The sequence below is a fragment of the Consotaella aegiceratis genome (genome assembly GCF_036541425.1).
Classification (GTDB): Bacteria; Pseudomonadota; Alphaproteobacteria; order Rhizobiales; family Rhizobiaceae; genus Consotaella; species Consotaella aegiceratis.
The window spans coordinates 57,672-114,837 of the sequence record NZ_JAZHFT010000005.1; the positions used below are offsets into that span (position 1 = coordinate 57,672).

General features: G+C 65.4%; 49 protein-coding genes (2 of these 49 only partly in view). 28 read left to right on the forward strand and 21 right to left on the reverse strand.

Features of this window, described 5'->3' with window-relative positions; all coding sequences use genetic code 11:
- The 5 genes from SMD10_RS05610 to SMD10_RS05630 all read left to right on the forward strand — a co-directional run.
- Positions 1 to 1,164: the 3' portion of an ABC transporter substrate-binding protein gene (locus SMD10_RS05610; protein WP_331684674.1), read on the forward strand. The gene continues 807 nt to the left of window position 1, outside the view; the window shows 1,164 of its 1,971 coding nt (coding positions 808-1,971); its start codon lies off the left edge, out of view; its stop codon occupies positions 1,162 to 1,164.
- A gap of 132 nt (positions 1,165 to 1,296) precedes the next feature.
- Positions 1,297 to 2,304 carry an ABC transporter permease gene (locus SMD10_RS05615; RefSeq protein WP_331684769.1) on the forward strand — a complete coding sequence of 336 codons (1,008 nt, stop codon included), beginning with the start codon at positions 1,297 to 1,299 and terminating at the stop codon, positions 2,302 to 2,304.
- Between the two features lie 100 nt (positions 2,305 to 2,404).
- Positions 2,405 to 3,505: an ABC transporter permease gene (locus tag SMD10_RS05620; protein ID WP_331684675.1), complete on the forward strand. Its 1,101-nt coding sequence runs from the start codon at positions 2,405 to 2,407 to the stop codon at positions 3,503 to 3,505.
- Positions 3,495 to 5,591: an ABC transporter ATP-binding protein gene (locus SMD10_RS05625; RefSeq protein ID WP_331684676.1), complete on the forward strand. Its 2,097-nt coding sequence runs from the start codon at positions 3,495 to 3,497 to the stop codon at positions 5,589 to 5,591. Before SMD10_RS05620 ends, SMD10_RS05625 begins: the two co-directional genes overlap by 11 nt.
- Before the next feature lie 93 nt (positions 5,592 to 5,684).
- Positions 5,685 to 7,064, forward strand: a complete 1,380-nt coding sequence (locus SMD10_RS05630) for a CehA/McbA family metallohydrolase (RefSeq protein WP_331684677.1) — start codon at positions 5,685 to 5,687, stop codon at positions 7,062 to 7,064.
- A gap of 16 nt (positions 7,065 to 7,080) precedes the next feature.
- Here SMD10_RS05630 and SMD10_RS05635 read toward each other — a convergent pair whose 3' ends face one another.
- The 8 genes from SMD10_RS05635 to SMD10_RS05670 form a co-directional block, all read right to left on the reverse strand.
- Positions 7,081 to 8,148, reverse strand: a complete 1,068-nt coding sequence (locus SMD10_RS05635) for a CehA/McbA family metallohydrolase (protein WP_331684678.1) — start codon at positions 8,146 to 8,148, stop codon at positions 7,081 to 7,083.
- A gap of 217 nt (positions 8,149 to 8,365) precedes the next feature.
- The gene (locus SMD10_RS05640; RefSeq protein WP_331684679.1) at positions 8,366 to 9,475 is read right to left on the reverse strand and encodes an ABC transporter permease; all 1,110 of its coding nucleotides are present in this window, start codon (positions 9,473 to 9,475) and stop codon (positions 8,366 to 8,368) included.
- Between the two features lies 1 nt (position 9,476).
- Positions 9,477 to 10,616, reverse strand: coding sequence for an ABC transporter permease (locus tag SMD10_RS05645; protein ID WP_331684680.1), 1,140 nt, complete (start codon positions 10,614 to 10,616; stop codon positions 9,477 to 9,479).
- On the reverse strand, positions 10,613 to 12,355 hold the full coding sequence (locus SMD10_RS05650) for an ATP-binding cassette domain-containing protein (RefSeq protein WP_331684681.1): 1,743 nt from the start codon (positions 12,353 to 12,355) through the stop codon (positions 10,613 to 10,615). The genes SMD10_RS05645 and SMD10_RS05650 overlap by 4 nt, the downstream gene beginning before the upstream one ends.
- Positions 12,352 to 13,356, reverse strand: a complete 1,005-nt coding sequence (hlyD, locus tag SMD10_RS05655) for a secretion protein HlyD (RefSeq protein WP_331684682.1) — start codon at positions 13,354 to 13,356, stop codon at positions 12,352 to 12,354. The genes SMD10_RS05650 and hlyD overlap by 4 nt, the downstream gene beginning before the upstream one ends.
- Complete coding sequence (locus tag SMD10_RS05660) at positions 13,353 to 14,084, reverse strand: CerR family C-terminal domain-containing protein (RefSeq protein WP_331684683.1); 732 nt, start codon at positions 14,082 to 14,084, stop codon at positions 13,353 to 13,355. Before SMD10_RS05660 ends, hlyD begins: the two co-directional genes overlap by 4 nt.
- A gap of 279 nt (positions 14,085 to 14,363) precedes the next feature.
- Entirely contained in the window at positions 14,364 to 16,529 is a 2,166-nt protein-coding gene (gene fdhF, locus SMD10_RS05665; RefSeq protein ID WP_490338290.1) for a formate dehydrogenase subunit alpha, read from the reverse strand.
- 42 nt (positions 16,530 to 16,571) lie between these two features.
- Positions 16,572 to 17,108 carry a 4Fe-4S dicluster domain-containing protein gene (locus SMD10_RS05670; protein WP_331684685.1) on the reverse strand — a complete coding sequence of 179 codons (537 nt, stop codon included), beginning with the start codon at positions 17,106 to 17,108 and terminating at the stop codon, positions 16,572 to 16,574.
- A gap of 392 nt (positions 17,109 to 17,500) precedes the next feature.
- On the opposite strand from SMD10_RS05670, the gene SMD10_RS05675 reads away from it, so the two are divergent.
- The 13 genes from SMD10_RS05675 (at position 17,501) to fdhD (ending at position 30,683) form a co-directional block, all read left to right on the forward strand.
- Positions 17,501 to 18,085, forward strand: coding sequence for a 4Fe-4S dicluster domain-containing protein (locus SMD10_RS05675; protein ID WP_331684686.1), 585 nt, complete (start codon positions 17,501 to 17,503; stop codon positions 18,083 to 18,085).
- Positions 18,085 to 20,106: a hydrogenase 4 subunit B gene (gene hyfB / locus SMD10_RS05680; protein ID WP_331684687.1), complete on the forward strand. Its 2,022-nt coding sequence runs from the start codon at positions 18,085 to 18,087 to the stop codon at positions 20,104 to 20,106. The genes SMD10_RS05675 and hyfB overlap by 1 nt, the downstream gene beginning before the upstream one ends.
- A gap of 10 nt (positions 20,107 to 20,116) precedes the next feature.
- Positions 20,117 to 21,055 (forward strand): respiratory chain complex I subunit 1 family protein, encoded by a 939-nt coding sequence (locus SMD10_RS05685; protein ID WP_331684688.1) that lies wholly within the window; start codon positions 20,117 to 20,119, stop codon positions 21,053 to 21,055.
- Between the two features lie 23 nt (positions 21,056 to 21,078).
- Positions 21,079 to 22,542 (forward strand): hydrogenase 4 subunit D, encoded by a 1,464-nt coding sequence (locus tag SMD10_RS05690; protein WP_331684689.1) that lies wholly within the window; start codon positions 21,079 to 21,081, stop codon positions 22,540 to 22,542.
- Between the two features lie 10 nt (positions 22,543 to 22,552).
- Positions 22,553 to 23,206, forward strand: coding sequence for a hydrogenase 4 membrane subunit (gene hyfE / locus SMD10_RS05695; protein WP_331684690.1), 654 nt, complete (start codon positions 22,553 to 22,555; stop codon positions 23,204 to 23,206).
- A gap of 3 nt (positions 23,207 to 23,209) precedes the next feature.
- Positions 23,210 to 24,823: a hydrogenase 4 subunit F gene (locus SMD10_RS05700; RefSeq protein ID WP_331684691.1), complete on the forward strand. Its 1,614-nt coding sequence runs from the start codon at positions 23,210 to 23,212 to the stop codon at positions 24,821 to 24,823.
- Positions 24,823 to 26,538 carry a hydrogenase large subunit gene (locus SMD10_RS05705; protein WP_331684692.1) on the forward strand — a complete coding sequence of 572 codons (1,716 nt, stop codon included), beginning with the start codon at positions 24,823 to 24,825 and terminating at the stop codon, positions 26,536 to 26,538. Before SMD10_RS05700 ends, SMD10_RS05705 begins: the two co-directional genes overlap by 1 nt.
- 10 nt (positions 26,539 to 26,548) lie before the next feature.
- Positions 26,549 to 27,097: a formate hydrogenlyase complex iron-sulfur subunit gene (locus tag SMD10_RS05710; protein ID WP_331684693.1), complete on the forward strand. Its 549-nt coding sequence runs from the start codon at positions 26,549 to 26,551 to the stop codon at positions 27,095 to 27,097.
- The gene (locus SMD10_RS05715) at positions 27,094 to 27,879 is read left to right on the forward strand and encodes an NADH-quinone oxidoreductase subunit B family protein (protein ID WP_331684694.1); all 786 of its coding nucleotides are present in this window, start codon (positions 27,094 to 27,096) and stop codon (positions 27,877 to 27,879) included. Before SMD10_RS05710 ends, SMD10_RS05715 begins: the two co-directional genes overlap by 4 nt.
- Before the next feature lie 3 nt (positions 27,880 to 27,882).
- Positions 27,883 to 28,308: a formate hydrogenlyase maturation protein HycH gene (gene hycH / locus SMD10_RS05720; RefSeq protein ID WP_331684695.1), complete on the forward strand. Its 426-nt coding sequence runs from the start codon at positions 27,883 to 27,885 to the stop codon at positions 28,306 to 28,308.
- Positions 28,305 to 28,760, forward strand: coding sequence for a hydrogenase maturation peptidase HycI (gene hycI / locus SMD10_RS05725; protein ID WP_331684696.1), 456 nt, complete (start codon positions 28,305 to 28,307; stop codon positions 28,758 to 28,760). Before hycH ends, hycI begins: the two co-directional genes overlap by 4 nt.
- A gap of 73 nt (positions 28,761 to 28,833) precedes the next feature.
- Positions 28,834 to 29,745: a formate/nitrite transporter family protein gene (locus tag SMD10_RS05730; RefSeq protein ID WP_331684697.1), complete on the forward strand. Its 912-nt coding sequence runs from the start codon at positions 28,834 to 28,836 to the stop codon at positions 29,743 to 29,745.
- Positions 29,746 to 29,846: 101 nt separating this feature from the next.
- Positions 29,847 to 30,683 carry a formate dehydrogenase accessory sulfurtransferase FdhD gene (gene fdhD, locus SMD10_RS05735; protein ID WP_331684698.1) on the forward strand — a complete coding sequence of 279 codons (837 nt, stop codon included), beginning with the start codon at positions 29,847 to 29,849 and terminating at the stop codon, positions 30,681 to 30,683.
- 65 nt (positions 30,684 to 30,748) lie between these two features.
- Here the strand turns inward: fdhD and SMD10_RS05740 are convergent, their stop codons facing one another.
- The 7 genes from SMD10_RS05740 to SMD10_RS05770 all read right to left on the reverse strand — a co-directional run bounded on the left by SMD10_RS05740 (position 30,749) and on the right by SMD10_RS05770 (position 38,027).
- The gene (locus SMD10_RS05740; protein WP_331684699.1) at positions 30,749 to 31,648 is read right to left on the reverse strand and encodes a LysR family transcriptional regulator; all 900 of its coding nucleotides are present in this window, start codon (positions 31,646 to 31,648) and stop codon (positions 30,749 to 30,751) included.
- Positions 31,649 to 31,816: 168 nt separating this feature from the next.
- Positions 31,817 to 33,163 carry an amidase gene (locus SMD10_RS05745; protein ID WP_331684700.1) on the reverse strand — a complete coding sequence of 449 codons (1,347 nt, stop codon included), beginning with the start codon at positions 33,161 to 33,163 and terminating at the stop codon, positions 31,817 to 31,819.
- Positions 33,160 to 34,554, reverse strand: coding sequence for a dipeptidase (locus SMD10_RS05750; protein ID WP_331684701.1), 1,395 nt, complete (start codon positions 34,552 to 34,554; stop codon positions 33,160 to 33,162). Before SMD10_RS05750 ends, SMD10_RS05745 begins: the two co-directional genes overlap by 4 nt.
- Positions 34,551 to 35,309: an SDR family NAD(P)-dependent oxidoreductase gene (locus tag SMD10_RS05755; RefSeq protein ID WP_331684702.1), complete on the reverse strand. Its 759-nt coding sequence runs from the start codon at positions 35,307 to 35,309 to the stop codon at positions 34,551 to 34,553. The genes SMD10_RS05750 and SMD10_RS05755 overlap by 4 nt, the downstream gene beginning before the upstream one ends.
- Entirely contained in the window at positions 35,306 to 36,346 is a 1,041-nt protein-coding gene (locus SMD10_RS05760; protein ID WP_432757192.1) for a ketopantoate reductase family protein, read from the reverse strand. Before SMD10_RS05760 ends, SMD10_RS05755 begins: the two co-directional genes overlap by 4 nt.
- A complete protein-coding gene (locus SMD10_RS05765) occupies positions 36,343 to 37,044 on the reverse strand; it encodes a creatininase family protein (RefSeq protein WP_331684704.1) in 702 nt (233 codons plus the stop codon). The genes SMD10_RS05760 and SMD10_RS05765 overlap by 4 nt, the downstream gene beginning before the upstream one ends.
- A complete protein-coding gene (locus tag SMD10_RS05770) occupies positions 37,041 to 38,027 on the reverse strand; it encodes a GntR family transcriptional regulator (protein WP_331684705.1) in 987 nt (328 codons plus the stop codon). Before SMD10_RS05770 ends, SMD10_RS05765 begins: the two co-directional genes overlap by 4 nt.
- Before the next feature lie 185 nt (positions 38,028 to 38,212).
- Between SMD10_RS05770 and SMD10_RS05775 the strand changes: the two genes are divergently transcribed.
- From SMD10_RS05775 to SMD10_RS05800, 6 genes are all read left to right on the forward strand, one after another.
- Positions 38,213 to 39,790, forward strand: a complete 1,578-nt coding sequence (locus SMD10_RS05775; protein ID WP_331684706.1) for an ABC transporter substrate-binding protein — start codon at positions 38,213 to 38,215, stop codon at positions 39,788 to 39,790.
- 75 nt (positions 39,791 to 39,865) lie between these two features.
- Complete coding sequence (locus tag SMD10_RS05780; RefSeq protein ID WP_331684707.1) at positions 39,866 to 40,804, forward strand: ABC transporter permease; 939 nt, start codon at positions 39,866 to 39,868, stop codon at positions 40,802 to 40,804.
- Positions 40,801 to 41,661, forward strand: coding sequence for an ABC transporter permease (locus tag SMD10_RS05785; protein ID WP_331684708.1), 861 nt, complete (start codon positions 40,801 to 40,803; stop codon positions 41,659 to 41,661). Before SMD10_RS05780 ends, SMD10_RS05785 begins: the two co-directional genes overlap by 4 nt.
- Positions 41,658 to 42,671 (forward strand): ABC transporter ATP-binding protein, encoded by a 1,014-nt coding sequence (locus tag SMD10_RS05790; protein WP_331684709.1) that lies wholly within the window; start codon positions 41,658 to 41,660, stop codon positions 42,669 to 42,671. Before SMD10_RS05785 ends, SMD10_RS05790 begins: the two co-directional genes overlap by 4 nt.
- Positions 42,668 to 43,705, forward strand: a complete 1,038-nt coding sequence (locus SMD10_RS05795; protein WP_331684710.1) for an ABC transporter ATP-binding protein — start codon at positions 42,668 to 42,670, stop codon at positions 43,703 to 43,705. Before SMD10_RS05790 ends, SMD10_RS05795 begins: the two co-directional genes overlap by 4 nt.
- A gap of 31 nt (positions 43,706 to 43,736) precedes the next feature.
- Positions 43,737 to 45,257, forward strand: coding sequence for a carboxypeptidase M32 (locus SMD10_RS05800; RefSeq protein WP_331684711.1), 1,521 nt, complete (start codon positions 43,737 to 43,739; stop codon positions 45,255 to 45,257).
- Between the two features lie 33 nt (positions 45,258 to 45,290).
- Here the strand turns inward: SMD10_RS05800 and SMD10_RS05805 are convergent, their stop codons facing one another.
- Both SMD10_RS05805 and SMD10_RS05810 read right to left on the reverse strand, forming a co-directional pair.
- The gene (locus SMD10_RS05805) at positions 45,291 to 46,334 is read right to left on the reverse strand and encodes a LacI family DNA-binding transcriptional regulator (RefSeq protein ID WP_331684712.1); all 1,044 of its coding nucleotides are present in this window, start codon (positions 46,332 to 46,334) and stop codon (positions 45,291 to 45,293) included.
- A gap of 110 nt (positions 46,335 to 46,444) precedes the next feature.
- The gene (locus SMD10_RS05810; protein ID WP_331684713.1) at positions 46,445 to 47,626 is read right to left on the reverse strand and encodes a YyaL domain-containing protein; all 1,182 of its coding nucleotides are present in this window, start codon (positions 47,624 to 47,626) and stop codon (positions 46,445 to 46,447) included.
- A gap of 361 nt (positions 47,627 to 47,987) precedes the next feature.
- On the opposite strand from SMD10_RS05810, the gene dctP reads away from it, so the two are divergent.
- The 3 genes from dctP to SMD10_RS05825 all read left to right on the forward strand — a co-directional run bounded on the left by dctP (position 47,988) and on the right by SMD10_RS05825 (position 52,918).
- A complete protein-coding gene (dctP, locus tag SMD10_RS05815) occupies positions 47,988 to 48,974 on the forward strand; it encodes a TRAP transporter substrate-binding protein DctP (protein WP_331684714.1) in 987 nt (328 codons plus the stop codon).
- 126 nt (positions 48,975 to 49,100) lie between these two features.
- A complete protein-coding gene (locus SMD10_RS05820) occupies positions 49,101 to 51,026 on the forward strand; it encodes a TRAP transporter large permease (protein WP_331684715.1) in 1,926 nt (641 codons plus the stop codon).
- Positions 51,027 to 51,115: 89 nt separating this feature from the next.
- Positions 51,116 to 52,918 (forward strand): DUF2264 domain-containing protein, encoded by a 1,803-nt coding sequence (locus SMD10_RS05825; RefSeq protein WP_331684716.1) that lies wholly within the window; start codon positions 51,116 to 51,118, stop codon positions 52,916 to 52,918.
- Positions 52,919 to 52,927: 9 nt separating this feature from the next.
- Here SMD10_RS05825 and SMD10_RS05830 read toward each other — a convergent pair whose 3' ends face one another.
- Positions 52,928 to 53,896, reverse strand: coding sequence for a quinone oxidoreductase family protein (locus tag SMD10_RS05830; protein ID WP_331684717.1), 969 nt, complete (start codon positions 53,894 to 53,896; stop codon positions 52,928 to 52,930).
- Between the two features lie 255 nt (positions 53,897 to 54,151).
- On the opposite strand from SMD10_RS05830, the gene SMD10_RS05835 reads away from it, so the two are divergent.
- Complete coding sequence (locus SMD10_RS05835) at positions 54,152 to 54,640, forward strand: MarR family winged helix-turn-helix transcriptional regulator (protein ID WP_331684718.1); 489 nt, start codon at positions 54,152 to 54,154, stop codon at positions 54,638 to 54,640.
- 279 nt (positions 54,641 to 54,919) lie between these two features.
- On the opposite strand, the gene SMD10_RS05840 is transcribed toward SMD10_RS05835, so the two are convergent.
- The 3 genes in view from SMD10_RS05840 to SMD10_RS05850 are tightly spaced (at most 59 nt apart) and all read right to left on the reverse strand, a layout consistent with a single transcriptional unit that may run on beyond the window.
- A complete protein-coding gene (locus SMD10_RS05840; RefSeq protein ID WP_331684719.1) occupies positions 54,920 to 55,768 on the reverse strand; it encodes a transporter substrate-binding domain-containing protein in 849 nt (282 codons plus the stop codon).
- Positions 55,769 to 55,827: 59 nt separating this feature from the next.
- The gene (locus tag SMD10_RS05845; protein ID WP_331684720.1) at positions 55,828 to 56,610 is read right to left on the reverse strand and encodes an ABC transporter ATP-binding protein; all 783 of its coding nucleotides are present in this window, start codon (positions 56,608 to 56,610) and stop codon (positions 55,828 to 55,830) included.
- A protein-coding gene (locus tag SMD10_RS05850) for an ABC transporter permease (RefSeq protein WP_331684721.1) crosses the window boundary here: on the reverse strand, positions 56,607 to 57,166 show its 3' portion. It continues 175 nt past the right edge of the window; the window shows 560 of its 735 coding nt (coding positions 176-735); its start codon lies beyond the right edge, outside the window — the gene reads right to left on this strand; it ends in the stop codon at positions 56,607 to 56,609. The genes SMD10_RS05845 and SMD10_RS05850 overlap by 4 nt, the downstream gene beginning before the upstream one ends.

The window sequence follows — 57,166 nt, forward strand, 5'->3', positions numbered from 1 at the left end:
CTGGGCAAGGAACGGTTCTCGTTCGTTCGCAACCCGTACTTCTTCAAGGTCGATCCGGACTGCAACCAACTGCCCTATATCGACGAGCGCACCTGGGTGCTGGTTCAGGACCCCGAGGTCGAACTCGCCAAGTCGCTGTCCGGCGAGATCGACATCAGCCGCGTCGCCATTTCGAACCCGAGCAACCGGGCCATCTTCTTCCAGAACCAGGAGCAGGGCGACTACCGGATCATCGAGGCGGACAGTGCCGACATGAACACCGGCTATTTCATGCTGGCGATGAACCACCCCGATCCGTTCAAGGCCAAGGTCTTCCAGGACAAGAATTTCCGCATCGGCCTGTCGCTCGCGATCGACCGTCCGGAAATCATCGACGTGGTCTATCTCGGCCAGGGCGAGCCCTATCAGGCCGCGCCGCGCCCGAACTCGCCCTACTACAACGAGCAGGCCGCCAAGCAGTACACCGATTACGATCCGCAGAAGGCCAACGAATATCTGGACAAGGTTCTGCCGGACAAGGATGCCGAGGGTTTCCGCCTGAACGACAAGGGCGAACGCTTTCACCTGCTTCTGACCGTCGACCAGGGTTTCCGGCCCGACTGGGTCGATATGGCCACGCTGGTCAAGCGCTATTGGGAGGCCGTCGGCATCGAGGTCACGCTCGACGTGGTGAGCGACGAACTCTATCAGGACCGCTCCGTCGCGCCCGACCGCGACCTCAACCTCTGGATCGCGGAAAACGGCTCGGGCCGGCTGCCGCTGATCGGCGCTGGCGTCATGCTCGGCGGCCCGGGCATGGCCGGCAACATGGATGCCTGGGAACTCGGCTATGCCGAGGAGACCGGCGTTTCAGCCAATTTCGGATCGGAGGTCGCCGGTAACGTCGAGCCGGTGAAACCGCCCGAAGAGGTCAAGCATCTGATGGACCTGCTCGTCGAAATCCCGACCACCGCGGGCGACAAGCAGGAAGCGCTGATGAAGGACTACGTGCAGAGCATCGCCGACTACTTCCCCAACATCGGCATCGCGCTTCCGGCCGGCAACTATCGCGCCGTGAGGAACCGCCTGCGCAACGTTCCGTATCATCTGATCGAGGGCTGGCTCTATCCCGGCATCGCGCCGGCCAACTTCTCGAGCTTCTACATCGACCCGGATCGCCAATAGCGCTCGTCACGGGCCAACGGGATAGAGCCGCTGTGTTCAGGTTGAATCGCAGTGTCGCTCCAGCCTCTCATTTCCACGCATGATGCCGAGGAGCGGCCGACGACGCCGCTCCTCGCTTCCTCGGACACGCCCATGTACCGCTTCCTGGCCAGGAGACTGGTTCTTCTCGTCGTGACGGTGTTCGCCATCACCGTCGTATCCTTCGCCGTCATCACGCTGCCGCCGGGCGATTTTGTCGATTCCGTCGTGCTGGAGGCGCGCAAGACCGGCGACATGATGACGCCGGGGGAAATCTCCGCGCTGCGCCACCAATATGGCTTGGACAAGAGCGTCGCCGCTCAATACGGCAACTGGATGAAGAACATCCTCCTCAGCGGCGATTTCGGATGGTCGTTCTTCTGGCATCGCCCGGTGTCCAGCCTGATCTGGGAGCGGCTCGGTCTGACCTCTCTGTTGTCGATCCTGACGCTGATATTCATCTGGGTGGTCGCCATACCGACCGGCATCTATTCCGCGGTCCGCAAGTATTCCTTGGGCGATTACGTGTTTACGGCAGTCGGTTTCATCGGCCTTGCCGTGCCGAACTTTCTGCTCGCACTGATCCTCCTGTACATTTCGTTCAAATATTTCGGACAGAGCGTCGGCGGACTGTTCTCCCCCCATTACGTCGACAGGCCCTGGTCGCTCGGCAAGGTGGGCGATCTCGTCAGCCATCTCTGGATTCCCATGGTCGTGCTCGGCACCGCCGGCACCGCCAGCGTCATTCGCACCATCCGTGCCAACCTGCTGGACGAACTGCACAAGCCCTATGTCGTGACGGCGCGCGCCAAGGGGGTTCCCGAGCGCAAGCTGGTCCTGAAATATCCGGTCCGCCACTCGCTCAACCCGTTCGTCAGCGGCATGAACGAAATCTTCGTCACTATCGTCTCGGGCGAAACCATCGTCGCCGTGGTCCTCGGCCTGCAGACGACCGGCCCGCTGCTGTTGGGCGCCCTCAAGTCGCAGGACATGTTCCTGGCGGCCACCCTGATCATGTTCCTGAGTTGCCTCGCCGTTCTCGGAACCCTGTTTTCCGATCTCCTGCTGATGGCGCTCGATCCACGCATCCGCCGGCAGGCCCGCGACGGAGAGATGCTGTGAGGCCGATACGCGTCGCCCGGTGCCTGCCCCCTGCGGCCACCCCCGGCACCCATCGCCGGGGCACAGGCTTCGGCCACATGGACCGCGCTCGGGGGACGTCGTGAGCGAACCGTCCGAATATGCGAGCTACGGGAGGCTCATCTGGCGCCGTTTCAAGCGCCACAAGCTGGGCGTGGTCGGCGGCATCGTCACGATGATGATCTATGTCGTGGCGCTCTTCGTCGAGTTCATCGCGCCTTATAATCCGGAGGATTTCTCGCCGCGGGCGCTGTTCTCGCCGCCGCAGGCGATCCGGCTTCTCGAATCTACGCCGGAGGGTGGCCGCCGGCTGCGGCTTCATGCCTTGGCGTCCAAATCGACCGTCGACTACACCACCGGCCAGCGCACCTATGTGCCGGATCCCGACCACGTCGTCGAGCTGGGTTTCTTCGTCAAGGGCGATCCCTACCGGATGTGGGGCTTCGTGCCGTGGGACCGGCATCTGTTCGGTCCCGTCGATCCGCATGAGCGGGTCTATTTCCTCGGCACCGACCGGCTGGGTCGCGACATGCTCAGCCGCACCATCTACGCGACGCGCATTTCCATGACGATCGGGCTCATCGGCGTCGGTCTGAGCCTGGTTCTGGGGCTCATCATCGGCGGCGCGTCGGGCTATTTCGGCGGCTGGATCGACGTCGTCATCCAGCGCGTGATCGAATTTCTCCAATCGCTGCCCTCCATTCCGCTCTGGATCGGCCTCGCCGCGGCCATTCCTCCGACCGTGCCGCCGGTAGAGACCTACTTTCTCATCACCGTCATTCTTTCGATCCTCGGATGGACGGGGCTCGGGCGCGTCGTGCGCGGCCGCTTCATGGCGCTCAAGGCGGAAGATTTCGTCGTCGCCGCGCAGCTCGATTGCTGTCCGCCGAGCCGCATCATCTGGCGCCACATGATCCCGAACTTCCTGAGCCACATCATCGCCGTGGTGACACTGGCCATTCCCGGCATGATCATCGCGGAAACCTCGCTCAGCTATCTCGGCATCGGCCTGCGCCAGCCGGTGGTGAGTTGGGGCGTGCTCCTGCAGGAGGCGCAGAACCTGCGCTCCATCTCGGCTGCCCCGTGGCTGTTCGTCCCGGGCGTCGCGGTCGTCGTCTCGGTGCTGGCGCTCAATTTCCTGGGCGACGGGCTGCGCGACGCAGGTGATCCCTATGAGACCTGAACCGCTGCTGTCCGTCGACGGCCTGACCGTTTCCTTCGACGGCGACGACCACCGTTTGTTGGCGCTCAATGACGTCAGCTTCGCCATTCCGCGTGGCAAGACGGTCTGCGTGGTCGGCGAATCCGGCTGCGGCAAGTCGCTGACGGCGCGCAGCATTCTGCGCATCCTCGACAAGAACGCCCGTATCGACGGCGGCGGCATCCTCTTCGACGACGCCGATGGCGAGCGCAAGGATCTCGCGCGCTTCAAGCCGAAGGCGCCCGACCTGCACGCGGTGCGAGGCAACAAGATCTCGATGATCTTTCAGGAGCCGATGACGGCGCTGTCGAGCTTCTACACCATCGGCAACCAGATCGTCGAAGCCGTGCGCACCCATGCCCGTATTCCCGAGTCGGAGGCGCGCGCCCAGGCGATCGAAGCGCTCACGGCGGTGGGCATGCCCAATCCGGAAGCGCGGCTCGGCGCCTATACGTTCGAGCTTTCCGGCGGCCAGCGGCAGCGCGCGATGATCGCGATGGCGCTCGCCACCAAGCCGCAGCTTCTGATCGCCGACGAGCCGACGACCGCGCTCGACGTGACCACGCAGGCGGTGATCCTCGACCTCCTGCGCGAGTTGCAAACGCGGCTGGGCATGTCGATGCTCTTCATCACCCACGATCTCGGCGTGGTCGCCGAAATCGCCGACGACGTCGTGGTGATGTATCTCGGCGAGGTCGTCGAACGCGGGCCGGCCGAGCGGATCTTCAATGCGCCGCAGCATCCGTACACCCAGGCACTTCTGGGCGCCGCACCGCGCTACGATCTTCATCGCGGCCACCGCCTGCCGGTCATTCCGGGCACCGTGCCGAGCCTGCACGAGCGCCCCGCCGGCTGCGCCTTCGTCAACCGCTGCCCCTTTGCCAAGCAAGGTGTCTGCGACCAAAGCCGGCCGCCGATGATCGAAGGCGAGACCGATGCCCTGTGCTTCTTCGCCGGTCGCCTGAGCGACGCAGCCCTCGCAGCGGCGCCGGCGATATCCACCAAGGCCGAGGCAACCCAAGTTCCGGTCCCGACGGCATCAACTCCGGCAGCTCCGCTGCTGGCGGCGCGAAACGTCTCCATGCATTTCCGTAAACATGGCGGCTTCCTGCAACCGCCCCTGCAGGTCACGCGAGCCGTTTCCGATCTGACATTGGCGTTGCGGGAGGGCGAGACCCTCGGCCTCGTCGGCGAGTCGGGCAGCGGCAAATCGACCTTGGGGCGCGTCCTTGCCGGTCTCTGGCAGCCGACGGCAGGCCGCGTCGTACTTCGCCGCAATGGCGAAGACGCCGACATCACTAGCATTCCGCAGGCCGAGCGCCGACAGGTCTGGCAAGATATCCGCATGGTCTTTCAGGATCCGTTCGGCTCCCTGAACCCGCGGATGAACGTCTTCGACATCGTGGCGGAGCCGTTGCGCATGGGGCCGGCCCGGATCAAGGACAAAAGCAGGCTCGTCGAACGGGTGGAGGAAGTGCTCGCCCATGTCGGGCTCGACCGGTCCCAGGCCAACCGCTACCCGCACACCTTTTCGGGCGGACAGCGCCAGCGGATCGGCATCGCCCGCGCGCTGGCGCCGCATCCGAAGATCATCATCGCCGACGAGCCGGTGTCCGCGCTCGACGTGTCGGTGCAGGCGCAGATCCTCAATCTGTTTCGGGATCTGCAGACCGAGCTCGGGCTCACCTATCTGTTCGTCTCGCACGATCTCAACGTCGTTTCCAACGTCGCCCATCGTGTCGCCGTGATGTATGCCGGACGTGTGGTCGAGGTCGCCGACACCGCCCAGATCTACTACCGGCCCCGTCACCCCTATACGGCAGCGCTTCTCGGCTCGGTGCTGACGCCGGAATACCGCGCCGAAAAGCCGGAGCGGCGGCCGATCGGCGGACATCCTCCCAATCCGATGGCCTTGCCCAAGGGCTGTTCCTTCGCTCCGCGCTGTCCGTTTGCCATGGATCTGTGCCGCCACGCGCCCCCGGCGCTCGAAGACGACGGCGCGGACCACGTGACGGCCTGCCATCGCAAGTCCGAAATCTCGCTGTCGGGCCTCCGGGGCCCTAACTAAGGCGGCGGCCCCTCCCCTTTCCATCGGCCGACATGGCACGGCGGCACGGTTCGCCGTCGTTCGCCGGCCGCCGGCAGCCCAACGGACCAGACAATGACGATCGTGTTTGAAGGCCGCCTGACGCTCGATGCCATGGCGACCCACCAACCCCACAGCTTTATGGTGCCCGCCGGGGTGCGAACGCTGAAGGCGCGCTTCACGCACGAACCGAAGCATCCCGGCGTCGGCGACATCCCGCATCAATTGAGCATCTCGGTCTATGGCCCGAACGGCGCACGCGGCACGCGACACAACAACGCCGACCAGAGCCCGATCATCTCGCAGGATTGGGCCTCACCCGGCTATCTGCCCGGACCGATCGAGGCGGGAGACTGGACCGTGGAGATCGACGTCCATCGCGTGCTGGCACCGGGCTCAGTCGCCTACCGCATCGACGTCGAATGGTCGGACGAAGCGCCCTGTTCCGAGGCCGAGCCAGCCATCGCGGCCGTCAAGGGAAACCGCCGGCGCGGTCCCGGGTGGTATCAAGGCGACCTGCATGGGCATACGCTTCATTCCGACGGCGGGCTCAGCGTCGCCGACTATTTGGAGCTGGCGCTCGAACGCGGACACGACTTCGTGGCGCTGACCGACCACAACACCGTTTCCGGACTGGCCGAACTCGCAGCGCGCGCCGGCGAGCGCATCACCATTCTCGGCGGCGAGGAGCTGACCACCTTCCATGGCCACGCGCTCGTGCTCGGCACGCGCGAATGGAGCGAGTGGCGGGTCAAGGACGGCAGCACGATGAGCGGGCTGGCGGACAAGATCACGGCCGACGAGAAGCTCTTCGTCATCGCGCATCCCAAGGCCGAGGGGCATCCGTTCTGCACGGGATGCCGCTGGGCCTATGCCGACGTGTTTCCCGGCCCCGTCCGCCATGTCGAGATCTGGAACGGCCCCTGGCACACGAACGATCTTCGCAACGAGCTCGCCGTGCGGCTCTTCTATCGCTGGCTCAACGCGGGTTATCGCATGCGCGCGACCACCGGCACGGATACGCATCGGCGGCGTCCGGCGACCGACCGGCTGGCTGTGCTGATGGTCCGCGCCCAGGACAACACGGAAGCCGAAATTCTGCAGGCGATCCGCTCCGGCCATTGTTATGTGACCAGCGGTCCGCGGATGGAGGTTTCGGCAGTCTCCGAGAGTGGCGAGACCTGCAGCATGGGAGACCTGATGGCGGCCGGTGCGGCGACGCTGGCCTGCTCGGTCAGCCGGGTCACGAACGGCGGCGGCGCATTTCGACTGCGCCTGATCCACAATGCCCTGGAGGTCGAGAGCTGGCCGGTCGCCGGTTCGGCGAAGGTCGAGGTGGCATTCACGACAAAGGACGGCGACTGGTTCGTCTTCGAATTGCGCGATGCGGCCGGCGAGCTTCACGCGCTGACCAATCCCGTTTTCATCGGCACCGAGCCACAGACCTGGCGCTGATCGAGCGGTCGTCGCCTCAGAAGTTCGGATCGTAATTGAAATAGATCGGGTTCGACAGGCCGATCATGTTGAGGCTCAACGCCATCGAGTTCGGCACTTCGGGATAGGGCGTCTGGGGGCCTTCCACCTCGACCCGGTAGTAGCTTCTCACGTCCTTTCCCGGCGTGTCGGTGAACTGCACCGACCGGGTCTCGGCATCCGTGGTGAAGAGGCCGAACACCTCGCGATCCTTGACCACCCGGACGGTATAGCACGCTCCGGCAATGCCGCCCCCGACCAGCCGGACCTCGAAGGTCACCGGGCTGCCATCGGGCTTGGCATTGTCGCCCATCATCATGTCCATCACGCCGTCCCGGTCGCGGTCGGCATAGAGTTCGACGCGGGGATTGCAGGGGTTCGCACTGACCGAAGCGCGCCCTCGGACCAGGGCATCGAGGATCGCCGGCTTGGTCCGCTCTTTCGCAAAGATCCAGGTGGTCGGTGTTCCCACATAGTTGGCGGTCGCCTCGATGCTGAGCGGCGTCGTCTGCTCGGGCGTGTCGGGCACGCCGTGATGGGAGTCGCTGCCGCCGCGTGCCCCGAGCATGCGGCCGGACTTCAGCATGTCGTCCCAGATCCGCACGCCGGGGACGTTCTTCGGCCAAACGCTGGTGTTCCAGATCTCGACGGAATCGGCCAGATCGAAGGAATAGCCGTAGTGGTTCTTGGTGCTCGGATGGTTGGCCGACATGTGGACGCCAAGCCTCTGCTTGAGCGCCAGGATGTTCCAATCGCGGTCGTCGCGCGCATCGAAGACGCTCTGGTGGTCGTAGGGCTCGGCCGAGAGGATGTTGACGTGACCGCGCGCCGCCGTCAGCTCGGCGCCGTGGAACAGGAGGAGCGTGTCGGACCTGAACTCCGGATCGCTCCACGTATGATGGGCGACGTCCCCGCCGACATGCACGTCGTGATCGGTGATCGCCAGATAGTCGAAGCCGAGCCTTTCGGCAAAACCGATGATCTTGGCTTCGGGATTGTTCGTCGAATCGAGACTGTGGCGCGAGTGAAGATGCCAGTCGCCCTTCAGCCACACCCCGTCGGTCATGTCGGGGTTTTGCGGAAGGGATTCAGGAATGCCGGGGATCATCGTCGATATCGCTTTTCGTCGAGACGGTCGTGAAGACCGATCTGTTTTTGGGCCGGGTCGGGTTCGGCGGCTCATGGCCATATAAGCCGGCGTGGCGCTATCATTGTTGCATGACGCTTTAACGGCATTCTTCGCCGAAACGAACCCCGCGACGGTAACCCAGACCGCGGCTTTCCTATTCGAGGCTGCGGCGAAACAGCCATGCCGACCCCGCCAGCGCCACGGCCGCGATCAGGACCAGCGGCACCGTCTGCTGCACCACTTCGTGCAAGGGAATGTCCTTCAGGAACACACCGCGCACGATGACCAGGTAATAGCGCAGCGGATCGATGACCGTGATCCATTGCAGCCACTCCGGCATGTTTTCGATCGGGGTCGCGAAGCCCGATAGCAGCATCGCCGGAACCATGAACAGGAAGGCGCCCAGGATCGCCTGCTGCTGGGTGGCGGCGAGCGCAGAGACGAACAGCCCGATGCCGGCGACCGCCGCGAGATAGAAGAGCCCGCTGGCGTAGAGCGGCAGCAGCGAGCCACGCAGCGGCACGCCGAACAGAAAGACGGCCGCGATCACATAGGCGGTCATGTGGAACAGCCCGATCAGCATCGGCGGCACCAGCTTGCCGATCAGGATCTCATGCACGCGCAACGGCGAGACCATCAATTGATCGAAGGTGCCGAGTTCGCGTTCGCGGGCGATCGACAACGCCGTCACGATCAGCCCAATCAAGAGCGAGATCGACGCCACGAGGTTGGGCACCATGAACCAGCGGAAGATAAGATTGGCGTTGAACCAGTTGCGCGGCGTCACGGCGATCGCCTGGCTGGCGGCCCGCTGACCGAGCGGCGTCTCGGCGGCGAGTGTCGTACCGATCTGCGACAGATATCCCGAGACGATCTGCGACGCGTTGGAGCGGCGTCCGTCGAGGATGATCTGCAGGTCGGCGGGCGAGCCGGCCTCGATGTCGCGCGAGAAATCCGGGCCGATCTGGACGGCGGCGATCACTGCCTGACGATCGATGGCGTCACGGATCTCGGCGGGGTTTTCCGCAACCGTCACGGTGCGAAAGGTGGTCGAACCCTCGACGCGCCGGACGAATTCCTGCCCCCAGGCGCCCCGATCCCGATTCAGGACCATGACGTCGACATTGCGCACTTCCAGCGTGGCCGCATAGGAAAAGACCAGCAGCTGCATGATCGGCGGCACGATCAGAATGACACGGCTCTTGGGGTCGCGCAGCACCGCCAGGAGCTCCTTGATGATGAGCGCCTTCAACCGCGTCCACATCTCAGGCGATCCGCTTTCTTGTGTTGCGCGCCGCCAGGACGAAGAAAATGGCGCCGATCGCCAGCATGGCGCCGATGGCGCGCAGGAACATCGGCCAGATGTCGCCGGCCAGGAACACCGATTGGAGGCTCGGGATCAGATAGCGCGCCGGCACGGCGTAGGTGATCCACTGGACGACCGTCGGCATCGAGTTGATTTCGAAGATGAAGCCCGACAGCAGAAAGGCCGGCAGGAAGCCGGTGATCAGCGCAAGCTGGGAGGCCAGGAACTGGTTTTTCGTCGCGGCGGAAATCAACAGTCCCTGGCCGAGCGCCGGGATCAGGAAAGCGGCCGACAGGCTGTAGAGCGCCAGGATCGAACCGCGGAACGGCACATCGAACAGCCACACCGAAAGCAACACGCACAAGGTCATCGCGGCAAGCCCGAGCAGGAAATAGGGCAGCACCTTGCCGATCAGCAGTTCGGCCGCGGTCACCGGGGTCGCCATCATCGCTTCCATGGTGCCGCGTTCCCACTCGCGCGCGACGACGAGCGAGGTCAGCAGCGTGCCGACGAGCGTCATGACGATGGCGACCGCCCCCGGCACCAGAAAGTAGCGGCTGGTCAACTCCGCATTGAACCAGAAGCGCGTCTCGATCTCGATGGGACTGCGCGCCGCCGCCCCCGCCTGTGCCTGTCTCTGCGCCTGCCAGTTGGCGATGGTCGCCCGGGCGTAGGACTGCACGAAATTCGCGGTGTTGGGATCGCTGCCGTCGACGATGACCTGGATTTCGGGCGTACGGCCGGCATCGTAGTCGGTGGCGAAGGACGCCGGAACGACGACGATCCCGCGCACTTTGCCCAGCACAAGATCGTCGGTGAATTCTCGCCGGTCGCGACCGACCGAGACCGCGAAATAGGGCGAGGCGGAAAAGCTCGCGGCCAGATCCTCGGTCACCGGCGTCGTCTGCTCGACCACCAACGCCACTTGTGTGCGCGCGACGTCGAGCGAAATGCCGTAGCCGAACAGAAACAACAGGATCAGCGGCAGGAGGACGGCGATGAGCAGCGTGCTCGGATCGCGCATCGCCTGCAGGCTCTCCTTGCGAACCAGCGACAACAGCCGAAAGCCACGGCCGCCGGCGATCGCACCGCTGCTCATGCCGCCTCCCTCCGTTGCTCGGTGTCCTGGATCAGGGCGATGAAGGCATCTTCCATCGTCGGATCGGGACGATCGGGCGTCGCCGCTTTCCTCTTCAGATCGTCGGGCGAGCCGAGCGCGATCGACTGGCCGCGATAGATCAGCGAGATGCGATCGCAATATTCCGCCTCGTCCATGAAGTGCGTGGTGACGAGGATGGTCACGCCCTTTTCGACGAGGCCGTTGATGTGGGTCCAGAACTCGCGCCGGGTGATCGGATCGACGCCCGACGTCGGCTCGTCGAGAAACAGGGCCTGGGGCTCGTGCATCAGCGCGCAGGCGAGCGCCAGCCGTTGCTTCAGGCCGAGAGGCAGGTCCTTCGCCGCCTGGTCGGCATGGCGCGAAAACTCGAACAGCTCGGTCATGAGTGCGGTCCGTTCGCGGCGGCGGGCCCGCGAAAGGCCGTAGACGCCGGCGAAGAAGTCGAGGTTCTGCGCGATGGTGAGGTCGCCGTAGAGCGAAAACTTCTGGGCCATGTAGCCGAGCCGATTGCGCGCCTCGGCCGCTTCGCGGCGCAGGTCCAGTCCGGCGACCCGGCCCTCGCCGTCGCTCGGCGTCAACAATCCGCAGAGCATCTTGAAGGTCGTCGACTTGCCGGCGCCGTTCGGCCCGAGCAGGCCGAAGATCTCGCCGCGACGCACCTCGAAGCTGATGTGGTCGGCGGCGACGAAATCGCCGAACCGCTTGGTCAGACCCCGCGCCTCGATCACCGGAGTTCCGTCGCCTTCGAAGGCACGTTGAACCTCGGCAATGCGGGATCGACCGCCGGGACCGCCGCCCAGCATGTCGACGAAGGCGTCCTCGAAACGTGGCGGGATCGGCGCGATCTTCGCCTCCGGCTCGTCCGGCGTGACCGACAGCGTCGCGCCCTCGGCGGCGACCAGACGCAAGGCCTCGCCCTGGATCACGCCATCGACCACGCCCTCCGCATCGAGCAGCCGGGCGAGCACCTGTCGCCGGCGGCCATGCAGGCCGGACATGCGAAGGACGCGGCCGGCGACACGGTCGGTCAGATCGGCCGGCGGGCCGCTGAACAGCAACTGGCCCTGGTTGAGCAGAAGGACGCAATCGCACGCCTCCGCCTCGTCGAGATAGGCCGTCGACCACAGGACGCTGACGCCCTCCTTGGTCAGATCCTCCACCATCTTCCAGAGATCGCGCCGCGACAGCGGGTCGACGCCGACGCCCGGCTCGTCCAGCAGCAGCAGACGCGGCTTCTTCAGCAGCGCGCAGGCAAGGCCGAGCTTCTGCTTCATGCCGCCGGACAGCCGTCCTGCGCGGCGCGCCGTAAAACGCCGAAGATCGGTGAAGGTCAGCAATTCGTCGAAGATTTGCGGCCGCTCGGCGCGCGGCAAGCCGCGCAGATCGGCATAGAGATCGAGATTCTCCTGCACGGAGAGGTCTTCGTAGAGGCCGAAGCGCTGCGGCATGTAGCCGATCGCCGACTGGATCGCCGCCGCACGGGTGCGCGTGTCGAAGCCGAGCACCTCGATGCGGCCTTGGGTGGGCACCATCAGGCCCGTCATCAAACGGATCAAGGTCGTCTTGCCGGCGCCATCGGGACCGACCAGTCCGGTGATCTGAGCCGGGTGGACCTCGGCCGTCACACCGTCGAGCGCCGGCGCCGCCTCGCCGAAGATTTGCGTCACGCCGTCGAGGCGGACGACGGCGTCGTCCTCTCGTCCAGCCGGCCCGCTCATGATCCTGCGTCCTCCAGTTGGACCGTCACCGGCATGCCCTGCCGCAGGTCCGGCCCCGGATTGTCTATCACCACGCGCAGCCGATAGACGAGATCGGTGCGCAATTCCGGCGTCTCGACCGATTTGGGCGTGAACTCGGCGACCGGAGAAATGAAGCCCACCGTCCCCTCGTAGCTCTGGCCGGGCCGGGTATCGGAGGCGACGCGAACCGCCATGCCGGGATGGACCCGGCCCAGATCGGGCTCGCCCACATAGGCACGCACCCAGACCGGCCTGGTCAGCGAAAGGACGAACACGGTATCGGACGACGAGACGATCGCGCCTTCCTCTTCGACCCGAGAGAGAATGATGCCATCGCTCGGCGCGACGAGACGCGCGTCCTCGAGCGACAGGCAAGCGGTCTCGACCTCGGCCTCAGCGGCGCGAAGCTGTGCCTCGGCGGCGGCGATCTCTTCGGCGCGCGTCCCCTCCTCCAGGAGGTTCAGCGCGCTCTTGGCGGCTTCGGCCTGGGCTTTCGCCTCGTCCGACGTCGCCTCGGCCTCGTCGAGGGTGCCTTGCGAGACCGTTCCCTGCTGGCGAAGCTGCTTGGCACGCGTCAGCGCCAAATCGGCATAGCGCACACTGGCCAGATGCTGGTCATACGTCGCCTTGGCCTGGGCGATCTCGGCCGGCCGCGGTCCGGCCTTAAGCTTGTCCAGCGTCGCGCGCAAAGCCGCGGCATTCGCCTGGGCGACCCGCAAGGCGGACTCGTAGGAGCGTGCGTCGAGAGTGGCCAACACGTCGCCGGCCTTCACGGCATCGCCCTCGTCGACGGAGAGGCCGGCGATGCGGCCCGAGACGCGAAAGCCTAAGGTCGCCTGCCGGATATCGACATTGCCGTAAAGGACGAATTCCTGTTCGGCCTCTTCGGTCCATCCGAGCCGGGCCGGAACGTCGAACCACCAGCCGGCGGCCCCGCCAGCCACGAGCAGGGCGACAATGATGGGAACGACGCGCCTCATCGCGTTGCCTCCCCGACAGGAACCAGGTCGTCGATGATCCCATGCACGATGCGTTTGACCTCGGCAGCCTCCGCCTCGCCGATCTCGTCCCAGCTCATCTGACGGAGAACCGTTGCACGGCCGATCCGGTAGATCAGGATGTTGCCGACGAAGGAGAGGGTGCGCAGCCGAATGTAATCGGAGGTCGGGTCCTCGTGCAGGATGGTCGCCATCAGGCGGCCGACGGCGGCGAGCATCGGTCCCATGACGCCGTCGTAGATCTTCGAGAACGCCTCGGTCGGCTCCATCTGCTCGCGGACCAGAAAACGCGCCCAGACATCCGCCTCGCGGCCGAGAAAGATGCTGGCCACGGTTTCGAGGACGCTGTGCAGGATAAGCCGAGCCTCGGCCTCCGACAGCGCTTCGCCGGCCGCGTCCAGCTCGGCCAGGCGCCGGGCGATCTCGATCCGGCGCGGCGTGATATGGACCCCGATCAAGGCGGCCAGATATTCGGCCGTCGCCGTATAAAGCCCCTCCTTGCCGCCGAAATAGTAGGAAATCGCCTGGAGGTTCACCCCCGCCGCGTTCGCCACGCTGCGGGTCGTCGCACCCTCGAAGCCCATGCGCCCGAAGACGTCCAGGGCGGCCGCGAGAATCCGGTCGCGCGTCGCGTCGCTTCGGGCCTGTGCCCCCCTCGCCCGGCCGCCGGCACGGGCACGACCATCAGTGTTCTCGTCGTTCGCATCCATGGTCGCAACATAGGCCTGCCTACAGAATAAGTCAATCGTTTGATTTATTTTTGGCGACGAGCTGGCTGGATGGGAGCGATGCGGGTCCCGATTGCCGTCTGCGACCGGACCACAGCAGGCCGATCCATCCTTCAAAAACAAGAGATCCGGCGCCGACGGATCGCCGGCACCGGATCTCTTTGGACGGGACGACGACCGCCTCGTTAGAGGCGACCGGTCAAGGGAGGAGCAACGGCGTCGGGAGCGGCGGCCTTGGTCGCCCCTCCATCCGCATCATCGTCAGGCGACTTCGGCCACCTTCATCTGAGCGCTCTTTTCCACCGCGCCGCGCAGATTGCCCTTCAGCGTCGCGTACTCTTCCTGAACGTAGCTTTCGGCCCAGGCCTGATCGGCGATCGGCTCGACCTTCACGGCGCTGTACTTGTATTCCGGCGTCTTGGACGTCGGATCGAAGCTTTCGCCGGTCAGTTCGTTGCAGGCGCCGATCCACCATTGATAGGTCATGTAGACCGCGCCCTCGTTGGTGCGCTCGGTCAGTTGCGCCCGGGTGATGATCTTGCCGCGACGCGACGAGACATGAACCAGCTCGCGATCCTTGATGCCGAGCCGCTTGGCATCCTTCGGGTTGATCGTCACGAAGCCCGGCTCGTCGGCCAGCGTCTGCAGCGCCGAGCAATTGCCGGTCATCGAGCGGCAGGAGTAGTGGCCGACCTCGCGCACGGTGCACAGCACCATCGGGAACTCGTCGTTGGTCTGGTCCATCGGCGGGTGCCATTCGCAGGCATAGAGCAGGCCCTTGCCGTTGGGACGCTCGAACCTGTTGCCCTCGTAGAGGTACTTGGCGCCATGCGCGTCCTCGACCTCGTAGCAGGGCCACTGGACGTAGCCGAGCCCTTCCATCTTCTCGTAGGTCGCGCCGTAGAACTTCGGCGCGAGTTCGCGCAGTTCGTCCCAGATCTCCTTGGTATTCTCGTAGTGCATGGGATAGCCCATGGCTGTCGCGATCTCGGCGATGATCTCCCAGTCGTGCTTGCACTCGCCCTTCGGCGGCAGCGCCGCGTCGAAGCGCTGGAAGGTGCGGTCGGCCGCCGTGAAGACGCCCTCGTGCTCGCCCCAGGAGGTGGCGGGCAGGACCAGGTCGGCGAACATCGCCGTCTTCGTCATGAAGATGTCCTGGACGATGACGAACTCCATGCCCTCCAGGGATTCGCGTACCGCGGCCAGATCCGGATCGGTCTGGGCCGGGTCTTCGCCCATGATGTAATAACCCTTGAGCTTGCCCTCCTTGACCAGGTGCGGCACGTCGGTGACCATGGCGCCGACCCTGTCGGGCAGGCTCTCGACGCCCCAGCGCTTAGCGAACTTGGCGCGGATCTCCGGATCGGTGACCGGCTGGTAGCCGGGGAAGACATTCGGCAGGACGCCGAGATCGCACGAACCCTGCACGTTGTTCTGGCCGCGCACCGGGCCGACGCCGACATGCGGACGGCCGAGATTGCCGGTCAGAAGCGCCAGGCCGGACAGGCCCTTCACCACGTCGACGCCCATGGTCCACTGGGTGACGCCCATGCCCCACAGGATCGTGGCGCTCGGCGCCGCCGCATAGATGCGCATGGCCTCACGGATGTCGTCGGGATCGAGACCGGTGATCTCGGCGACGTATTCCGGCGTATACTTGGAAACGATCGCCTTATACTCCTCGAAGCCTTCCGTGTGGTTGGCGACATAGGATTTGTCGTAGAGGTTCTCGTTGATCAGAACGTTGGCGAAGGCGTTGACCAGCGCCATGTTGGAGCCGTTCTTGAGCGGCAGGTAGAGGTCGGCTAGGCGCGCAGTCTCGATCTTGCGCGGATCGCAGACGATGATCTTGGCGCCCTTCTCCTTGGCTTCGATGACGCGCCGCGCGATCACCGGATGGCTGTCGGCGACGTTGTAGCCGAAGATCAGCAGGCACTCGGTGTCCGCGATCTCCTGGATCGAGTTCGACATGGCGCCGTTGCCGAGCGTCTGGGCGAGACCGGCGACCGACGGCGCGTGGCAGACGCGGGCGCAGTTGTCGACGTTGTTGGTGCCGACGACGGCGCGGGCGAACTTCTGCATGACGAAGTTCGTCTCGTTGCCGCAACCGCGCGACGAGCCGGTCGTCATGATGGCGTCGGGGCCGTATTTCGCCTTGATTTCGGAGAACTTCGTCGACGCGATCTCGATCGCCTCGTCCCAGGAGATGCGCTCGAAATCCGCATCGCGCGAACGGCGATACATCGGGTGCAGCAGGCGCGGCGTCAGGATTTTCGTGTCGTTGACGAAATCATAGCCGTAAAGCCCCTTGAGGCAGAGACGGCCCTCGTTGGTGATACCATTCAGCGGCTCGACGCCGACGACCTTGCCGTTTTCCGTCAAGAGGTCGAATTTGCATCCCGTGCCGCAATAGGGGCACACAGACATATGCTTTTCCATAAGGATTCCCTTTCCTAGGCCCGGACGCGGTCAGACGGCGATGGCGGCGACGGCGGTGCGCTCCCGCAGGTCGGCGAGCGACCGGGCAAGACTGTCTTCGTCGACGAGCCGCAGCGCATTGGTCGGACAGGCCGCGACGCAGGCCTGCCCGGCGGGGCGGTCGATGCACAGATCGCACTTGTGGGCACGGGCCTTCACGCCCGTGGAAACCTTGATGCCGGCGAAAGTCTTCATTGCCGGCACGGTGACCACGTCCATGACTCCGAACGGGCAGGCCATCACGCAGTTCTTGCACCCGACACAGCGCTCCTGATCGACCTGCACGCTATCGGCCCGGTAGACGATCGCGCCTTCCGGACAGGCGTTCAGGCAGGGCGCGTCTTCGCAATGATGACACATCACGGCCGTCGATACGGTCGCCGTCCTGACGACGCGAATGCGCGGCTCGAAATTCGCCGGAGCCAAGGCCTCCGTCGAGCCTTCGGAGCGATGCGCCATCGCACAGGCGATCTCGCAGGTGCGGCAGGCGATGCACTTGCCCGGGTCCGCGGCCACGAATCTATTCATTCCTCAGTTCCCTTTCCTGATCCGGCCCTCGAACGCGGGACCGCTTCCGAGCCAGCCGTCGAGTTCCGGCCTCACCGCGCTCGATCGACAACCCTTATCGCTCAATAAACACCCCATATTCGCACGATATGAAATGTATATCCGTCGATAAGAATCATCTATCAATCGATATATTCGAATATAGCCTTTTTACTTCATGCGCCGTAAGAGGCGTATTGCCGCATGTCAATTCATTATGAGGGGTGATACCAGCCAGTTTAGAGGGGTTAAGGGAATTAAACTCGCATGCATCGAACCAATACTTATTTTTTATTGTTCGATCGGAATCCCTTATCGAACGCGCCCGACTGGAACCCGGCGCAGGGTTGCGCCCCGCAAGGAGACGTCGGCCAATGAACCGCTTCATCGTCGCAGAACCGGGCAGGTGTATCGGCTGCAACACTTGCATGGCCGCCTGCAGCCAGGCTCACAAGCAGGCTGGCCGCCAATCGCATCCGCGCCTGTCCGTCACCAAAACGGCCGACGCGACGGCGCCGGTTCTCTGCCATCACTGCGAGGACGCGCCTTGTGCACGCGTCTGCCCGGTGCGCGCCATCACGCATCGCGACGGCATGATCGTGCTCGACGAAAAGACCTGCATCGGCTGCAAGCTCTGCGCCCTCGCCTGTCCGTTCGGCGCCATTACGCCCTCCGGGACGGGTCTGGCGGGCGTCGCGGGCATCGCTTTCCCGACACCTCAGAATCCGGCGCTCGATCCGCTCCTCGTTTGGGAACAGGGCGTCAAGTCGGTCGCCGTCAAATGCGACCTCTGCGACTTCCGCGAGGCCGGCCCGGCCTGCGTGCCGTCCTGCCCCACCCGCGCCCTTTATCTGGTCGGCGACGACGGGATGGATGAGGCCAACGCCAACAAGCGCCGGATCACCGCCGATCAGATGGGCCGGCCGAAGCTTCTCTCTGCAATGGGGGGGCGCAACTGATGGGTCCGCTCGGATTTCTCGAACTCGCGCTGGCGCTGTCGATTATTGGCGCGATCACCAGCCTCGTCCTCGGCAAGGAAGAGGCGCTGGCGATCGGCGCGGCGAGCCTGGCCGGCATCCTGGCCGCGCTGTGCGGCCTGGCCGCCGGCCTGACGGCGCTCACCGAGCCGGCGGCGACGCTCTCCATCGCCGGTCCCTACCCGTTCGCCCACTTCATCCTGCGGCTCGACCCGCTCTCTGGCCTGATGGTCGCGGTGATCTCGCTGCTGTCGCTGGTCGCCAGCATCTACGCCATCGCCTACGTCCGGGAATATTCCGGCCGCGGCGTCGGCGGCATGGGCTTCTTCATGCACCTCTTCATCGCCTCGATGCTGCTGGTGGTGACGGCCGACAACGCGTTCTGGTTCCTCGTCTTCTTCGAGATGATGTCGCTCGCCTCCTACTTCCTCGTCATCTTCGACCAGGACAAGGACGCGGTCGGCGCCGGCTTCCTCTACTTTTTCGTTGCCCACGCCGGCTCGGTGCTGATCATGGCGGCCTTCTTCCTGATGGCGAACGAGGCCGGCAGCTTCGATTTCGAGGCGTTCCGCCACCTGTCGCTGTCGGCGCCGATGGCCTCCACCGTGTTCGTCCTCGGCTTTCTCGGCTTCGGCGCCAAGGCGGGCATGATCCCGCTCCACATCTGGCTGCCCAAGGCCCACCCGGCCGCGCCCTCCCACGCCTCGGCGCTGATGTCCGGCGTGATGATCAAGATCGGCGTCTTCGGCATCGTCAAGGTCGCCCTCGACCTGCTCGGCGGCGGCGAGCCGATGCTCTGGTGGGGTGTCCTGGTGCTCGCCTTCGGCGCCGTCTCCTCGGTGCTCGGCGTCGTCTATGCGCTGGCCGAGCACGACATCAAGAAGCTGCTCGCCTACCACTCGGTCGAGAACATCGGCATCATCCTCCTGGGCGTCGGCACCGGCATGATCGGGATCGCCGAAGGCCAGCCGGTACTCGCGGTGCTGGGGCTGATGGCCGGGCTCTACCATCTCGTCAATCATGCCGTCTTCAAGGCGCTGCTCTTCCTCGGCGCCGGCTCCGTGATCTTCCGCGTCCACACCAAGGACATGGAAGAGATGGGCGGGCTGGCGAAGTCGATGCCGTGGACGGCGCTGTCCTTCCTGGTCGGCGCGCTGGCGATCTCGGCGATCCCGCCGCTCAACGGCTTCGTGTCCGAGTGGTACACTTATCAGGGCCTGTTCGCGGCGGCGCTCGGAGGCTCCTTCCTGGTCCAGTTCGCGACGCCCATCGCCGCCGTCATGCTGGCGCTGACCGGGGCGCTGGCGGTGATGTGCTTCGTCAAGGCCTATGGCGTCATCTTCGCCGGCCCGTCGCGCAGCGCCCACGCCTCCCACGCCAAGGAAGCGCCCGGGCCGATGGTCGCGGGCATGGTCATCCTGGCGCTCGCCTGCGTCGGCCTCGGCCTCGCCGCGCCCTGGATCGCGCCGGTGATCGGCGGCATCGCCGCCGCCACGCTCGGTCTGCCGACGACGACGCTCGCCAGCGGCGCGGTGCTGATCCCCGGCGCGGGCGGCACCACGGTGCTATCGACGCCGCTGATCGCGATCCTGCTCGTGGCGCTCGCCACGCTGCCGATCGTCATCAAGGCGCTGTTTGCCGGAACCCGGATGGCGCGCCGCAAATCGGAAGCCCCCTGGGCGGCCGGCTATCTGCCCGACATCCACATGTCGCTGACCGCCAAGAGCTTCGCCCAGCCGATCCGTATGTTCTTCGTGCCGCTCTATGCCGTGCGCAAGTCGGTCGCCAGCGTCTGGCAGCAGATCACGATCGGCTTCGAACGCTTCGTGTCGCTCGCCCGGCGCACTGAACCCTGGGCCGATCTTCGCTTCGTCGATCCGATCGCGCGTGGTGTCGGCGTCTCCGGACGCTGGATGCAGGTGCTCCAGGGCGGCGACTTCCGCGTCTACTGCCTCTACATCGTCGGCGCGCTGGTCGTGCTCCTCGCCGTGGCGGCTCACTAGGAGGATCGAGATGCCGACCCTTTCCCACCTCCTGCTCGGCCTCGTCCAGGCGCTGCTTCTGTTCGCAATCGCGCCGCTGGTCTCCGGCTTCTCGCGTTTCGAGCGGGCCAAGATGCACACCCGCCACGGGCCAGGCGTCTTCCAGGACTACCGCGACATCGCCAAGCTGTTGAAGCGTCAGGACATCACCCCACCGGATGCCAGCGGCGTGTTCAGAATCATGCCGGTGATCATGCTGGCGACGCTCTTCGTCATCGCCACCGGTCTGCCGATCTTCACCCGCTTCACGCCGATCGCGGCGGTCGGCGACCTGATCACCATCGTCTATCTGTTCGCCCTGCTGCGCTTCTTCTTCTCGCTGTCGGGCATCGATTCGGGATCGTCCTTCGCCGGCATCGGCGCCAGCCGAGAGCTGACCATGGGCGTGCTGGTCGAGCCGATCATGCTGCTCGCGCTGTTCGTGGCGGCGCTGCTCGCCGGTTCGACCAATCTCGGCGCCATCGGCGCCGCGATCGCCGACGGCGAAGTCCGCTCGGTCGCCGCGACGGTGCTCGCCGGCTGCGCCTTCGCCTTCGCCCTCTATATCGAGCTGGGCAAGCTGCCCTACGACATGGCCGAAGCCGAGCAGGAGCTTCAGGAAGGCCCGCTCACCGAATATTCAGGGCCGTCGCTGGCCCTGGTCAAATGGGCGATGGGCCTGAAGCAGACGCTGGTCATGGGCTGGTTCGTCGCCGTCTTCCTGCCCTTCGGCAGCGCCACGGCGCTGACTGCGGGCGGGCTCATCCTCGGCTTCGTCGTCTTCGCCATCAAGCTCTTCCTGCTCTTCGGCGTGGTCGCTCTCATCGAGAACAGCGTGGCGCGGGCGCGCTTCCGCCTCACCCCGCAGCACAGCTGGCTAGGGGTGGGTGCCGCCTCGCTCGCCTTCGTCTTCTACCTGGTCGGGCTTTGAGAGCCGCGTAGGGGCAACATCCAGTGATTACTCTCCCAACGACCTTCCCCGCCATCCTCGCCCTCGCGGCGACCCTGGTGCCGTTCCTCGGCGCGGCGCTCATCGCGGCCCTGCCGCGCGACGCCGGCAAGTGGGTGTGCCAGATCTTCGCCGCGCTCGCAGTGCTGATCATCCTTTCGCTCGCCTGGGTCTTCGAGGCTGGCGGCTCGGCCACCAGCCAGACCGTGCTGATCGGCTTCGGTTCGACCGAGATTCTCGGCCTCACCATCGACCGCGTCAGCGTCCTCGTCGCCTCCGCCGTCATCGTGATCGGCTATCTGGTGGCGCTCTATTCGATCGGCTACCTCAACCAGGGCAACCGCGAGCATCCGGACATCGGGCGGCGGCGCTTCTATGCCTTCCTGCTGATCTTCATCGGCGCGATGGCCGGTCTCGTCTTCACCTCGACGGTCATCGGCCAGCTCGTCTTTTTCGAGATCACCGGCGCCTGCTCCTGGGCCCTCATCGGCTATTATGAGAGCCCGAAGGCGCTGCGCTCGGCCGCCAAGGCGCTGATTGTCACGCACATCGCCTCGATCGGCCTCTATGTCGCGGCCGCCCTCATCTTCATCGATACCGGCACCTTCGCGGTGACGGCGATCGCCACACTTCCGACCGAGCAGAAAGCGACGATCCTTCTTGCGATCCTCGTCGCCGCCTGGGGCAAGTCGGCGCAGCTGCCGTTCCACATGTGGCTGCCCGACGCGATGGAGGCGCCGACACCGGTGTCGGCCTATCTGCACGCGGCCTCCATGGTGAAGGTCGGCGTCTACATCTTCGCCCGTGGCCTGCTGTCGTCGGGCGGCGCGCCGGAGATCGTCGGCTGGGTCGGCGCGGTGATGGCGACGCTGACGCTGTTCTACGGCTTCGCCATGTACCTGCCGCAGATCGACATGAAGCGGCTGCTCGCCTATTCGACCATCACGCAGCTGGCGACGATCTTCCTGGGCCTGTCCTTCTCGGTGTTCGGGTCGGACCTCGCCTTCAAGGGCGCCATCGCCCACATCTTCAACCACGCCTTCGCCAAGACGCTGTTCTTCTTGGTGGCCGGTTCGCTCTCCTATACCGCCGGCACCCGGCTGCTGCCGCACCTGCGCGGCCTGATGGCCAAGAAGCCGCTGATCGGCATCGGCTTCGCGGTCGCGGCCATGGCGATCGCCGGCGTGCCGCCGTTCTCCGGCTTCTTCTCGAAATTCGCAATCTTCGCCGGCGGCTTCTCCGTCGGGCGCGAGCACTGGCCGCTGATGGTGATCGCGGTGATCGCGCTGGCGGAGTCGGTCGGCACCTTCGCCTGGTTCCTGAAGTGGCTCGGCACCTGCATCCCCGGCGAACCGTCGCAAGCCGTGGCCGACGCCGCTCCGACGCCGAAAAGCATCCAGGTCGTGCTCGTCGTCCTCATCGTCATGTCGGTCGCTTCGAGCGCTATCGCCGCCTGGTGGCTGGGCTGAGGAGAATTCCATGCAAGGCACTCTCATCATCAACGGCCTCTCGGGCCTCCTGATCGTCACGGCGCTCTTGGTGACGCTCGCCTCGCGGCCGGTACCCGCGGCCCGCTTCTACGCCCTGCAGTCGCTGGTGCTCGTGGCGCTGTTCATCACGCTCGGCGCGACGACCGGCTCCGAGGAGCTCTATCTCTGGTCGGCCTCGGCCTTCGTCACCAAGGTCGTTCTTGTCCCGCTAATCATGATCAAGCTGTTCAAGCCCCTGGACGACAACACGATGGGCTCCGGCGCGGTCATTCCCGGCGCCGTGTCGATCATCGGCGCCGCGCTGATCGTCATCCTCTGCTATGCGGTCGTCTCCCGCGTCACGCTGCCGGCGGCACTCGACCTGAAACCGGCGCTCGCCATCTCGCTCGCCCACTTCTTCCTGGGCCTCGCGTGCATCGTCACCCAGCGCAACATCCTCAAGCAGGTGTTCGGCTACTGCCTGATGGAGAACGGCTCGCATCTGACGCTGGCGGTGCTCGCACCGAACGCGCCGGAACTGGTCGAGGTGGGGATCGCGACCGATGCCGTGTTCGCCGTCGTCATCATGGCGATACTTGGCCTGCGCATCTCCAGAACGCTCGGCTCCCTCGATGCCCGCAAGCTTACGACCCTCAAGGGCTGACCCATGACTTCCTCGTCCCTGCCCCTCCTCATCCTGGCGGTACCGCTGGTCATCGCGCTCGCCATCCTTCTCGTGCCGCTTCGACACATGTCGCTGAAGGCCTGCGAAGCGGCTCACGTCGTCTCGATCGCGCTGATCCTCGTCCTCGCCCTGATGATGACGGGCGAGGTGCTCGGCGGCGCCCGGCTGGCGGCGATGGGACGCTGGCTCTATGTCGATGCCCTCGGCGTGATCTTCCTGATGATCATCGCGGTGGTCGGCCTGATGACCGGGCTCTATTCGCTCGGTTATATCCGTCACGACGTCGAGGCCGGCCATCTCGATCTTCGCCGCGCCAAGATCTACTACGGCTTCTTCAATCTCTTCCTGTTCACCATGCTTCTGTCGGCGACGGCCAACAACATCGTCATGATGTGGGTGGCCGTCGAGGCAACCACGCTCGGCTCGGCCTTCCTGGTCGGCATCTACGGCGAGAAGACCTCGCTGGAGGCGGCCTGGAAATACGTCGTCATCTGCACCGTCGGCGTCGCCTTCGGCCTTTACGGCACGGTTCTCGTCTTTTCGAACGGCGCCGAGGTCCTGGCCGATCCGCATCAGGCGGTGCTGTGGACCTCGCTCGCCCAGAACGCGTCGTTGCTCGATCCGTCGCTGATGAAGATCGCCTTCGTCTTCGTGCTCATCGGCTTCGGCACCAAGGCCGGGCTCTTCCCGATGCACGCCTGGCTGCCCGACGCCCACTCCGAGGCACCGAGCCCGGTCAGCGCGCTGCTCTCCGGCGTTCTCCTGAAGTGCGCGCTGTTCGTCATCATCCGCTATCTGGCGCTGATGGTGCGCGCGATCGGCCCCGAGTTCCCGCAGACCCTGCTTCTCACGCTCGGCATCCTGTCGGTGGTGGTCGCGGCGATGCTGTTCTTCGTCCAGAAGGACCTGAAGCGAAAGCTCGCCTATTCCTCCGTCGAGCATATCGGCCTGATCGCCATCGGCCTCGGTCTCGGCGGGCCGCTCGGCATTGCCGCCGCGCTGCTCCATTCCATCAACCACAGCCTGGCCAAGGCGCTTCTGTTCTGCGGCTCGGGCAACGTCTTGATGAAATACGGCACGCGCGATCTCGACAGCGTCAAGGGCATGCTGCGTCTGGCGCCGGCGAGCGGCCTGCTCCTGATGATCGGCGCGCTGGCGCTGTCGGGCTTTCCCCCCTTCAACGTCTTTGTTTCGGAATTCCTGATCTTCGCGGCGGGCCTGAAGGCTGGCCATCCCTGGCTGATGCTCGTCGTGCTGCTGTTCTTCACCGTGACGATCGCCGGCTTCGTCCAGATCATTTCGGGCTCGGTGCTCGGCAAGGCCGGCAAGGATGCCAAGCCCGGCGATGTCGGCGCCTGGACATTGGCTCCGCTCGGCATCCTGGCAGCCCTGGTCCTGGTGATGGGCTTCGCCGTGCCGCAGCCGATCGCCAGGCTCGTCGCCGATGCCAGCGCCATCGTTCTCGACGGCGGCGATCCGGTCACCGTCGCCAGCCCTTGGCAGGCGGGGACGTCATCGCTCTTCGCCGAGGAGCACGCGCTCCTCGCAACTCCCGCCGCGGCCGCCGAGCCGACCGCCGAGAAGGAGACGAACTAATGGATATTCTCTCGTCAGATCGGATCGGGACGTCCACCCTGTCGGCGCTTCGCGGCGCACTGCCCCACGCCATCCTTCACGAGGAATGGCAGACGCCCGCCCAGGTGACGATCACCGTCAAGCCATCGGCGCTGCAGGACGTGGTCAAGACGCTCTACTACCAGCACGACGGTTGGGTCTCGGTGGTCGTGGGCAACGACGAGCGTCCTTTGACGGGGGTCTTTGCCGTCTACTACGTGCTGTCGATGGAAGGCACGGAGAAGTGCCACATCATCGTGCGTGTCGAAGTTCCGGCCGGCACTCTCGAATTTCCCTCGGTCACTCCCGTTGTCCCGGCCTGCGTGTGGGGCGAGCGCGAGGTGCGCGACATGTTCGGCCTTCGCCCGGTCGGCCTGCCCGACGAGCGCCGCCTGGTGCTGCCGGACGACTGGCCGGACGATCTCCATCCCCTGCGCAAGGACTCGATGGACTACCGGATGCGCCCGGCGCCGATCACCGATAACGAGACCTATCCTTTCATCAACGAGGCCAAGCAGGAGACGACGATCGTTCCGGTCGGCCCGCTGCACATCACCTCGGACGAGCCCGGCCACTTCCGCCTGTTCGTCGACGGCGAGGACATCATCGACGCCGACTACCGCATGTTCTACGTCCATCGCGGCATGGAGAAGGTGGCCGAGTCCCGCATGGGCTACAACGAGGTCACCTTCCTCGCCGACCGCGTCTGCGGCATCTGCGGCTACGCCCATTCAGTGGCCTACGCGACGTCGATCGAAAATGCGCTCGGCATCGAGGTGCCGGCGCGCGGCCAGGCGATCCGCTCGATCCTGCTCGAGACCGAGCGCATGCACAGCCACCTGCTCAATCTCGGGCTCGTCTGTCACTATGTCGGCTTCGATACCGGCTTCCAGCAATTCTTCCGGGTCCGCGAAAAGGCGATGACGCTGGCCGAGGTGCTGACCGGCTCGCGCAAGACCTATGCGATGAACCTGATCGGTGGCGTCCGCCGCGACATCCTGGGCGAGCAGGCGGCGGAGACGCGCCGGGTCGTCCAGGAGCTTCGCGAGGACACGCGGCGCCTCGTCGACATTCTGCTGGAAACCGCCAATGTCGGCGGCCGCGTCAAGGGCGTCGGCCTGCTCGACAAGCAGGTCGCCCGCGACTTCAGCCCGGTCGGGCCGCTGGTTCGCGGCTCCGGTCATGCCCGCGACACCCGCGCCGACCATGCCTTCGCCGGCTATGGTCTGGTCAAGACCACCATCCGCTCGCACGACGGCTGCGATGTACTCTCGCGCACCCTGGTGCGCGCCGAGGAGGTGTTCGACAGCCTCGACCTCATCGAGGCGCTGCTGTCGACCGCCGCCGGCGGGCCGATCCTCACCGAGGACTTCGAATATCAGCCGCACAAGTTCGCGCTCGGCTTCGTCGAAGCGCCACGCGGCGAGGACATCCACTGGTCGATGACCGGCGACAACCAGAAGCTCTATCGCTGGCGCTGCCGGGCCTCGACCTACAACAACTGGCCGGTGCTCCGGTACATGCTGCGCGGAAACACGGTGTCCGACGCTCCGGTGATCGTCGGCAGTCTCGACCCCTGCTACTCCTGCACCGACCGCGTCACCTTCGTCGACGTGCGCAAGCACAAGGAGACCACGGTCTCCTACGACGAAGTCGAGCGCTACGGCCGCGAGCGCAAGAACTCTCCGCTGAAGTGAGGCCGGCGCCATGCTGAAACTGTTCAAGGAAATCTTCCGCACCGGCGATGCCACGGTGAAATATCCCTTCGCTCCCTTGGAGGTGGCGAAGGATTTCCGTGGCAAGCCCGAGCATGTGGCGGAGAACTGCATCGCCTGCGCGGCGTGCACCATCGCCTGTCCGCCCAACGCGATCCGGATGGAGACCGATCTTGCGGCCGGCACCCGGACCTGGTCGATCAACTACGGACGCTGCGTCTTCTGCGGGCGCTGCGAGGAAGTCTGCCCGACCGAGGCCATCCATCTGACGCCGGAGTTCGAGCTGGCCGTCGGCTCGAAGGAAGACCTCATGCGGCGCGCCGTCTTCACGCTCGCCGACTGCGAGATCTGCGGAAAGCCCTTCGCACCGGCCAAGGAGATTGCCTACGCGGCCGAGATCCTCGCCCAGACAAGCGACGATCCCAATCGCACCGAGCAGCAACGCCGGCTGCTGTCGACCTGCCCGGACTGCAAGCGCAAGGCCGATCTTCAGAAGCTCGCCGACATGGCCATCGCCCGTCAGATGGAGACAGCCAAATGAACGCTCCGATCGACCGTCAGGCTCTGCAGGCGCCGCTCGAGCGCGTCTCGATCGACGAGCAGGCCGCGAAGATGAAGCAGACGCTGCTCAAGGACATCCAGCGCTCGGCCTATGTCTACCGGGTGGATTGCGGCGGCTGCAACGGCTGTGAGATCGAGATCTTCGCCTCGATTACGCCGGTCTTCGACGCCGAGCGCTTCGGCATCAAGGTTGTGCCGTCGCCACGCCATGCCGACATCCTGCTCTATACCGGCGCGATGACGCGCGCCATGCGCATGCCGGCGCTACGCGCCTATGAGGCCGCGCCCGATCCGAAAATCGTCGTCTCCTACGGCGCCTGCGGCTGCTCGGGCGGCATCTTCCACGACCTCTATTGCGTCTGGGGTGGAACCGACCAGCTCCTGCCGGTCGACGTCTATATCCCCGGCTGCCCGCCGACCCCGGCCGCCACCATCTACGGATTCGCCGTCGCGCTCGGTCTTCTCGGCCAGAAGCTGAAGTCGGAAACGCATGTGGAGGCGCCCGGCGAGACCGTTCCGCTCGCCCATCCGGAAATTCCTTACCTTCTGCGCGTCGAGATCGAGCGCGAGGCGCGGCGCATGGCGGGCTATCGCCAGGGGCGTGACATCGCCGACGAGTTCATGGCAACGCTCGAAAAGAGGACGGAGACCCCGCTCGGCATCCGTATCGCGCAGCTGACGGCCAGCGAGGCCGATCCACGACGCGTCGAGATCTTCGAGCGCCTTCATCAGGTCGTCACCCGACTGACACGGGGGATCTGAGCCATGGACGGCGACGCCACCCGTACCGAGGACATCGTCTTCTACCAGCTCAAGCAGAAGTTCCTGGAGCGCAAGGAAGACATCCCCGAGAAGTCCAAGGAGGTGATGTACTATTCCTTGGCGATCGGCCACCATATCGGTGTCTTCGACTGCTTCCGTGTCCAGTTCCGCTGTCCAAGGGCGACGCTCGACCGGATCATCGAGGCGCTGCCGGAGGCGCTCGAGGCGCGGCGCAAGCTGGCCGGTCTCTACAAGTTCGGCGAGATCATCGTCGACATCACCCATGTCGGACAGCTCAAGGCCGCGATCGACGAGGTGGGCCCCAAGGCCGATGCAGAGATGGCCGCCTTCCTCGATGCGCTCGGAACCTCTCTCGATGCGATCCGAGAAGAGCCGGCGATCTATCTCATGGGCCGGTGGATCCGATGAGCGGCATCGTCTTCACGGTCGGCAACGTGTTGCGCGGCGACGACGCCGCCGGCCCGATGCTCGCCGAGCGACTGGAGGCCGATCCGGCGCCAGGCTGGACCGTCATCGACGGCGGCCAAACGCCCGAGAACCACACCCATGCGGTGCGCGCCGCCAAGCCGGAGCGCGTGCTTCTGGTCGACGCGGCCGAGATGGGTCTCGAACCCGGAGAGATGAGGCTGATCGACGAGGCGGCTGTCGTCGAGCACTTCCTCATCACCACCCACGCGATCCCGCTCAGCTTCCTCATTCAGTCGCTGCGCGAGAGCGTACCCGAAATTCTGTTTCTGGGAATTCAGCCGCAGGGCACGGGCTTCTACGAACCCGTGTCCCCGGCAGTCGAGAAAGCCGTGGCGACGCTCCATGGACTTCTGAGAGACGGTAGCGCCATCGAGGACTTTCCGCGCGTCTGACGCCGCTGACCTCCCTCGCCGTCACAGGTTCGCATCCGATCGAGAATGCGTTTCATAAAAGGGGGAATGAAACATGGCAGGCAACGAGACTCAGCCGATCTTCGGCATGGACTGCTACTCACCGCCCGAAATCGAGGAAAAGGTCGAAGGTCTGGGGGTGAAGAAGGCGCTGATGCCCTTCTGGCCGACCTTCATGCTGTCGATCGTGGCCGGCGGCTCCATCGGCCTCGGCGGCATGTACTATACGATCGTCGCCTCGGACCCCAATTTGTCCTTCGCCGTCTCGAAAGTCATCGGCGGCATCGCCTTCTGCCTCGGACTGGTGCTGGTCTTGGTGGCCGGCGCCGAGCTTTTCACGGGCAACTCGCTCATCGTCATGGCGCACGCCAACAAGCAGATCACCACCGGGCAGGTCCTGCGCAACTGGACGATCGTCTGGCTCGGCAATCTGGTCGGCTCGCTTGGCCTCGTCTTTCTGCTCTACATGGCGCACCAACAGGCCCTCAATGGCGGCAATGTCGGCACGTCGCTCCTGAAGATCGGCGTCGCCAAGGTCGATCAGGACTGGGTGACGATCTTCTTCAAGGGCATTCTCTGCAATCTGATGGTCTGCCTGGCGGTGTGGCTCGGCTATGCCGGCCGCACGGTGGCCGACAAGATCGTGGCCATCGTCCTGCCGATTTCCGGCTTCGTCGCCGCCGGCTTCGAGCACTGCGTGGCCAACATGTATTTCCTGCCCTACGCTCTGGTCCTGAAGTTCACCGGCCAGGTGCCCGAAGGGCTGGACGTCTCGGCGCTGACGATGGGCGCGGTCGTGCATAACATTATCTTCGCGACGCTCGGCAACATCGTCGGCGGCGGCCTTCTGGTCGGCGGCATCTATTGGCTGATCTATCGCAAGAGCCTCGGCGGCCTGCATCCGCTGCCGGCGAAGGAGGTGCCGACGATGAAGATGAAGTCCGGCCGCGCCGTGGCCGGGCGCTGACCGCCTTTTCGTACCGAACGGAGGAGAGACGAACCGCCCCTCCTCGTCCACAGACCGCCGAACGACCCTGCCGAGGGTTCCGCAGCCATGGAGAACGCGAGATGACGAATCGAAGTCTCGAAGAAGCGAGCGACCTGCCCGCCGCCCATCGGTCGGTATCGCGGATCCTGTGGCGCGGACGCCCCTTGCCGGAAGACACGCGCAACGTGCCCGAGGAGGTGCCGGTCGCCGTCACCTACAACGGTTCGTCCCATGCCGTGATGATGGCCAGCCCCACCGATCTCGAAGATTTCGCCGTGGGTTTCAGCCTGACGGAGAGGATCATCGGCTCGGCCGCCGACATTCGGTCGATCGACATCGTCGCCTTCGATCGTGGGGTCGAGGCGCGCCTCTGGATCGACGAGACCTGCAACCAGCGCCTGTCGCAGCGCCGGCGGGCGCTGGCCGGCCCGACGGGCTGCGGCCTGTGCGGCGTCGACAGCCTGTCGGAGGTGATGATCGATCCCAAGACGGTCGAGAGCGCGGCCCGCTTTCGCGCCACGGACGTAATGGCCGCCATGGCGGCACTCTCTTCCAGCCAGCGCCTGTTTCATGAGACCCATGCCGTCCACGGAGCCGGCCTGTTCGCTCTGGACCACGGGATCGTCGCCGTGCGGGAGGATCTCGGCCGCCACAACGCCCTGGACAAGCTGGTGGGTGCCGCTGCGCGCGAAGGCTTTCCCGTCGCCTCCTGCTTCGTCCTGATGACCAGCCGCGTTTCCGTCGAACTGATCCAGAAATGCGCGGTGCTCGGAGCGCCGATGCTGGTGGCCGTTTCCGCGCCGACGTCGCTGGCGATCGCCACGGCCGAGGCGGCCGGCATCACTCTCGCGGGCGTGGCGCGGCGCGACGGGTTCGAGCTGTTCACCCATCCCGACCGCATGGACCTCGACGCCTGAGCAACGAGGTCTTACTGCCTGTAGGCGAAGCGGCGGGGCAGCGGTGACCCGGGGACGTCCAAAGCCTACGCCATCGCCGCGAGCACGGGCGCCAGCGTCCGGGCCTGGGCGACCAGGGCCGCCGTCAGAGGCGGCTGCGGATCGCGTTTGGCCACCACCATGCCGATGAGCCGCGTGACTTCGGGCGCGACCAGCGGGACGGTGCGGACATGCTTCGGCAGGTTCAGCGTCTCGGCCATGATGCGCGGCAGAATCGTGCTCCACACCCCCGTGCAGACATGGGTCTGAATGACGGTGATGGAGTTCGATTCCAGTTTCGGCTCCACCGAGACGCCCACCTCTTCGAAGACCTTGTCGATGATGCGCCGGTTCTGCATCTCCCGGCTGAGGAGGCAGAGCGGCAGGCCCGAGGCTTCCTCCCAGGTGACCGACTTGCGGTCGCCGAACGGGCCGTCCGTCGCGGTGATCAGGTGGTAGCGCTCGCGATAGAGCGGCACCTCGTAGACATGGCCGACGGGTTCGTTGTCGAGATAGGTGATGCCCGCGTCGATCTGCAGGTTGTCGATCCTCGATAGGATATCGGTCGAACTGTACGAATAGACGGTGATACCCACCCCCGGATGGGCGGACCAGAGTTCCGACGTGTGGCGCGCCATGATCGGCAGTGCGGTCGGCACGGCCGCGATCCGCACATGGCCCGTCTCGCCGCTCTTCAGCATCTCGACGTCGGCGCGCATCGCCTGGATGTCGCCGACGATCCGTCGCGCCCATTCGAGCACGCGTTCCCCCTCGGCGGTGAAGCCCATGAAGCGCGAGCCGCGGTCGACCAGAGGCACGCCGAGGGTGGATTCCAATTGTTTGATCGCTGCCGAGAGGTTGGGCTGTGAAACACCGCAAAGTTGCGCAGCACGGCCAAAATGCTTCTCGCGGGCCAGGGCCAGCAAGAAATGCAACTTCTCTTCCATAGTATTGGTCTGCCTGCGATCAGTGAACCAGGTCGCACGAGAAGCTTTGCCTCATGCGGCCCAACATATGTCCGACATTTGTCAGGTTGCGCCTTACTTTACAAGACCCATTCTAAAGTGTGCATGCGGCCTTGCGTCGCTTTGCGGAGACCTTTGCGGCTGGGCGGTTCAAGGTCGATCGACGGGCGGGCGATAGGCATGCAGGGCGCCTTCCACGGTGCGGGCGACAGACAGCAGTCGCGCGTCCTGGCCGAGGCGCCCGGTGAGCTGCAGCCCGACGGGCAGCCCCTCGCTCATGCCGCAAGGCAAGCTCAGCGACGGGTGGCCCGTCATATTCGCAAGACCGCTCGCCAGGATTTCGCCGTCGTCCGCATCCTCGATGAACTCCGGGTCCTCAGCCGGCGCGACAAACGGCACCGACGGGCTGACGAGCACGTCGACCTCGGCGAAGCTCGCCTCGACCACCGCCCCAAGGGCCGCGCGATAACGCTGAGCCAGCAGATAGTCGACGGCCTTTGCGGCAAAGCCGGCCTCGATCTGCGACCGCGTGCCGGCGGCATAGCCGGCCGCGTTCTCTGTGTAGAGTTCGCGATGAACGAGGGCGGCTTCGGGCAGCAGTACCTTCACCAGTTCGCGATTGGCGCGCGCGAGGTCGGGGATCGCGAAGTCGATCAGTCGCGCCCCTCGCGCTTCGAGCAGTCCCAGGCTTTTGCGCACGCATCCGGCCACGTCGGGCGTGACCACGGGCGCATCCAGGTGGTCGCGGATGACGCCAAGCCGGAGCCCGGAGAGCGGCGGGGCGTCGATCGTCATCGGCGTTTCTGCCAGGCATGCAAGGGCGAGGACCGCATCTTCGACCGCGCGGGCGAGCGGCCCGGCATGGTCGAGCGACCAGGACAGCGGGAACACACCGTCGGTCGGCACGAGGCCGAAGCTCGGCTTGAGCCCGACGATGCCGCAATAGGCGGCGGGAATGCGGATCGTGCCGCCGGTGTCGGTGCCGATCGCCAGCGGCACGATCCCGGCCGCGACGGCCGCCGCCGAGCCGCCGCTGGAGCCGCCGGAGGTGCGGCCTGGATCGTGCGGATTGTTCGTCTGCCCAACATCCGGATGCGCCACGCCATAGGCATATTCGAGAAGATTGGTCTTGCCGAAGAGGACCGCGCCGGCGCGGCGCAGCCGGCCGACCAGTTCGGCATCGGCCTTGGCCGGAACCGGTTTACGGACACGGCTGCCGTAGCCGGTCGGCACGCCTTCGACATCGATCAGGTCCTTGATCGCGACGAGAACGCCGTGCAACGGCCCGAAATCCTCTCCGGAGCGCAGCTGCCGGCTCCGCAGAGCGGCATCCGCCAGCACCTGATCGCGCATCCGGTCGGCAAAGGCGTTGAGCGCGGGCTCCAGCCGATCGAGCCGGGCAAGTGCTGCCTCCGCCACGTCGAGCGGCGTGAATTCGCCGGCGCGATACCCCTCGCCAAGTGCGCGCACACCGCGAAAGGCCGTTTTCTCGCTCACGTCCTCTCCCGCTTGGGAAGCTGCGCGCCCAGCCGTTGGAGGAGCCGCACCCAGCCGATTAGACCCTGGCGGAAGTTGGAGAGCCGGAAGAACTCGTTCGGCGCGTGGTAATCCTCGTCGGAGGTCGAGAACGAGAAAAAGACCATGCCCGCCCCGAGATGCCGGCGAAACACTTCGCCGATCGGCACGGTCGCGCCCATGGCCACACGCAGCGGCTTGCCGCCGAGGATCTCGCCCATCAGCTCTTCGGTGATCCGCAAAGCGGGCAGGTCGGGGTCGAGCGCAAAGGCGGCGCTGCCCGGGCCGTGCGGCTCGATGATCAGGCGGTAGCCTGACGGGGTGGCCGCGCGTAGATGCCGGACGATCGCCTCGACCACCGCTCCCGGCTCCTGGCCGGCGACGAGCCGGCAGGTGATCTTGGCCGAGGCGCTGGCCGGAATGACCGTCTTGGTGCCGGGACCGGCATAGCCGCCGGAAACGCCGTTGAATTCCAGCGTCGGCTCCAGCCACTGGCGGACCAGAAGCGCCTCGCCCGACGGCATGGGATCGGGACGAGCCGCGCCGATGGAATCGAAATAGGCGCCCGCGTCGAACTCGGAGGCCCGGATCGCTTCGAGGATCGCGGGATCGGGCGACGGCAAATCGTCGGCGAAGCCGGGAACCGTAACGTGGCCGTCGGCATCGTGCAGCGTCGCCAGCATCCCGATAAGCGCGCGGACCGGATTGGGCGCGCTGCCGCCATGCCGGCCCGAATGCAGGTCCTTGCCGGCCCCTTCCAGCGTCAGATCGAGCGCGACGAGCCCGCGGCTGGCGACCGTCACTGACGGCAGATCGGGGCGCCACATGGCGCCGTCGGCCGAGATCACCACATCGGCGGCGAGCCGGCCCTTGAGCCGTTCGACCGTGGCCTCGAAGTGCGGGCTGCCGGATTCCTCCTCGCCCTCGATGATCATCTTGAGATTGAGCGGCAGCGGGACATGCGACTTCGTGAAGGCCTCGGCGACGAGGATCGGGATCATCACCGGCCCCTTGTCGTCGGATGCGCCACGGGCATAGAGGCGGTCGTCTCGCACCGCCGGCTCGAACGGCGGTGTCCGCCATTTCTCCAGCGGGTCCGGCGGCTGCACGTCGTAATGGCCGTAAACGAGAATGGTCGGCGCGCCGGGCGCTTCGCACCATTCGGCGACGATCGAGGGATGGCCGTCCGTCGGCACGAGATCGACGACCGGGAAGCCTGCCGCCTTCAGGCGCTCGACGAGAAATGTCGCAGCCTTGGCGATACCGTCTCCATAGGCGGGGTCGGTGCTGACGCTGGGAATGCGACAGAAGGCCTTCAACTCCTCGACCGACTCCGCATAGCGGGCGAGAAGGTAATCTTCGACGATCCTCATTTGCCGCCGTCCACGCTGAGCACCTGGCCGGAGATCCAGCTCGCCTGATCGGAGGCGAAGAACAGGACGGCGTTGGCGATATCCTCGGGACGGCCCAGCCGCTGGAGCGCGATCCGCTGCAGAAGCTGCGCCTGCCCCTCCTCGCCCATGGCCTGCCACTGCTTCTCGGTGGTCGGATTGGACCGCACGAACCCCGGCGCGACGTTGTTGACGGTGATGTTCCAAGGGCCGAGTTCGTGGGCGAGTTGGCGCGTCAGGTTGACCTGGCCTGCCTTGGCGCTGGCATAGGCCTGGATGCCGGTCAGGCTGGGGCCGAGGCCGGCGCCGCTGGAGATGTTGACGATGCGTCCATGGCGTTGCCGCTTCATGCCGGGGGCGACGGCCTGCGAGAGCCAGAACGCCCCGGAGAGATTGACCGCCAGGATCCTCTCCCAGTCGGCCTGAGAAATCTCCTCGATCGGCCGCCCGACCTGCCCGAGAACGCCGCCGGCGCAGTTGACGAGAATGTCGACCTGGCCGCGCGCTTCCTCCACCTCGGCGACCAACGCCTGCACCGCCTGTCGATCGGTGACGTCGAGCACGCGCGGCTCGCACGCGCTACCGACCAATCGGGCGGTCTCGCGCAATTCGTCGGCCACGATATCGCAGGCGAAGACGTGCGCGCCATCGGCGGCAAAGGCCTGGGCGATCGTCCGACCGAAGCCGTGCGCGGCGCCTGTGACCAGGGCTGTGCGGCCCTCGAAGGCGATTTTCATGGCCGGACCTCCGCTTCGGCAGGCATGACGTCCGCCAGCGTTTCGAGATTGCCGCCATCGAGCGGCCGCCGGCCGTCCTCGATCTCGTGGATCATGGCGATCAGCCGTCCGGTGATCGGCGTCGGGACGCCGTGCCGTTCGCCGAACTCGGCGATCGGACCGAGCTGCGCGTCGACCTCGGTCTTGCGCTTGCGCACGGCGAGATCGCGCCAGATGCCGCTGTGCGACTTCGTCGAGCGGCGGTTGTGAGCGACCATGTCATCGAACGAGCACTGCGTCCGTTCGGCGGGCGCGTCCGGCAGGAAGGCGTGCGGATCGAAGCCATCGAAGGCTTCGAGGCTGATTCCCGCGGCGGCCGCGACCGCGCCGACCTCACGCGCCAGACCAGTCAGCACGAGGCGATAGTCGGCGGTCGCCAGGACGTCGGCGATGCTGTCGTCGGTCAGCGCGGTCGCAAACAGCAGGGCGCCATAGACGAGCTTGCCCCAGAGATAGCCGAGCACATTGTCGGACAGGACCGCCTTGGGCTCGAACTCCGCCATGAGACGATGCAGAGCGACGATCCGGTCCGTGCGCCGCCCGTCCAGCTCCCCGACCACCACGGCGCCGTGGCCGCTGTAGTGGACGAGGCCCGGCTCCAGATAGTCGGCGCCGAAGTTCACGAAACAGCCGATCACCCGCTCATCGCCGGTGGCCCGCGCGATGACGCGTTCGTTGAGGCCGTTCTGAGCGGATACGACGGCTCCGTCGGCTGCCAGATGCGGCAGGAGCGACGCCGAGGCGGCTTGGGTGTGATGCGCCTTCACGCACAGAAAAACCCGCTCGAAGACGCCTTCGAGTTCGGCGGGCCGGTAGGCCGGCGCCCGAACGGTGTCCTCGAAGATCGGGCCGGCAATCGACAACCCCTTGGCGTTGATGGCCGCCACATGCTCTTCGGCCGCGTCGACGAAGACCACCTCATGGCCGGCGCGCAGAAAGGCGGCGCCCAGCGTGCCGCCGATCGCGCCAGCTCCCCAGATCAGGATCGGAGAGCTCAAGACCACGGCCCTTCGAGCAGTTCGCGCGTCTCCTCGACCGCGACGTTCCAGATCGCCAGCATGTCTTCGTCCGGCTTTTCGTAATAGCCACCGAAATTACCGTCGCCGAGATAGTCGCGTGCCGCCTTCGGGTTCATCACACGCATCCTGGGGATGTCGATCATCGGCTTCATCTGCGACGGCTGCACCACGCCGGGCAGGCGCGTCCAGGGAAAGTTCTCCATCCATGAGGCGTGTGAGGCGACCCGGTCGACCTCCTGCACCTTGGCGAAGGTCCGGGGCGCGTTCCACCAGTTGTGGAACTTGACCGCGACGTCCGGATTGTCGGCCATCCATTCGATCGCCATGCTGCCGGCCGGCTGATTTCCGCCGTGTCCATTGACGATCAGGATGCGGCGGAAACCCTGGGACTTCATCGAATCCAGGATGTCGCGGACGATCCGGACATAGGTCTCGACGCGCAGGCTGATCGAGCCGGGATAGGCCACGAAATAGGGCGTGATGCCATAGGCCAGGACCGGAAAGACCGGCACGCCGAGCGGCTCTGCGGCGTCCAGCGAGACCCGCTCCGACAGGATGGAATCGACGGACAGCGACAGCCCGGCATGCTGCTCGGTGCTGCCGAGCGGCAGGACCGCCCGGTCGTCGGTCTTCAAATACGCCTCGATCTGCTGCCAGTTCGTTTCGGCGATCTTCATGATGCTTCCTTCTCCAAAGAGGCGCCCGCCCCCGCACCGCGCACGACGGGCAGGATGAGCCGCTCGATGTCGGCGGGATCGGGGATGTGGCGGAATTCGACGACGGGAACGGCGGTGCCGACCCGCGACAGAACGCTTTCGGCGCCGGTGGCATAGACCACGACGTCCGAGCGCTCGAGCAGGGCCTCCATCTCCGGCGTATCGACCGTTGCCGCGGCGATGGCGGCAACGTGCGGAGCAAAGCGCTGCACGCCGGCCTTCATGATCGGCAGGAAGTCGGGAAACCGCGAGACGACGCCGAGCTTGGCCAGCGGGCTGAGCGAGGCGAGCGCCCGCCGGGTGTCTTCTGACGGAATGAAGCTGATCGACACCACCTTGGTGTTGGGCAGAAGCGCGGCCACTTCGCGCTGGCGATTGGCGAAGGTGATGGCGAGATCGGCCGAGTCGGCCCTGGCCTTGACCTCGGGATGGCGCTGGATGGCGGAGATCGTCAGCGGCTCGACGGTCGCGCTCTCGCCGAGCCGCGCCGCGATATGGCGCGCATAGCTCGCCGTCGCCTCGCGGAACAGCCCGATCATCGCCACAGAGACGCGGCGGCCAAGGCTGGTGCGGTAGAACAACCGAGCATTGACGAGCGAGGCGAGGTCGCTGGCGCGCACGCCCATCGCCAGACCTTCGTCGATCAGGGCGTCGATGTGCCGGCGCAGTTGCATCGCCTCCGGCCGCGCAGCGATCTGCGCCGGGCCGCTGTTGGCGACGAAGGTGCCGGTGCCGGGCCGCGTCTCGATCAGGCCGGAGGCCTTCAACTCGCGGTAGACCTGGCTGACGGTCATCGGCGCGACGCCGATGCGCTCGGCCAGATCACGAACAGACGGAAGGGCTTCGCCGGCCCGGAGCTCGCCGCACGCGATGCCGTATTCGACGAGCCCCTTCAGCTGCTGCCGGATCGGCACGGGCAGGTCGCGATCGATAAGAAAGTTCATTCGTCCAGTGCTCCACTGTCATAAGTGGTTAGCACGGTGCAGAATCGAGATACAGACGACAAATGCCAATTCCCGCGGCAGTTTCCGCTTAAATTTCGCGCAGGAAGCGACGTTGACATGGTTCTTGAACAGTGCCTATCGTCACACTGTTCTATTTCAGTGTTACATCGGAAGGCTCACTGTTCATGAAGACCGTCATCGGATCTGCTCTTGCTGCGACCCTCCTTCTTGGCGTCAGTTCAGCCGCGATGGCGGTCGAGCGAGGCGGAGTCATGACGTATGGCCGCTATGCCGACAGCCTCTTCCTCGACCCGGTGCTGAATGACGCCAACGTCGATATCTGGATCCTGTCCAATCTCTACGACACTCTGATCCTGCCGACCGACGACGGCAAGGATCTGAAGCCAGGGCTGGCGACGGACTGGGCCGTTTCGGACGACGGCCTGTCGGTGGACCTGACGCTGCGCGACGGCATCAAGTTCTCCGACGGCACGCCGATCACGCCGGAAGACGTGATCTGGTCGCTGAAGCGCGCGGCCAATCCCGACAACGGCATCTGGAATTTTCTTCTGGTGGCCGTCGATGATGTCGTCGCCAAGGGCGACAACGGCGTCACGATCAAGCTGAAGCATCCCGATCCAGCGATCCTGCCGGCACTGACCGTCTTCAACAGCGCGATCATGCCGGAAAAGCAGTTCGAGGCCTCCGAGGGCGAGACCGACGCCGACAAGGCCAAGGCCTTTTCGGAGCATCCGGTGGGGTCGGGTCCCTTCGTGCTCGAATCCTGGGATCGCGGCTCGACCATGAAGCTGGTCAAGAACGACTACTACTGGGACAAGGGCGAGGATGGCGAGGCGCTGCCCTATCTCGACGGCGTCACCTTCGAGCTGCTGCCCGACGATGCGACGCGCATCCTAAAGCTGCAGTCCGGCGAGATCGACGGGGCGGAACTGATCCCCTATGCCCGCGTCGACGAGCTGAAGGCCGCCGAGGGCATCAAGATGGAGATGTTTCCGTCGACGCGCGTCCAGTACATCACCATGAACGTGCGGCCCGAGCTCAATGGCCAGGACAATCCCCTGTCGAACGAGAAGGTCCGCCAGGCGCTGAACTACGCCACCAACAAGCAGGCCATCATCCAGATCGTCACCCATGGCGTCGGCACGCCGCTGACCTCTTACATGTCGACCGCGACGCCGCTGCATTCCGGCGACGAACCGCTCTACCCCTACGACCTCGACAAGGCGAAATCGCTGATGGAGGAGGCCGGGTTCGCCGACGGCTTCTCGACCTCGATCCTGGTGCTGGCCGGCAATCAGGACGAGATCGGCATTTCCACGGCGCTGCAGCAGATGTGGAGCCAAATCGGCGTGAAGCTGGAGATCCAGCAGGTCGACAATCCGACCCGCACCGATCAGTACCGCAACGGCACCTTCACCATGCGTGTTGCCGCCTGGACCGACGACATCGCCGATCCGAACGAGATCACATCCTATTTCGCCTATTCGCCGACGATCGACGCCATCCATTCGGGATGGAAGAGCGAGGAAGCCGATAAGCTGTTCGAAGCATCGCAGAAGGAAACCGATCCGGAAAAGCGCGCCGAGGAATACGCTCGGATCCAGGAGATCTTCAACACGACCGGGCCGACCATCCCGCTCTACGAGACGCCCTACCCCGTGGCGCTGCGCGACACCGTGGAGGGCTTCAACCAGATCCCGCTCGGCAACAACATCTTCGTGCGGGCCTGGCTCGACAAGTAGCATCATCGCGTCGATGCGCGCGGCGGCTTCAATCGCCGCGCGTCCCTTCATGCGAATGGAGATCGGACCGGCCGGGTGCCTTTCGTCAGCTTCATTTTTCGTCGCCTGCTTCAATTGATCCCGACGCTGGCCTTTATCCTCGTCGTCATCTTCGTGCTGGTCAGGCTGCTTCCAGGCGATCCGGCCAGCGCCATCCTCGGGGACCGCGCCAAGGATGCCGATGTCGAGCGGATCAACCACCAACTCGGCCTCGACCAGCCCCTGCCGGTCCAGTTCCTGATCTTCGTCAAGGACGTGGCGACCGGCAATCTCGGCAACTCGATCCACCTCAAGGTGAGCGTCGCGAGCCTGATCTCCGAGCGTCTGCCGGTGACGCTGCTGCTCACCGGGCTCGCGGCTCTGATCGCCGTGGCGCTGGCCGTGCCGCTCGCCTTCCTCGCCGCGACCACGCAAGGCGGCACCGGCGACACCGTCATCCGCGGCTCGTTCCAGGTCGGCCTGTCGATGCCGGTCTTCTATGTCGGCCTGATCCTGCTGACGGTCTTCGGCGCGCAGCTGCACTGGTTTCCGGTGGGCGGTTATGGCGACACCTTCGGCGAACGACTCTATCACCTCTTCCTTCCGGCCCTGACCCTGGCGCTCAGCCTGTCGGCGATCCTGATGCGCAATCTCAGGGCGGCGATCATCGGCGTCGTCGATGCCGAATATGTCGACTTCGCCCGGGCCAAGGGCCTGCGCACGCGCCTGATCCTCATGCGGCACGTGCTGCGCAACGCCCTGATCTCGACGGTCACGCTGTTCGGTCTACAGGTCGGGACGCTGCTCGGCGGCGCAGTCATCACCGAATCCGTCTTCGCCATCCCCGGCGCGGGACGGCTGATGATCGATTCCATCTACGGTCGCGACTATCCGGTGGTGCAGGGCCTGACGCTGGCGCTGGCCGTCGTCGTCTCGCTGACATTCCTGGCCACCGACATCGTCCAGGCCTGGCTCGACCCGCGGGTGGCACAATGACGCTCGCAATCGACAAGTCGGCCGCGCGGCGCTTCGCGCTTCCCGCCCGCTTGAGAGGCCTGCCGCGGACGTTTCTGTTGGGCGGGCTGATCCTCGGGGCGAGCCTGGTGCTGGCGTTCTTTCCGTGGCTGTTCGCGCCTTACGATCCGACGGTCTTCGACTATGGCGCGATCATGCAGCCGCCAAGTGCGGCGCACCTGTTCGGCACCGACAATTTCGGCCGGGACGTGCTGTCTCGCGTCATCCACGCCTATACGATCGACATGCAGATCGCCGTCTTCGCGACCGTCGGCCCGTTCGTCGTCGGCACCATCGTCGGCGCGCTGGTCGGCTATGCCGGCGGCTTCGCCGACGCCCTGTTCGGACGTATCGTCGACGCCGTCATCACCTTCCCCTTCCTGGTGCTGGTGATCGCCATCGTCGCGGTGCTCGGCCCCGGCCTCGTCAACATGTACATCGCCGTCGGCGTGGTGGGCTGGGTGTTCTACGCCCGGCTGGTCGCCGCCGAGATCAAGGTGCAGAAGCGCCTGGAGTATGCCGATGCCGGCCGCGTGATGGGCTATCGTCCGGGGCGGATCATCTTCCGGCATCTGCTGCCCAACTCGATCACGCCGGCCGTGGTCTACTGGATGACCGACATGGCGCTGGTCATCCTGCTGGGCTCCAGCCTCGGCTATCTCGGCCTCGGCGCCCAGCCGCCGGCGGCCGAATGGGGTGTCCAGATCGCCGATGGCAAGAACTTCATGTCGACGGCCTGGTGGATCTCGGTCTTTCCGGGCATCGCGATCGTCATCACCGGCCTCGGCTTCAGCCTTGTGGGCGACGGGCTGGCCGAGATGATGAGGACCAAGCGATGAGCGCGCTGGCCGAAACGCCGGTCGAGCCGGCCCTCCGGGTCGAGGGACTGACGACGACGTTCGACACGTCCAAGGGGCGGGTGACGGCGGTCGACCACGTCGATTTCGACGTGATGCCCGGCGAAGTGCTCGGGCTGGTCGGCGAATCCGGTTCCGGCAAGAGCGTCACGTTGCGCTCGATCATGCGTCTTCTGCACGGCGCCGGGCACGTCTCGGGGTCGGTACAATGGCAGGGACGCGATCTTCTGGCGATCTCGGAGCGCGAGTTGCGCGGGGTTCGCGGCGGTCAGATCGCCATGATCTTCCAGGAGCCGATGACGGCGCTCAATCCGGTGCTCCCGGTGAAGATCCAGATCGAGGAGAACCTGAAGGCGCACACCCGGCTCGGCGCCGCCGACCGCCGTAAGCGTGCCATCGAACTGCTCGACCTCGTCGGCATTCCGGCGGCCGAGCGGCGGCTCGGCGACTATCCGCACCAGTTCTCGGGCGGGATGCGGCAAAGGGTGATGATCGCCATCGCCTTGGCCAGCAATCCGCGCCTGCTCCTCGCCGACGAGCCGACCACGGCGCTGGACGTGACGATCCAGGACCAGATCCTGAAGCTGATCCTCGACCTGCGCGACGAGTTCGCCATGAGCGTCGTGCTCGTCACCCATGACCTGGGTGTCGTCGCCGGAACCTGCGATCGCATGGCAGTGATGTATGCCGGCCGCATCGTCGAGACCGGCAGCGTCGCCGCCGTCTTCGCCGAGCCGCATCATCCCTATACGCGCGGCCTTCTCGGCTCGGTGCCGCGCGGCGGCGGCGAACGGACGATGCTGCTGTCGATCGAGGGGACGCCGCCCGGCCTCAGCGCCATTCCGTCCGGCTGCGCCTTCAATCCGCGCTGCAGCTTCGCCACTGACCGGTGCCGCGTGGAGACGCCGGAACTCGCTTCGTTCGCCCCCGGACGGACCGTCGCCTGTTTTCACCATCGGCAGGTCGCCGAGGCCGGGATGTCGCTGCGATGAGCGTCGTGGAGGGCAAGGCGCCGCTGCTGTCGGTCGAGGAGGCCGTCAAGCGCTTCGAAATCCCGCAAAGCGTATGGCGGCGGATGACCGGCAAGCCGCCGCTCGCCGTCAACGCGCTCAACGGCGTCAATCTCCAGATCCGGCGCGGCGAGACCGTCGGCATCGTCGGCGAATCCGGCTGCGGAAAATCGACGCTCGCCCGCTGCCTGGTGCGGCTGCTCGACCTGGACGACGGCCGGGTGCGCTTCGACGGCCGCGACATCGGCGAACTTTCGCCGGCCGAGCGACGCGCGTTCAACCGCTGCGTCCAGATGATCTTCCAGGACCCCTACAGTTCGCTCAATCCACGCATGACGGTGCGCCAGATCCTCGGTGAAGCCTTGAGCGTGCATCGGATGCGCGAGCGGGGCGAGATCGCCGGGCGGATCGCCGAGTTGCTTGACCTCGTCCGCTTGCCGCAGGATTCGGCCGACCGCTATCCGCACGAATTCTCCGGCGGCCAACGCCAGCGCATCGGCATCGCCAGGGCTTTGGCCGTCGAGCCGGACGTCCTGGTCGCCGACGAACTGGTCTCGGCGCTCGACGTCTCGGTGCAGGCGCAGGTGGTCAATCTGCTGCTGCAGCTACAGGACCGGTTGAACCTGACGGTGATCTTTGTCGCCCACGATCTGCGGCTGGTGCGCCATATCTCCCACCGCGTTGCGGTGATGTATCTGGGCAAGGTCATCGAGATCGGGCCGACCGAAGAGCTGTTCACGGCGCCGCGCCATCCCTACACGCGGGCGTTGCTGGATGCCGCTCCCGAACTGGACCCGGCCAAGCGCACGCGCCAGGCCGCGGCGCGCGGCGAACTGCCGAGCCCGCTCGATCTGCCGGCCGGCTGCCTGTTCAACACGCGCTGTCCGCATGCCTTCGAGCGCTGCTTCACCGAGCGGCCGTTGCAGACCGAGCGCGGGCCGGAGCATCGCGCCGCCTGCCACCTTGCCGATTTCGGCCGGCCGGCGTTCGGCATCGCTGAAGCCCAACCGACTTGAACCGCGCATTTGCGAATTCGGGAGCGCCTCCGTGAGTTACGCCGCATTTCAGAACCACGTCGCCCGTATCAATGACCTGCTGTGCGTGGCCAACCTGCTGAGCTGGGACGCGCGCGTGATGATGCCGCCGGGCGGGGTCGAGGCGCGCGGCCATCAATACGCGACCATCACGGCCCTGGCGCGCGACGCGGCCACCGGGGCGCCGATGCGGCAGGCCATCGACGACGCCAGACGGGAATTGGCGGATGCGCCGCCGGACGATCTGCGGCGCCGGGCCGTCGAGGACGCGGCGGCGGCGATCGCGATCCTGTCGCGCATCCCGGCCGAACTGGTCGAGGAGGCCGCGGAACTGAAGACGCGGGCGCAGCCGATCTGGGCCAAGGCGCGATCCGAAAACGACTTCGCCGCCTTCGCACCGGTCCTGGCGCGCACGGTCGAGGTGCAGCGCCAGATTGCCGACGCGATCGGCTATCGCGACCATCCCTATGATGCGCTGGTGGCGCTTTACGAGCCGGAGATGGACTGGCAGCGGCTACAGGCGCTCTTCGCCGATCTCAAGGCTGTCGAGATTCCGCTCGTCGAAGAGGCGCTGGCCACGCCCCAGCCGCGCACCGACTTTCTCCAGCGGCGTTTTCCGGTCGCCGACCAGAAGCGTTTCGCCTCGATGATCGCCGAGCGCATGGGCTACGACTTCGCGCGCGGTCGGCTGGACGAGACGGTGCATCCGTTCGAGATCTCGTTCACGCGCGGCGACGTGCGCATCACCGGTCGCTTTCGCGAGGATTGGCTGCCGGGCGGCATTTTCGCGGTCTGGCACGAGGCCGGCCACGGCCTCTACGAACAGGGCATCGACCCCGGCTTCACCCGCTCGGTCTTCACCACCGACTTCGCCAATCTCTACGCGGTAGGCGGCGCAAGCTTCGGCCTGCATGAATCGCAGTCGCGGCTTCTGGAGAACCGGGTCGGGCGGTCCCGGCAATTCTGGCGGATCCATTTTCCCGAGTTGCAGGTGGCCTTTCCCGATCAGCTCGGCGACGTTTCGGCCGACGAGTTCTGGCGGGCCGTCAACCAGGCGCGGCCGAGCCTGATCCGGGTCGAGGCCGACGAGCTGACCTACGATCTCCACATCATCTTGCGCTGCGAGATCGAGGCGGAGCTGATCGCGGGGACGATCGGCGTTGCCGATCTGCCGGACCTCTGGGCCGAGAAGATAAAAACCTATCTCGGCCTTGCAGTGCCCAGCGACACTCTCGGCGTCTTGCAGGACGTCCACTGGTCCTCGGGCATGATCGGTTCGTTTGCCACCTATACGCTCGGCAACGTCATGGCCTCGCAGCTGTACGAAGCGGCGAAGCAGCGATTGGCCGTGGCGAACGGGCTGGAGACCGGCGACTATGGGCCACTGAAGGCCTGGCTCAACGAAAACGTCCATGCCCATGGCCGTTCGTCGACGCCGAGCGAGACGCTCGTCCGCGCCACCGGACGGACGCTCGACACCGCGCCCTATCTCGCCCACCTTCGGGAGAAGGTCACGACGATGGGCTCTCTCTGATGGCTCGATCGCCTGTGGCGTTCCGGGATTGGATCAGGTGCGGGACGGGGCGGCGACGGACCGGCGCTCGATCAGGTCGACGTTGAGGCCGACGCGTTTCACCGTCGCCTTCTTGCCGGAGATGCGCTCCATCAACAGGCGGATCGCCATCCGCCCCACCTCCTGCCGGTCGATCTGCATGGTCGTCAGCGGCGGCGTCGAATGCGCGCCGATGGGCAAATCGTCGAAGCCCATGACGGAGATGTCGTCGGGCACGGAAAGCCCGCGCGCCTGGATCGCCTGGATCGCGGCCAGCGCGACGATATCGGCCACGCAGAAGAGCGCGCTGGGCATTTCGTTGCGGTTCGCCAGGAACCGGTCGACGACCTCGCGAGCCTCGAAGCTGATCCGGTTCGGGCTGCCGAGATCGAGCACATGGCGCTCCGGCGAGAATGCAATGCCGGCCTCTTCCAGGGCATCGCGGAAGCCGTCCAGCCGGAGCTTGATCGATTCGCGATGCGTGTGGGTCACATGCACGATGTCGCTGTGGCCCTGGTCGAGCAGGTAGCGCGTCGCCTCCCAGCCGCCGAAGTGGTAGTCCGGCGAGACGCTGGAAATCCGCATGGAACGGTCCATGCCGTTGGCGATCACCGCCGGCACGTTGGCCGTGCAGACCGCATCGATGACCTCGCGCCGGTCGAGGCCGATGAGCACCGCCGCCTGCGGCGCCTCCGACCAGAGCAGGTTGGTCTCGCCGGCCGCGAGCGCGGCGGACGGCACGATGTTGAATTCGGCCGGCACCCCCTGCTCGCTCGCTTCCTCCAGAACGCCCTCGACGATTTCGTTGTAGAAGGTGTTGTCGGTCACATAACGGTCGAGCGTGATGACGGTGATGGCCTCCAGCTCCCGCAGCGCCGCAGCCGGTTTGCCGCCCCGACCGCGATAGCCCATCTCCTCCAGGATCTGCATCACGCGCTTGCGGTTGGAAGCACTGACGCCTTCGCGATTGTTGATGACCTTGGACACGGCCGTCACCGACAGGCCGGCCGCCTCCGCCACATCCTTCAGCGTCGGCCCGTCATCCGTCTTCACATTCATTCCGCAATCCCTCGTGGCCGCCATCAACGGCAGTTCCGATTCGCGAAACTATCGCAACTTTCCCGACGAATGCCAGTGTTTGCGGATGCGGCCCGGAAGGGAAGCGTTGCTCACCAGAAAAATCGCGAATGCCCGATGGAGCGCATCAAGGCTTCCATGAAATAATAGTCGCCATAAGGCAGCATGGTGTCGGTCTGGCCAGCCCGGACATGGGCTGCGCCATGCGCCAGAAGGCCGAGCGCCGACGGCGTCTCGGTCAGGTCGCAGGACTCGATGAGCCCGTCGATCACGCGGTCGGCGAAAGCTCTCCAGCGCTCCGCCTCTTCACCCGCCGTGTCCGCCGCCAGAATATAAAGGCCGGCCGCCATGATGGCGCCGGCCGAGCTGTCGACCGGGCGCGGGCTGTCGGCTGCGGCGTTGAAGTCCCAGACCGGCACGCGATCTTCGCCCATCAGGCGTTCCGCCGTGTCCGCGAGTTGGCGGGCCGTTTCGAGATGCCTCCGATTGCCCGTGGCGCGATGGCATTGCGCAAAGCCGTGGATCAGCCAGGCCTGGCCGCGCGACCAGCAGGACTCGTGGGCGAGGCCCTGATGCGTCCGGCCACCCAACGGTTCGCCCGTCGACGGATCGAAGAGGAAGGTGTGGAAGCTGGAACCGTCGTCGCGCACGAGATGGCGACGGCTGGTTTCGGCGTGGATTTCGGCCACCTCGAAAAAGTCGGCGATCCCGGTCTGCTTGTGAGCCCAATGGAGGAGCGCCAGATTCTGCATGCAGTCGGCGATCAGTCGCCCGTTGACATAGGCGGCACGGTCGCGGTCCTGCATCCCATACGGGTTCCAGGCCTGGATGTAGCCGCCTTCCTCGCGAAAGCGCGACAGCAGCGCCTCCGCCGCCCGCAGAGCCATCTGCCTGGCGGCTTCGTCCCCGGTCATCATCCAGTCGGCGACCGAATGCAGCGAGAACTGGAACCCGAGATCGTGGTCGCGCACCCGGCGGTTTTGCAGGACATACTGGAAATCCGGGCGGCGCGCCCGCGCGGCGGCCTGGAACAGAGGATCGCTGCTGAGCTGCAGGGCAAGCCAGAGCTGACCGGAATAGAAGCCGATCACCCAGTCGCCCTGATCGCAATAGATCCAGCTGTGGTCGGGCCGCCCGATCTTCGGATTGCGCAGACCGACGATCGGCAATGCAGTCCGCAGCCGCGCGATACAGCGCTCCAGCGCGGCCTGATGATGGGCGACCGAGCGGGACTCGGTCTGGCGAGCAAAATACGAACTGGAGGGAGCGTCCATAGCCAAATCGAAGGTACGTTGGAATGTTTAGTGATTTTCTATCATATCGCGAAATTTCGTCAATTAAAGAAATTACATTGACATTTCGCGCGAAGGAATGTTATCGAAAAGCGGTCGGTTGGGCATGGTCCACCCGGTCAACGTGGATGAGGAAGGCTTGCCGGGGATGTCTTGCCGGAACGAGCGCGGGCACCGTGTCGCGCTAAGGCAGGAGACGCTGGGAAAATGGACCGCCGACGGTGGTCCGCTTCGCGATCCACGCGCGTGTTGGCGCCGGACCGGCGCCGGGGACAGCCCGCGAGGGCAATGGAAGAACGGCCGTCGTGCTCCGGGAGAGCGACAGGCTCGGTAGGAGGTTATCGTGAAATTACTTCGTCATGCATTGGTCGCGGCCTGTGCTCTCGCGGCGCTCGACGCCAATGCTCAGGCTGCCACCTATAAGTTCGCCACCAACATCGCCAATGCCGGCACCAGCGCCGACCTCTTGAACGACTTCGCCAAGGGCGTCGAGGAACGCACCGAGGGTCGCGTCACGTTCAAGTTCTTCTGGAATGGCGTGCTCGGCAGCCAGGAAGACTATCTCCAGCAGATCCAGCGCGGCGTCGTCGACGTCGGCCTGATCAACAGCGCGACCCTGGAAAACCTGATCCCGGCCTTCGGCGTCATCAACCTGCCCTACGTGTTCCGCACGCCCGAGGAATACGGCCAGGTCATGAACGACCCGAAGGTCAAGGAGATCCTGTTCAATTCCGCGCAGGAGCATCGCTTCGTGCCGCTCGGGTATCTCAGCACGGGCTTTCGCAGCATCTATACCTCCAGGCCGGTGGAAAAGGTCGAAGACCTCGCAGGCCTGAAGATCCGCACCATGTCGAGCGAGACCTATCTGGAGATGCTGCGCAGCTTCGGCGCGGTGCCGACTCCGCTGGCGCGCTCGGAGCTGTTCGCGGGCATGCAGCAGGGTGTGGTCGACGGCGCCGAGGGCGGGCTGGCCGGCCTTTACGACGGCAAGCTGGGCGAGGTCGCCAAGTGGGCGCTCGACACCAATCAGACCCGTCTGACGGATTTCGCCGTCACCAGCCTGAAGTTCCGCGATCGCGTGTCCGAAGACGATCTGAAGATCGTCTATGAGGAGTTCGAGCACGTCAGTGCTGAATCGCTGGCGATCGGCGACGCTCACCAGCAGGAAGCCGCCCAGAAGGCAGCCGACGAGATGGGCGTCACACTGGTCCATATCGATACCGAGCCGCTGATGAAGTCGGTCGAACCGATGTATGAGAAGGCGCGCGAGGACGAGGCCAAGCGTCCCCTGCTCGACGCGATCTTCGAAATCGAAGGCCGCGAGCTCTGATCCTTCCGGGGCGGCTCGTCGTCGGGCCGCCCCTCGATCCACCGTGACGGTTTTCGGCTGGCGATCGCGGCCACCAAAGCGCGCCCTCAGCACCGCAGCTGCCGATATTGGGTAGGAACACTTGAAATGCAGCAGGAAACGGCCGGGATCGAGCCCGGGAGCCCCTTTCTGCAAAAGCTCGAAACCCTGCACGGCGCGATCGCGGCCCTGGTTCGCTATCTGCTGATCGCGCTGCTGGCGGTGATGAGCGCGCTCATCTCCTATCAGGTCATCTCACGCTATTTCTTCAACGCGCCGAGTGGCTTCACCGAGGAGTTTCTGCGCTATTCGCTGATCTGGCTCGGCATCCTTGGCGCCGGCCTGTGCTTCCTCAAGGGACTGCATCTCAACCTGCCGCTCGTCGCCGACGCCGTCTCGCAGCGCAATCGCGAGCGGCTGCAGGTTTTCAACGCGCTGCTCTCGCTCGGCTTCGGAGCGGTGCTGTGTTGGGGCGGCTACTGGTCGATCTCCGACAACGCCTTGACCTTGTCGCCGATGCTGCATGTGCCGCTGGGCACGCTGCAGAGCGTGCTGCTGATCGCCGGCACCCTCATCATCTTCTCCCAGATCGTCGAACTGACCCGGCTCGTCGCCGCCACTCCCGCCAATGCCAGGACGATCCTCGTGATGGTCGCGCGGCTGGCGGTCGTTTTCGCCTTGGCCGTCGCCGCGCGCCGGACCGAGACCTACGACTATCTGATCTACGAACATCTGGGCCTGTTTTCCGTCATTATCCTGTTCGGAAGCTTCTTCCTGTTTCTGGCCCTGGGCACGCCGATCTCCGTCGGCCTGGCGCTCTCCGGCATCTTCACGCTGACGCTTCAGATCGACAGCGATGTGCTCGCCTCGACCGTCGGGGGCCAGATCTTCAGCGGCCTCGACAATTTCGGCTTCCTGGCGCTGCCGTTCTTCGTGCTGGCCGGCAACATCATGAACCAGGGCGGCATCGCGCGGCGGCTGATCGACCTCGCCATGGTGCTCGGCCGACGCATCCCTGGCAGCCTCTGGCAGGCCAACGTGCTCGCCAACATGCTGTTCGGCTGTCTCTCGGGCTCGGGCATCGCGGCGGCCACCGCCATCGGCAGCATCATCGCGCCCATCGCCCGCGAGAAGAACTACGACATGGCCTTCACGACGGCGGTCAACGCGGCGTCGGCGCCGACCGGCATGCTGATCCCGCCCACCGGCGCCTTCATCGTGTTTTCGCTGATCACCGGCGGCAGCGCCTCGATCGTGGCGCTCTTCCTGGCCGGCTACGTGCCCGGCATCATCATGGGCGTCTCCGTCATGATCGTGGCGGCGGTCTATGCCAAGCGGAACGGTTACGAGAGCGACCGCGAGCCTTATTCGGCCTCCGAACTGGTGACCATCTTCGTGCGGGCCGTGCCGAGCCTGTTTCTGGTCGTGCTCGTCATCGGCGGCATCGTCGGCGGCGCCTTCACGGCCACGGAAGGATCCGGCATCGCCGTCCTCTACAGCCTGGTGCTGGCGGCTTTCTATCGCAGCCTCTCGCCCCGAAAGCTGATCCTGGTCGCCACCCAGACGATCGCCTCGTCGGGTGTTATCCTGTTTCTCATCGCCTGTTCCGGCCTGATGAGCTGGAGCATGACCTTTGCCGGCATTCCCGACACGATCGGCGAGATGCTGACCAGCATCAGCGAGAACAAGTACATCATCCTTCTGCTGATCAACGTGGCGCTTTTGATCGTCGGCGTGTTCATGGACATGTCGCCGGCCATGCTGATCTTCACGCCGATCCTGTTCCCGGTGGTGACCGGGCTGGGCATCCACCCGGTGCATTTCGGCGTCATGCTGGTCTACAACCTGTGCATGGGCATCGTGACGCCGGTCGGCACCGTGCTCTTCGTCTCCTGCGGCATCACGGGCGAAAAGATCACGCGGGTGATCGGGCCGCTCCTGCCGATGTTCGCGATCCAGTTCATCGGCCTGTTGCTGGTGACTTACCTGCCCGAGATGAGCCTCTTCCTGCCGCGCCTGTTCGGCGTGCTCTAGGGATTGCGACCGCCCGCCGTGCCTTGGCCACACGGCGGTGGTCGGCCGAGGCAAATCGAACGACCCCGTTCCGTTTCAGGCTGAGCGTCATGCCGTTTTCAAAGACCTTTTCAGACAATTCGCTCGCCACGCGGTCGGATTTTCAGCGCTGCGTCGTCGGCCTGTTCGAGCCGCTGGTGCCCTATCTTCAGAGGCAGGGTGCAGCACTCGACCTCGACGAAGGCGGCGCTCATTTCGACATGAAGGCGAGTTCGCTGGAAGGGATCGCCCGGCCGCTTTGGGGCCTTGTGCCGCTGGCTCTGGGCGGCGGCGCCTTCGAGCATTGGCCGCTGTTGCGGCGGATCATCGTCGACGGCAGCGATCCCGATCATCCGCAATTCTGGGGCGCCACCGGCGACATCGACCAGCGCAGCTGCGAAATGGCGGCGATCGCCCTGTTCCTGGCGCTTTTGCCCGATGAGAGCTGGCATCCGCTGGCGCCGCGGGAAAAGGACAATCTCACGCGCTGGCTCGCCGGCATCCAGGGTCCGCGCATGCCGGCCAACAACTGGCTGTTCTTCACCGTCCTCGTCCAGCAGGCGCTCAAGGCCGTCGGGCGGGGCGATCTCGTCGATACGGCGATGGAGGCGGCCTATCTCGATCGGCTGAGCCACTGGTATCGGGGCGATGGCTGGTACGGCGACGGCCAGGCGCAGACGGTCGACCATTATGGCGGCTTCGCCATGCATTTCTACGGCCTGCTCTACGGGCTCCTGACGGATCAGGAGGGGTCGCAGGCCTCTCTTTTCCAGGAGCGCGCCGAGGCCTTCGCCGAGCCGTTCTCCTATTGGTTCGCCGCTGACGGCGATTGTCTGGCCCAGGGCCGGTCTCTGACCTACCGCTTCGCCACCGCTGCCTTCTGGGGCATGCTGCCGGTCGCCGGCCTGACACCCTTGCCGATCGGGCAGATCAAGGGGCTTTGGGCGCGCCAGATCCGCTCGTGGCGGAACAAGCCGATCTTCACCGCCGACGGGTTGCTCTCGCGCGGCTACGCCTATCCCAATCTCGTCGTCTGCGAGACCTACAATTCACCCACCTCGCCCTATTGGGCGATGAAGGCCTTCTTTCCGCTGATGCTGCCGGAAGGCTCGCCGTTCTGGGCGGCCGAGGAAGAGCCCGTCGCCTATCCCAAGACGATCTATCCGATGCCGGCGAGCCAAAGTATCGCGCAGCGGGTCGACGGCCATTCCATCGTCCACTACGCGGCTCCGGTGCATCGCAAGGTGCAAAGCGACAAATACAACAAGTTCGCCTATTCGACCTGCTTCGGCATGGAGGTGAACTCGCTTCAGTATTCAGAGAATACCGAGGCACCGAGCTTCGGCGACAATATCCTGGCCTTCAGTTTCGATGATGGCGCCAATTGGCAGATGCGCCAGCACAACGAGACGGCGAGCGTCGATGGATCGACGCTCAAGGCGCTGTGGCGCTCGGGCCGCCAGACGGTCGAGACGACGATCGACGTGCTCGACGACGGCTGCTGCACGCGCACCCATGTCTTCGTTCTCGATCGGCCGGCGATCGTCGTCCACACCGGCTTCGCCGTCGATCGGTGGTACGAGGAGGCGGAGATCCTCGCGCCCGATGCCGGACGAGCCGCAATCGAGCCTGAATTGGGCGCGTCGGTGATCGTGAAGGGCGCGAACGGCATTTCGGCCATTCGGAGCCTCGACGGTCATGGGAAGGAACCGCGCTGGTGCGGCCGGACCCACGGCAATGTGGTGTCGGCCCGCACGGTGGTTCCGTTCCTCATGGTCCGCCTGCCCGCCGGCAGCCATCGCCTCGTCGACGCGATCGGTGTTTGCCCGACCTCCGCCCCGGGTTTTACGGCGCGCTTTTCCGCCAGGGAGTAGCGCCAGCCGTCACGATGCCTGCCCGTTCATCGTGAAGACGATGCGGTGGGCACCGTCCGGCTCCAGCCAGACCCGTTCAACCTGCGAAAGCGGGACCGTTCGCGTGGCGATCTTGAACCCGGCTGGAACGGCCGCCCGGAAGACGCCATCGATGGCCTCGACGAAGCGCTCGAGCGGAACGCTGCCGAGCCCGCTTCCCATCAATACGATGGCCGAGGAGCGCAGGACGGCGCCAGGCAGCGTAATCTCCTGCCCGCTCATCGCGCCGATCTCGACGAACCGGATGGGACGCCCCTGCTGCCCCGCCTTCGCTCCGGCTATCAGCAGGCGTTCGGCGCTGTGGCCCCAGAGATAGTCGAGGACGACGTCCACACCGTCGGCAAATTCGGCCATAAAAGTCTTTTCCAGGGCCTCGCCGTCCTCGACGAGCGGGATCGTGACGTCGGCGCCGAACGCCGCGACCTCACGCAAGGAGTCCTGGTTCCGCCCGGTCGCGATCACCTTTCCCGCGCCCAGATGTTTGGCGATCTGGACGGCTAGGCGCCCCGACACGCCCGTCGCGCCGTTGACGAGAACGGTTTCTCCGGCCTTCAGGCGGGCGCGTTCGACCAGGGCTGCCCAGGACGACATGCCGGGATTGGCCATCGCCGCGGCCGTGACGTCGTCCAGATCGTCCGGCAACGCGACGCACCGCGCCGAGTCCACCAGGGTGTGCTCCGTCATGCTGCCGAAGGGGGCTTCGGGCATCACGAAATAGACGCGCGTCCCGTCTTCGCGCCGTCCGACGCCATCGACACCGACGACAAACGGAAATTCGCCCGTCGCGCTGTAGTGCCGGCCCGAGGCCCGGCCTCTGACCAGATGGCTGAGCGCGGCCGCCGTTACAGTCACGCAGCTTTTTCCTGGAGAAGGCAGGGGCGCGGCGATTTCGCCGTAAACCGGCGGCTGCCCCGGGCTTTGAACGATGGCTGCCTTCATCGCAGCGCTCCTTTCACCAAATATGTGCCTTTTGCATATATCTGGCGACCGAAATCGTCAAGAAAATATGCAAATCGCACATATCCTCCTCTGCGATTGGCATCGTGGCACGGCGACGAGGAAAGAGCGGATGTCGCGGTTGTACTATCGTCGCGGCGGTCCTGGGGCAGCATCGGACGGACCACCCGAGGAGCTATGGAATCCGTTGCCGAGAGAGCCGTGATGTGTGTTACCTGCACACAGTAGGAGATCGGCATGGCGTCACGGAAAACGACGAAAGATGCGCATATCAGCGCTCAGCTTCGCACCTTGCACGGCGCCCTGCTCGATATCGTGACGATAATGAACGGCCCGCAAGGTGACGAGGCGCTGATCCGCGAGGCGGGGATCGCGCTGGACCGAACGCTGTTTCCGCTGCTTGTCGGGATCGAGCGCTACGGACCGATCGGCGTGGTGGACGCCGCGGAGCGGATGGGTCGCGACTACACGACGGTCAGCCGGCAGATGGCCAGGCTCGAAAGTCTCGGGCTGGTGAAGCGCCGCAAGAGCGCCGCCGATCAGCGTGTGCGCGAAGCGGTCGTTACGGAGAAGGGCAAGGCGATGACCGATCGCCTCGATGCCGCCCGCGAGAAGATCGGTCGCGCGGCTTTAAGGACCTGGGATAGCCACGAGATCGATGAACTGGTGCGCCTGATGCGCAAGTTCGCCGACACCGTGGAGGGGGCATCGCCCGACAGCGACTAGGCTGAAGAACCCAGGTCACGCCGAAATCGGGCTCGACGGGCAGGCTGGAGTTGCCGCAGAAGCCGGCGGCCACCGAGCGGCGACCGATTGGCGGTCCGGCAAGAGGACCGACGCCCGGCACTCATTCGGCCGGAAAGCCGGACCCGCCCGAACGTCGTCGGGCGGGTCTCGGCCTGGATCGGTCAGACGGCCAGAGGTCGTTTCACCGCCCCGGCCGCGAATGCTCCCCGGCAGCACGAGCCCTTCGCTCTCATACCGGGTCAGTTGTCGGCGTGCCGGTCAGTAGACCGTCACATCGAAGCCGAACCACTTTTCCGACAGCGTCTTGATCGTGCCGTCTTCCTTGGCCGCGGCAATCGCCTTGTCGAACATGGCCTTCAGATCGTCATCGCCCTTGCGCAGGCCGATCGACGAGCCCATGCCGAGCATGCCGCCCTGGAAACGCGGTCCCACCGGCTCCAGACCTTCGTTGCCGGGGTCCTTGGCCGCCGTCGAGACATAGGCCATCGAGGCCATGATCGCGTCGATGCGGCCGGCCATCAGATCCAGGTCGTGTTCCTGGGTCTTGCCGTATTCGCGGATCTCGGCGACGTCGGCGAAATACTTCTGTAGGAAGCCCTCGGCGATCGAGGACGACTGCACGCCGATGACCTTGCCCTTGAAGTAGGGCTTGATTTCCTCGATCGCCTTTTCCGCCTCTTCGGGCTTGGAGCCGAGCGAGAAGACCTTGCCTTCCAGCGGCAGATCGGCGAGCTCGTTGTCCTTCAGCACGCCGAAGGTCTGCCCCGTCGAACCGTAGGGCTGGGTGAAGTCGATCACCTCCTTGCGCTTTTCCGTTTGCGACATGCCCGACATGATGACATCGAACTTGCCCGCCTGAAGCGCCGGAATGATGCCGTTCCAGGCCTGGACCACGTAGTGGCATTCGACGTTCATCCGCTTGCAGAGATCGTCGGCGAGATCGATCTCGAAGCCTTCGAGCGTGCCGTCAGCGTTGGTCGAGTTCCAAGGAGGAAAGGCGCCTTCGGTGCCGATGTTGACGGTCTTCCACTCCTTGGCGACCGCCTGCCCCGTCAGCATCACGGCGGCCGTCATCGCGACGCCTATGAAACGAGCCCAGCTCTTCATGCTCCATTCCCTTTCTCGGTTGCCGCCGCAGCCCCATGCTGGGCGTGGTGAAGGCCGGCTCAGCCGGCGATGAATCTCTGGAAGCGCTCCGAGCCGCCTCCGTTGAACAGGCTTGCGGGCGCCCCCTCGGCGTCGATCAGGCCCTCGTGGAGGAAGACGACGCGGCTCGATACGTCGCGGGCGAACCCCATCTCATGGGTGACCACCAGCATGGTGCGCCCCTCTTCGGCCAAGCCCCGCATGACCCGAAGCACTTCGCCGACGAGTTCGGGATCGAGCGCCGAGGTGGGCTCGTCGAACAGCATCACGTCGGGCCGTTGCGCCAGCGCGCGGGCGATCGCGGCGCGCTGCTGCTGGCCGCCCGACAGGTGCCCCGGATAGTGCTCTCGCTTGTCGGCGATGCCGACCTTTTCGAGCAGCGCCTCAGCCTCCTCGATGCATTCGCGGCGCGGACGGTGCTGCACATGGATCGGCGCTTCGATGACGTTTTCCAGCACCGTCTTGTGAGACCAGAGGTTGAAGGACTGAAACACCATGGCGACCTTGGTGCGCACCCGGTCGACCTGGTGCCGGTCGGCCGGACGGACGCGGCCGCGCCGATCGGTGACCAGGGTGATCGTTTCGTCGCCCACCGTGACGATGCCGTCGGTCGGAACCTCCAGCATGTTGATGCAGCGCAGCATGGTGGACTTGCCCGACCCCGAGGCGCCGAGAACCGAGACGACCTCGCCCTCTCGCGCATCGAGCGAAATGCCTTTCAGCACTTCCAACGTTCCGAAGGTCTTGTGCAGATCGGTCAGTCGCACCGCGACCTTCGGTCGAGCACTCTGCGTTTCGCTCATGCGCGTTCTCCGACGGGTCCCGTCGTCGGCATCACCGCGCCCGCCGGCCGTTCCCGCAGATGCGGCGTCAGCCAGTATTCGAGGCCCTGGATGATGCGCGTCAGGACGAAGTTGATGACGAGATAGATGGCACCGGCGACCAGGAAGACCTCGATCACGCGATAGGTCTCCGAGATCAGCTTGGCGGCCAGACCGGTGATCTCCATCAGCGTGATGATGGAGGCCAGCGACGTCGCCTTGACCATCAGAATGAGTTCCGTGCCGTAGGCGGGAAGCGCCTGCCTGATCGCCAGCGGCAGCACGATGCGGCGGAACAGAAGCAGGCCCGACATGCCGGCCGCCCGCGCCGCCTCGACCTGGCCGTGCGGCACGGACAGGAGACCACCACGCACCACCTCGCTGGCATAGGCGCCGGTGTTGAGCGTCAGCGAGATGATGGCGCACCCCATGGGCTCGCGCAGGAGCGGCCAAAGAAACGAGTGGCGCACGGCCGGAAACTGGCTGAGGCCGTAATAGATCAGAAACAGCTGCACCAGCAGCGGCGTACCGCGGAAGG

What these genes read in the sequence shown, in the direction of transcription:
- SMD10_RS05635 (WP_331684678.1), bottom strand. Translation starts at nt 8,148, where the DNA reads ATGACCGACGGGGTGTGGCTGAAGGGCGACTGGCATCTTCACTCGCGC.
- SMD10_RS05630 (WP_331684677.1), top strand. Translation starts at nt 5,685, where the DNA reads ATGACGATCGTGTTTGAAGGCCGCCTGACGCTCGATGCCATGGCGACC.
- SMD10_RS05840 (WP_331684719.1), bottom strand. Translation starts at nt 55,768, where the DNA reads ATGAAGAGCTGGGCTCGTTTCATAGGCGTCGCGATGACGGCCGCCGTG.
- SMD10_RS05640 (WP_331684679.1), bottom strand. Translation starts at nt 9,475, where the DNA reads ATGTGGACGCGGTTGAAGGCGCTCATCATCAAGGAGCTCCTGGCGGTG.
- SMD10_RS05790 (WP_331684709.1), top strand. Translation starts at nt 41,658, where the DNA reads ATGAGCGCGCTGGCCGAAACGCCGGTCGAGCCGGCCCTCCGGGTCGAG.
- SMD10_RS05730 (WP_331684697.1), top strand. Translation starts at nt 28,834, where the DNA reads ATGGCAGGCAACGAGACTCAGCCGATCTTCGGCATGGACTGCTACTCA.
- SMD10_RS05820 (WP_331684715.1), top strand. Translation starts at nt 49,101, where the DNA reads ATGCAGCAGGAAACGGCCGGGATCGAGCCCGGGAGCCCCTTTCTGCAA.
- fdhD (WP_331684698.1), top strand. Translation starts at nt 29,847, where the DNA reads ATGACGAATCGAAGTCTCGAAGAAGCGAGCGACCTGCCCGCCGCCCAT.
- SMD10_RS05845 (WP_331684720.1), bottom strand. Translation starts at nt 56,610, where the DNA reads ATGAGCGAAACGCAGAGTGCTCGACCGAAGGTCGCGGTGCGACTGACC.
- SMD10_RS05625 (WP_331684676.1), top strand. Translation starts at nt 3,495, where the DNA reads ATGAGACCTGAACCGCTGCTGTCCGTCGACGGCCTGACCGTTTCCTTC.
- SMD10_RS05770 (WP_331684705.1), bottom strand. Translation starts at nt 38,027, where the DNA reads ATGAACTTTCTTATCGATCGCGACCTGCCCGTGCCGATCCGGCAGCAG.
- SMD10_RS05645 (WP_331684680.1), bottom strand. Translation starts at nt 10,616, where the DNA reads ATGAGCAGCGGTGCGATCGCCGGCGGCCGTGGCTTTCGGCTGTTGTCG.
- hycI (WP_331684696.1), top strand. Translation starts at nt 28,305, where the DNA reads ATGAGCGGCATCGTCTTCACGGTCGGCAACGTGTTGCGCGGCGACGAC.
- SMD10_RS05715 (WP_331684694.1), top strand. Translation starts at nt 27,094, where the DNA reads ATGAACGCTCCGATCGACCGTCAGGCTCTGCAGGCGCCGCTCGAGCGC.
- SMD10_RS05755 (WP_331684702.1), bottom strand. Translation starts at nt 35,309, where the DNA reads ATGAAAATCGCCTTCGAGGGCCGCACAGCCCTGGTCACAGGCGCCGCG.
- SMD10_RS05795 (WP_331684710.1), top strand. Translation starts at nt 42,668, where the DNA reads ATGAGCGTCGTGGAGGGCAAGGCGCCGCTGCTGTCGGTCGAGGAGGCC.
- SMD10_RS05835 (WP_331684718.1), top strand. Translation starts at nt 54,152, where the DNA reads ATGGCGTCACGGAAAACGACGAAAGATGCGCATATCAGCGCTCAGCTT.
- SMD10_RS05685 (WP_331684688.1), top strand. Translation starts at nt 20,117, where the DNA reads ATGCCGACCCTTTCCCACCTCCTGCTCGGCCTCGTCCAGGCGCTGCTT.
- SMD10_RS05650 (WP_331684681.1), bottom strand. Translation starts at nt 12,355, where the DNA reads ATGAGCGGGCCGGCTGGACGAGAGGACGACGCCGTCGTCCGCCTCGAC.
- SMD10_RS05705 (WP_331684692.1), top strand. Translation starts at nt 24,823, where the DNA reads ATGGATATTCTCTCGTCAGATCGGATCGGGACGTCCACCCTGTCGGCG.
- fdhF (WP_490338290.1), bottom strand. Translation starts at nt 16,529, where the DNA reads ATGTCTGTGTGCCCCTATTGCGGCACGGGATGCAAATTCGACCTCTTG.
- SMD10_RS05615 (WP_331684769.1), top strand. Translation starts at nt 1,297, where the DNA reads ATGTACCGCTTCCTGGCCAGGAGACTGGTTCTTCTCGTCGTGACGGTG.
- SMD10_RS05810 (WP_331684713.1), bottom strand. Translation starts at nt 47,626, where the DNA reads ATGGACGCTCCCTCCAGTTCGTATTTTGCTCGCCAGACCGAGTCCCGC.
- SMD10_RS05710 (WP_331684693.1), top strand. Translation starts at nt 26,549, where the DNA reads ATGCTGAAACTGTTCAAGGAAATCTTCCGCACCGGCGATGCCACGGTG.
- SMD10_RS05675 (WP_331684686.1), top strand. Translation starts at nt 17,501, where the DNA reads ATGAACCGCTTCATCGTCGCAGAACCGGGCAGGTGTATCGGCTGCAAC.
- hyfB (WP_331684687.1), top strand. Translation starts at nt 18,085, where the DNA reads ATGGGTCCGCTCGGATTTCTCGAACTCGCGCTGGCGCTGTCGATTATT.
- SMD10_RS05700 (WP_331684691.1), top strand. Translation starts at nt 23,210, where the DNA reads ATGACTTCCTCGTCCCTGCCCCTCCTCATCCTGGCGGTACCGCTGGTC.
- SMD10_RS05775 (WP_331684706.1), top strand. Translation starts at nt 38,213, where the DNA reads ATGAAGACCGTCATCGGATCTGCTCTTGCTGCGACCCTCCTTCTTGGC.
- SMD10_RS05830 (WP_331684717.1), bottom strand. Translation starts at nt 53,896, where the DNA reads ATGAAGGCAGCCATCGTTCAAAGCCCGGGGCAGCCGCCGGTTTACGGC.
- hlyD (WP_331684682.1), bottom strand. Translation starts at nt 13,356, where the DNA reads ATGAGGCGCGTCGTTCCCATCATTGTCGCCCTGCTCGTGGCTGGCGGG.
- SMD10_RS05785 (WP_331684708.1), top strand. Translation starts at nt 40,801, where the DNA reads ATGACGCTCGCAATCGACAAGTCGGCCGCGCGGCGCTTCGCGCTTCCC.
- SMD10_RS05805 (WP_331684712.1), bottom strand. Translation starts at nt 46,334, where the DNA reads ATGAATGTGAAGACGGATGACGGGCCGACGCTGAAGGATGTGGCGGAG.
- hycH (WP_331684695.1), top strand. Translation starts at nt 27,883, where the DNA reads ATGGACGGCGACGCCACCCGTACCGAGGACATCGTCTTCTACCAGCTC.
- SMD10_RS05750 (WP_331684701.1), bottom strand. Translation starts at nt 34,554, where the DNA reads ATGAGGATCGTCGAAGATTACCTTCTCGCCCGCTATGCGGAGTCGGTC.
- hyfE (WP_331684690.1), top strand. Translation starts at nt 22,553, where the DNA reads ATGCAAGGCACTCTCATCATCAACGGCCTCTCGGGCCTCCTGATCGTC.
- SMD10_RS05825 (WP_331684716.1), top strand. Translation starts at nt 51,116, where the DNA reads ATGCCGTTTTCAAAGACCTTTTCAGACAATTCGCTCGCCACGCGGTCG.
- SMD10_RS05660 (WP_331684683.1), bottom strand. Translation starts at nt 14,084, where the DNA reads ATGGATGCGAACGACGAGAACACTGATGGTCGTGCCCGTGCCGGCGGC.
- SMD10_RS05670 (WP_331684685.1), bottom strand. Translation starts at nt 17,108, where the DNA reads ATGAATAGATTCGTGGCCGCGGACCCGGGCAAGTGCATCGCCTGCCGC.
- SMD10_RS05765 (WP_331684704.1), bottom strand. Translation starts at nt 37,044, where the DNA reads ATGAAGATCGCCGAAACGAACTGGCAGCAGATCGAGGCGTATTTGAAG.
- SMD10_RS05740 (WP_331684699.1), bottom strand. Translation starts at nt 31,648, where the DNA reads ATGGAAGAGAAGTTGCATTTCTTGCTGGCCCTGGCCCGCGAGAAGCAT.